General features: G+C 73.1%; 44 protein-coding genes, 3 tRNA genes, 2 pseudogenes and 2 riboswitches. Of the genes and pseudogenes, 17 read left to right on the top strand and 32 right to left on the bottom strand.

Annotated elements, in window-relative coordinates; translation table 11 throughout:
* The coding region (locus tag G9H72_RS19750) for an MOSC domain-containing protein (RefSeq protein WP_166174363.1) at nucleotides 1-463 on the top strand (463 nt) is incomplete at its 5' end.
* Nucleotides 464-465: 2 nt separating this feature from the next.
* On the opposite strand, the gene G9H72_RS19745 is transcribed toward G9H72_RS19750, so the two are convergent.
* The 3 genes from G9H72_RS19745 to G9H72_RS19735 form a co-directional block, all read right to left on the bottom strand.
* Nucleotides 466-828, bottom strand: coding sequence for an STAS domain-containing protein (locus G9H72_RS19745; RefSeq protein WP_166174361.1), 363 nt, complete (start codon nucleotides 826-828; stop codon nucleotides 466-468).
* Nucleotides 829-900: 72 nt separating this feature from the next.
* Entirely contained in the window at nucleotides 901-1,389 is a 489-nt protein-coding gene (locus tag G9H72_RS19740) for a siderophore-interacting protein (protein ID WP_166174359.1), read from the bottom strand.
* A gap of 112 nt (nucleotides 1,390-1,501) precedes the next feature.
* Nucleotides 1,502-2,470, bottom strand: coding sequence for an FKBP-type peptidyl-prolyl cis-trans isomerase (locus tag G9H72_RS19735; RefSeq protein WP_166174357.1), 969 nt, complete (start codon nucleotides 2,468-2,470; stop codon nucleotides 1,502-1,504).
* A gap of 291 nt (nucleotides 2,471-2,761) precedes the next feature.
* On the opposite strand from G9H72_RS19735, the gene G9H72_RS19730 reads away from it, so the two are divergent.
* Together G9H72_RS19730 and G9H72_RS19725 are read left to right on the top strand one after the other, a co-directional pair.
* Nucleotides 2,762-3,067: a hypothetical protein gene (locus G9H72_RS19730; RefSeq protein ID WP_166174355.1), complete on the top strand. Its 306-nt coding sequence runs from the start codon at nucleotides 2,762-2,764 to the stop codon at nucleotides 3,065-3,067.
* Nucleotides 3,067-4,719 (top strand): amidase, encoded by a 1,653-nt coding sequence (locus G9H72_RS19725; RefSeq protein ID WP_166174353.1) that lies wholly within the window; start codon nucleotides 3,067-3,069, stop codon nucleotides 4,717-4,719. Before G9H72_RS19730 ends, G9H72_RS19725 begins: the two co-directional genes overlap by 1 nt.
* Before the next feature lie 527 nt (nucleotides 4,720-5,246).
* On the opposite strand, the gene G9H72_RS19720 is transcribed toward G9H72_RS19725, so the two are convergent.
* The 8 genes and pseudogenes from G9H72_RS19720 to G9H72_RS19685 form a co-directional block, all read right to left on the bottom strand.
* Nucleotides 5,247-6,449, bottom strand: coding sequence for a metalloprotease (locus G9H72_RS19720; protein WP_166174351.1), 1,203 nt, complete (start codon nucleotides 6,447-6,449; stop codon nucleotides 5,247-5,249).
* A 193-nt stretch (nucleotides 6,450-6,642) separates the two neighbouring features.
* A pseudogene (locus G9H72_RS19715) lies at nucleotides 6,643-7,566 on the bottom strand (acyl-ACP desaturase); the annotation flags it as partial.
* A gap of 124 nt (nucleotides 7,567-7,690) precedes the next feature.
* The gene (locus G9H72_RS19710) at nucleotides 7,691-8,152 is read right to left on the bottom strand and encodes a PPOX class F420-dependent oxidoreductase (RefSeq protein ID WP_331272440.1); all 462 of its coding nucleotides are present in this window, start codon (nucleotides 8,150-8,152) and stop codon (nucleotides 7,691-7,693) included.
* A gap of 144 nt (nucleotides 8,153-8,296) precedes the next feature.
* Entirely contained in the window at nucleotides 8,297-9,952 is a 1,656-nt protein-coding gene (locus G9H72_RS19705; protein ID WP_231127553.1) for a M48 family metalloprotease, read from the bottom strand.
* A 44-nt stretch (nucleotides 9,953-9,996) separates the two neighbouring features.
* Nucleotides 9,997-10,749, bottom strand: coding sequence for a hypothetical protein (locus G9H72_RS19700; protein ID WP_166174345.1), 753 nt, complete (start codon nucleotides 10,747-10,749; stop codon nucleotides 9,997-9,999).
* Nucleotides 10,746-12,062 (bottom strand): WXG100 family type VII secretion target, encoded by a 1,317-nt coding sequence (locus tag G9H72_RS19695; RefSeq protein WP_166174343.1) that lies wholly within the window; start codon nucleotides 12,060-12,062, stop codon nucleotides 10,746-10,748. The genes G9H72_RS19700 and G9H72_RS19695 overlap by 4 nt, the downstream gene beginning before the upstream one ends.
* On the bottom strand, nucleotides 12,059-12,352 hold the full coding sequence (locus tag G9H72_RS19690; protein WP_166174341.1) for a hypothetical protein: 294 nt from the start codon (nucleotides 12,350-12,352) through the stop codon (nucleotides 12,059-12,061). The genes G9H72_RS19695 and G9H72_RS19690 overlap by 4 nt, the downstream gene beginning before the upstream one ends.
* A 97-nt stretch (nucleotides 12,353-12,449) precedes the next feature.
* Nucleotides 12,450-13,502, bottom strand: coding sequence for a Gfo/Idh/MocA family oxidoreductase (locus G9H72_RS19685; protein WP_166174339.1), 1,053 nt, complete (start codon nucleotides 13,500-13,502; stop codon nucleotides 12,450-12,452).
* Nucleotides 13,503-13,703: 201 nt separating this feature from the next.
* On the opposite strand from G9H72_RS19685, the gene G9H72_RS19680 reads away from it, so the two are divergent.
* Nucleotides 13,704-14,129, top strand: a complete 426-nt coding sequence (locus G9H72_RS19680) for a hypothetical protein (protein ID WP_166174337.1) — start codon at nucleotides 13,704-13,706, stop codon at nucleotides 14,127-14,129.
* A gap of 88 nt (nucleotides 14,130-14,217) precedes the next feature.
* On the opposite strand, the gene G9H72_RS19675 is transcribed toward G9H72_RS19680, so the two are convergent.
* On the bottom strand, nucleotides 14,218-14,793 hold the full coding sequence (locus G9H72_RS19675) for a C40 family peptidase (RefSeq protein ID WP_231127552.1): 576 nt from the start codon (nucleotides 14,791-14,793) through the stop codon (nucleotides 14,218-14,220).
* A gap of 4 nt (nucleotides 14,794-14,797) precedes the next feature.
* A riboswitch (cyclic di-AMP (ydaO/yuaA leader) is annotated at nucleotides 14,798-14,965 on the bottom strand.
* Nucleotides 14,966-15,128: 163 nt separating this feature from the next.
* Between G9H72_RS19675 and G9H72_RS19670 the strand changes: the two genes are divergently transcribed.
* The 4 genes from G9H72_RS19670 to G9H72_RS19655 all read left to right on the top strand — a co-directional run bounded on the left by G9H72_RS19670 (nucleotide 15,129) and on the right by G9H72_RS19655 (nucleotide 19,764).
* Entirely contained in the window at nucleotides 15,129-15,830 is a 702-nt protein-coding gene (locus G9H72_RS19670) for a response regulator transcription factor (protein ID WP_166174335.1), read from the top strand.
* Nucleotides 15,827-17,362, top strand: coding sequence for a sensor histidine kinase (locus tag G9H72_RS23260; protein WP_166174333.1), 1,536 nt, complete (start codon nucleotides 15,827-15,829; stop codon nucleotides 17,360-17,362). Before G9H72_RS19670 ends, G9H72_RS23260 begins: the two co-directional genes overlap by 4 nt.
* Nucleotides 17,363-17,482: 120 nt before the next feature.
* Nucleotides 17,483-19,366, top strand: a complete 1,884-nt coding sequence (gene typA / locus G9H72_RS19660; RefSeq protein WP_166174331.1) for a translational GTPase TypA — start codon at nucleotides 17,483-17,485, stop codon at nucleotides 19,364-19,366.
* A gap of 89 nt (nucleotides 19,367-19,455) precedes the next feature.
* Nucleotides 19,456-19,764, top strand: coding sequence for a hypothetical protein (locus G9H72_RS19655; RefSeq protein WP_166174329.1), 309 nt, complete (start codon nucleotides 19,456-19,458; stop codon nucleotides 19,762-19,764).
* A gap of 85 nt (nucleotides 19,765-19,849) precedes the next feature.
* Here G9H72_RS19655 and G9H72_RS19650 read toward each other — a convergent pair whose 3' ends face one another.
* The 3 genes from G9H72_RS19650 to G9H72_RS19640 form a co-directional block, all read right to left on the bottom strand.
* Entirely contained in the window at nucleotides 19,850-21,214 is a 1,365-nt protein-coding gene (locus G9H72_RS19650; RefSeq protein WP_166174327.1) for a glycosyl hydrolase, read from the bottom strand.
* 436 nt (nucleotides 21,215-21,650) lie between these two features.
* On the bottom strand, nucleotides 21,651-22,148 hold the full coding sequence (locus G9H72_RS19645) for a hypothetical protein (protein ID WP_166174325.1): 498 nt from the start codon (nucleotides 22,146-22,148) through the stop codon (nucleotides 21,651-21,653).
* A gap of 49 nt (nucleotides 22,149-22,197) precedes the next feature.
* Nucleotides 22,198-22,548: a metallopeptidase family protein gene (locus G9H72_RS19640; protein ID WP_166174323.1), complete on the bottom strand. Its 351-nt coding sequence runs from the start codon at nucleotides 22,546-22,548 to the stop codon at nucleotides 22,198-22,200.
* 54 nt (nucleotides 22,549-22,602) lie between these two features.
* On the opposite strand from G9H72_RS19640, the gene G9H72_RS19635 reads away from it, so the two are divergent.
* The 5 genes from G9H72_RS19635 to G9H72_RS19615 all read left to right on the top strand — a co-directional run bounded on the left by G9H72_RS19635 (nucleotide 22,603) and on the right by G9H72_RS19615 (nucleotide 27,511).
* On the top strand, nucleotides 22,603-24,180 hold the full coding sequence (locus G9H72_RS19635; RefSeq protein ID WP_166174321.1) for a metallophosphoesterase family protein: 1,578 nt from the start codon (nucleotides 22,603-22,605) through the stop codon (nucleotides 24,178-24,180).
* Nucleotides 24,181-24,258: 78 nt separating this feature from the next.
* Nucleotides 24,259-24,331: transfer RNA gene (locus G9H72_RS19630), tRNA-Glu, on the top strand.
* A 55-nt stretch (nucleotides 24,332-24,386) separates the two neighbouring features.
* Nucleotides 24,387-24,460: transfer RNA gene (locus G9H72_RS19625), tRNA-Asp, on the top strand.
* A gap of 199 nt (nucleotides 24,461-24,659) precedes the next feature.
* Nucleotides 24,660-26,348 (top strand): GAF domain-containing sensor histidine kinase, encoded by a 1,689-nt coding sequence (locus G9H72_RS23255; RefSeq protein WP_331272439.1) that lies wholly within the window; start codon nucleotides 24,660-24,662, stop codon nucleotides 26,346-26,348.
* Nucleotides 26,349-26,557: 209 nt separating this feature from the next.
* Nucleotides 26,558-27,511 carry a DUF6454 family protein gene (locus G9H72_RS19615; protein ID WP_166174317.1) on the top strand — a complete coding sequence of 318 codons (954 nt, stop codon included), beginning with the start codon at nucleotides 26,558-26,560 and terminating at the stop codon, nucleotides 27,509-27,511.
* Between the two features lie 232 nt (nucleotides 27,512-27,743).
* Here G9H72_RS19615 and G9H72_RS22685 read toward each other — a convergent pair whose 3' ends face one another.
* Nucleotides 27,744-28,058 (bottom strand): DMT family transporter, encoded by a 315-nt coding sequence (locus G9H72_RS22685; protein WP_166174315.1) that lies wholly within the window; start codon nucleotides 28,056-28,058, stop codon nucleotides 27,744-27,746.
* An 11-nt stretch (nucleotides 28,059-28,069) separates the two neighbouring features.
* Nucleotides 28,070-28,133: riboswitch (guanidine-III (ykkC-III) riboswitch) on the bottom strand.
* 182 nt (nucleotides 28,134-28,315) lie between these two features.
* Between G9H72_RS22685 and G9H72_RS19605 the strand changes: the two genes are divergently transcribed.
* On the top strand, nucleotides 28,316-29,455 hold the full coding sequence (locus G9H72_RS19605; protein ID WP_166174313.1) for a cation diffusion facilitator family transporter: 1,140 nt from the start codon (nucleotides 28,316-28,318) through the stop codon (nucleotides 29,453-29,455).
* Between the two features lie 66 nt (nucleotides 29,456-29,521).
* Here G9H72_RS19605 and G9H72_RS19600 read toward each other — a convergent pair.
* Together G9H72_RS19600 and G9H72_RS19595 are read right to left on the bottom strand one after the other, a co-directional pair.
* A tRNA-Phe gene (locus G9H72_RS19600) sits at nucleotides 29,522-29,595 on the bottom strand.
* A gap of 65 nt (nucleotides 29,596-29,660) precedes the next feature.
* A complete protein-coding gene (locus G9H72_RS19595; protein ID WP_166174311.1) occupies nucleotides 29,661-30,533 on the bottom strand; it encodes an ATP-grasp domain-containing protein in 873 nt (290 codons plus the stop codon).
* 120 nt (nucleotides 30,534-30,653) lie between these two features.
* Here G9H72_RS19595 and G9H72_RS19590 point away from each other — a divergent pair, with 120 nt between their 5' ends.
* Nucleotides 30,654-32,849 (top strand): FUSC family protein, encoded by a 2,196-nt coding sequence (locus G9H72_RS19590; protein WP_166174309.1) that lies wholly within the window; start codon nucleotides 30,654-30,656, stop codon nucleotides 32,847-32,849.
* Between the two features lie 3 nt (nucleotides 32,850-32,852).
* Here G9H72_RS19590 and G9H72_RS19585 read toward each other — a convergent pair whose 3' ends face one another.
* Nucleotides 32,853-33,017: a hypothetical protein gene (locus G9H72_RS19585; protein ID WP_166174307.1), complete on the bottom strand. Its 165-nt coding sequence runs from the start codon at nucleotides 33,015-33,017 to the stop codon at nucleotides 32,853-32,855.
* A gap of 89 nt (nucleotides 33,018-33,106) precedes the next feature.
* A complete protein-coding gene (locus tag G9H72_RS19580; protein WP_166174369.1) occupies nucleotides 33,107-33,970 on the bottom strand; it encodes a manganese catalase family protein in 864 nt (287 codons plus the stop codon).
* A gap of 219 nt (nucleotides 33,971-34,189) precedes the next feature.
* Here G9H72_RS19580 and G9H72_RS19575 point away from each other — a divergent pair, with 219 nt between their 5' ends.
* Both G9H72_RS19575 and G9H72_RS19570 read left to right on the top strand, forming a co-directional pair.
* Complete coding sequence (locus G9H72_RS19575) at nucleotides 34,190-34,933, top strand: AfsR/SARP family transcriptional regulator (RefSeq protein ID WP_166174305.1); 744 nt, start codon at nucleotides 34,190-34,192, stop codon at nucleotides 34,931-34,933.
* 5 nt (nucleotides 34,934-34,938) lie between these two features.
* The gene (locus G9H72_RS19570; RefSeq protein ID WP_166174303.1) at nucleotides 34,939-35,247 is read left to right on the top strand and encodes a hypothetical protein; all 309 of its coding nucleotides are present in this window, start codon (nucleotides 34,939-34,941) and stop codon (nucleotides 35,245-35,247) included.
* Nucleotides 35,248-35,256: 9 nt separating this feature from the next.
* On the opposite strand, the gene G9H72_RS22050 is transcribed toward G9H72_RS19570, so the two are convergent.
* From G9H72_RS22050 to G9H72_RS19515, 12 genes and pseudogenes are all read right to left on the bottom strand, one after another.
* Nucleotides 35,257-35,745, bottom strand: coding sequence for a VOC family protein (locus tag G9H72_RS22050; RefSeq protein ID WP_331272438.1), 489 nt, complete (start codon nucleotides 35,743-35,745; stop codon nucleotides 35,257-35,259).
* 260 nt (nucleotides 35,746-36,005) lie between these two features.
* Nucleotides 36,006-36,185 (bottom strand): annotated as a pseudogene (locus tag G9H72_RS23525) (hypothetical protein); the annotation flags it as partial.
* A 154-nt stretch (nucleotides 36,186-36,339) separates the two neighbouring features.
* Nucleotides 36,340-37,812 carry a family 43 glycosylhydrolase gene (locus G9H72_RS19560; RefSeq protein ID WP_166174301.1) on the bottom strand — a complete coding sequence of 491 codons (1,473 nt, stop codon included), beginning with the start codon at nucleotides 37,810-37,812 and terminating at the stop codon, nucleotides 36,340-36,342.
* Between the two features lie 11 nt (nucleotides 37,813-37,823).
* Nucleotides 37,824-40,355 (bottom strand): alpha-L-arabinofuranosidase C-terminal domain-containing protein, encoded by a 2,532-nt coding sequence (locus G9H72_RS19555; protein WP_166174299.1) that lies wholly within the window; start codon nucleotides 40,353-40,355, stop codon nucleotides 37,824-37,826.
* Between the two features lie 347 nt (nucleotides 40,356-40,702).
* The gene (gene yjfF, locus G9H72_RS19550) at nucleotides 40,703-41,710 is read right to left on the bottom strand and encodes a galactofuranose ABC transporter, permease protein YjfF (RefSeq protein ID WP_166174297.1); all 1,008 of its coding nucleotides are present in this window, start codon (nucleotides 41,708-41,710) and stop codon (nucleotides 40,703-40,705) included.
* Nucleotides 41,707-42,759 carry an ABC transporter permease gene (locus tag G9H72_RS19545; RefSeq protein WP_166174295.1) on the bottom strand — a complete coding sequence of 351 codons (1,053 nt, stop codon included), beginning with the start codon at nucleotides 42,757-42,759 and terminating at the stop codon, nucleotides 41,707-41,709. Before G9H72_RS19545 ends, yjfF begins: the two co-directional genes overlap by 4 nt.
* Nucleotides 42,756-44,300 (bottom strand): sugar ABC transporter ATP-binding protein, encoded by a 1,545-nt coding sequence (locus G9H72_RS19540; RefSeq protein WP_231127550.1) that lies wholly within the window; start codon nucleotides 44,298-44,300, stop codon nucleotides 42,756-42,758. Before G9H72_RS19540 ends, G9H72_RS19545 begins: the two co-directional genes overlap by 4 nt.
* A gap of 116 nt (nucleotides 44,301-44,416) precedes the next feature.
* Nucleotides 44,417-45,430, bottom strand: coding sequence for an ABC transporter substrate-binding protein (locus tag G9H72_RS19535; RefSeq protein ID WP_331272437.1), 1,014 nt, complete (start codon nucleotides 45,428-45,430; stop codon nucleotides 44,417-44,419).
* 615 nt (nucleotides 45,431-46,045) lie between these two features.
* Nucleotides 46,046-47,557, bottom strand: coding sequence for an L-arabinose isomerase (gene araA, locus G9H72_RS19530; RefSeq protein ID WP_166174293.1), 1,512 nt, complete (start codon nucleotides 47,555-47,557; stop codon nucleotides 46,046-46,048).
* 63 nt (nucleotides 47,558-47,620) lie between these two features.
* Nucleotides 47,621-48,325 (bottom strand): L-ribulose-5-phosphate 4-epimerase, encoded by a 705-nt coding sequence (locus G9H72_RS19525; protein ID WP_166174291.1) that lies wholly within the window; start codon nucleotides 48,323-48,325, stop codon nucleotides 47,621-47,623.
* The gene (araB, locus tag G9H72_RS19520; protein ID WP_166174289.1) at nucleotides 48,325-50,001 is read right to left on the bottom strand and encodes a ribulokinase; all 1,677 of its coding nucleotides are present in this window, start codon (nucleotides 49,999-50,001) and stop codon (nucleotides 48,325-48,327) included. Before araB ends, G9H72_RS19525 begins: the two co-directional genes overlap by 1 nt.
* Before the next feature lie 165 nt (nucleotides 50,002-50,166).
* Nucleotides 50,167-51,270, bottom strand: a complete 1,104-nt coding sequence (locus tag G9H72_RS19515; protein WP_166174287.1) for a LacI family DNA-binding transcriptional regulator — start codon at nucleotides 51,268-51,270, stop codon at nucleotides 50,167-50,169.
* Between the last annotated feature and the right edge of the window lie 194 nt (nucleotides 51,271-51,464).

Here is a 51,464-nt window from a genome sequence, read left to right as displayed (position 1 = left end):
CGAGCTCGGGCGCCCGCTGGCCGCGGGCGCCTTCGGCGAGAACCTCACGACGGCGGGCCTGGACGTCACCCACGCGGTGGTCGGGGAGCGATGGCGGGTGGGGCGGGAGCTCGTGCTCGAGGTGACGTCGCCACGGGTGCCGTGCCGGACGTTCGCCGCCTGGCTCGGCGAGCGCGGCTGGATGCGGGCCTTCACCGCAGCGGCGCGGCCGGGGGCGTACCTGCGGGTGCTCGAGCCGGGGCCGGTGGCGGCGGGCGACGAGATGGCCGTGGAGCACCGACCAGGGCACGGGGTCACCGTGGCGGTGGTGTTCCGGGCCCTGCTGCTCGAGGCGGAGCTGCTTCCTCGGCTGCTCGAGGCCCCGCAGCTGCCGGCCCGGACGCGGGACCTGGTGCTCCGTCGGCTCGCCGCGCCGCCGGCGCCGGTCGCGATGGGGCGCGGGTCGGCGACGCTCGAGCAGTGAGCTCAGGCCGGAGGGCGGCCGGCCTCGTCGCAGGCCCGCAGCGCGGCTGCGATCGTGGTGTGCGGCGGGAGCACCCGCCCGAGGCCCGTCGTGCGCAGCATCCGGCTCACGTCCCGGGTGGGCCGGGCGAGGTGCAGCTGGCCCCTGCGCTCGCGCAGGCGCTGCCGCGCGTCCACCAGGGTGCGGCACCCGGCGGAGTCCACGAACGGCACGGCCGCGAGGTCCAGGACGAGCACGTGGTGCCGCTTGGCGATCTGGTCGAGCACGAACATCCGCAACTGCACGGCGGAGCGGGAGTCGAGCTCGCCGGCCAGCCTGACGACGGTCGCGCCGCCCGTGCGGCGCGCCGACATGGTCAAGGTCACGCGGGACCCCCCTCGCAGCGCTTCGCGCCCATCTGCGACGTCTTGCGCACCTTTGCGCTGCCGCGCGGCAGCTTAACCGCCGGGGCCGGCTCCCGCCCTCCGGCAGCCGCGCCCGCCCGGGGGGCTGCTGTCGTCCGGCTGCCGGCGTCCCTGCGCGGCGGCGGGGGAATCAGTCGTGGTGGTTCGCGACGCCGCGCTTGCAGTAGCCCGTCGCCCGCATCCACTCCTTGCGCGCGCCCGCTCGGCCAGCAGGTGGTCGCGCACCGCGCGGACCGTCCCCGCCTCCGCCGCCACGAAGGCGAAGAAGTCACCCGCGGGCAGGTCGAGCGCGCGGACGGCGTCGAGCAGCGGGCTGCCCACGCCGAGCGCTGCCGCGGTGCGGTGAGCCCAGGTCACGGGAACGGCCGGCCCGGCGGGCGGCTGCTGCTCGTCGTGTGGCCCGTCGACCTCGACGACGGCCACGACCCGCTCCTGCGGCGCGGCCTCCTCGATCCGGCAGCCGATCGCCGGCAGCGCGCTCGCGTCGCCCACCAGCAGCTGCCAGTCGAAACCGGGCCCCACCAGCAGCGAGCCACGCGGACCGCCCGGCCCCCCCTCCGGCCGCCAGGTTGGGCAAGCCTTACCTCGAGCTACGTGCTCGGGCCGGAGGGCGGGCGGACGACGCCGGGCAGCGTTACTTCGCGGAGTCCTTGGCGGTCTGCGCCTGCGCCACGACGTCGACGACGGCCACGACGCCGGGCGAGGCCTGCTGGCCGGTGGACTGGTTCGCCGCGGTCGGCGGCACCTGGAGGAGCACCCGGCTGCCGGCCGGGACGCCGACCAGGGCGTCGAACGGGCCGGGCTGCCCCTCGACCGCGACCGGGATGGCCTGCGGGGTGCTCTCCCACGTCGAGCCCAGGGCGCTGCCCTTGGCGTCGACCGCGACGTACTGGCCGATGACCTGGCCGGACGCCACCGCCGGGCCGGTGCCCTCGGCGAGGACCGTCGTCGCGGCCTTCGCGGGGGCCTTGTAGGTCTTCGCCACGGTGACCTTGGGCGCTGCGCCGGGAGCGCCGCTCACGGTGATGCCGGCCGGCGGGGCGTCCTTCTGCGCGGCGTCGGCCTGCGCGCCGGAGGACTTGCCGTACGAGCCGACGACGTCGACGACGAACACCAGCGTGTCGGTGCCCTTGATGCCGGCCTGCTCGTTGCCGTTCGCGCCGTAGCCCTTGTCCGGCGGCAGGCTCATGAGGACCCGGCTGCCGGCCTTGACGCCCACGAGCGTCTCGTCCCAGCCGCTGACGACCTGGCCGACACCGATCGGGAACGCCGCGACCTGGCCGCGGTCGTAGGAGTTGTCGAAGACCTCGCCGCCCCAGACCTGGCCGAGGTAGTCGGCGACGAGCAGGTCCCCGGACTGCACCTCCGGGCCGTCGCCCTCGTCGAGGATCTCCTTCTGCAGCGCCTTGGGGGCGTCACCCTCGAAGGAGATGGTGGGCTTCTCGCCGTACGCCCCGCTGACGGAGGGCAGCTCGCCGCTGCCGACTGCGGCGGCCGACGACGTGGAGGACGCGTCGGGCGTCTCCTCGCCGTCGTCCCCGCAGCCGGCGAGCACGAGGGAAGCGGACAGGGCGAGCACGGGCAGCACTGCCAGACGGCGCACAACAACCTCAAGATCGTCGACTACGGGGGCGCGGCGTCGCATCCGGGCCGGACACGTGGGACGAGGGGCCGCCAGACCACTCTATGCGCCGAACCTGGGCGACTCCGAAGAAACCGCAGTCGCCCGGTTCTGCCCCACCCCGTGACGAGCTGGTGACGTTTGCGGAACAGTGGCGAAACGTGCAGCGACGACGGTTCGGGGCAGGGGCTGCCGGCGGCTCGGGGGTGCCGCCGGCCTCGTGTCCTCGACACGCTCCCCGCGCTGCCCCGGCCGACACGAAAGGCGAAGACGTTGGCAATCGTTCCGCCCACGGACGCGGAGCTCGACACCCTGATCAAGGCGCGGCTGGCCCTGATCGGGATCGACCTCTCGCAACTGCACCCGACCCAGACCGACCCGGTGACCGGCTCCCCGTCGCAGGCGTCGATCCTCTCCTCGCTGCGCAGCTTCCTGCGCAACAGCGTGCCGCCCATCTCCAACTGGCTGCCCGCCTCCGGCGTCAGCGGGGCGGACTCCAACCGCGTGGTCCAGCAGGCCGCGCCGCCCGCGGAGTACCCCTCGATCGTGAAGGCCTGGACCGGACAGGTGACCGACTGATGCGCAACGAGACCGAGCCCGGCCGCCTGGACAAGGGCCTCGCCCGCCGAACGTTCCTCGCCCGCTCCCTGGCCGTGACCGCCGCGGCGTCGGCCGGCCAGCTGGCGTGGGGCCCGACCGCGGCCGAGGCCGCCACCGCGGTGAAGTACCGCACCCCGAAGATGGCCCCGCTGGCGACGTTCCGCGCCGACGCCTGGGTCGCCCCGCGGCCCGAGGCCCAAGCGGACCCGACCGAGCTCACCATCGCCGAGGCGGCGTACCAGATCAAGAACGGCAAGCTCACGCCCGTCGGCCTGGTCGAGGCCTACCTCGCCCGGATCAACGCGTTCGAGTCGGTCTACAAGGCCTTCAACACCGTGCGCACCGCGGACGTGCTGTCCGAGGCGCGGGCGCTCACGGCGGGGGCGAGCGCCACGTCGCCGCTCTACGGCATCCCGCTGGCCATCAAGGACAACTACTTCACCAAGGGCACGTTGACCACCGTCAACTCCTACATCTTCGCCGACTTCGTGCCGCCGTTCGACGCGACGGCCGTGGCCCGGCTCAAGCTCGCCGGCGGCCTGGTCCTCGGCAAGATGCAGATGGGGCCCCTGGCCACCACCCGTGCGACCACGCCCAACGGCACGGTCACCACGGTCAACGCGTGGACGCCGAACGACCCCTCGTACGACCCGGCGGGCTCGTCGACGGGCTCGGCCACCGCCACCGCCGGCCGGCTGGCCACGTCCTCGATCGGCACCCAGACCGGTGGCTCGATCATCGGCCCGGCCCAGCAGCAGGGCCTCACCGGCCTCAAGCCGACCATGGGCCGGATCTCGCTCTACGGCATCGTCCCGCTGACCTACACGCGCGACCACCCCGGGCCGCTGGCCCGGGACGCCAGGGACGCGGCGATCATGCTCACCGCGATGGCCGGCGAGGACCCCCACGACTTCCGCTCCCAGGGCCTGCCCGACCCGCCCGACTACATCCGGGCCGCGACCCCGGTGGTCACCGGCGGCAAGCCCGCGATCCGCTCCCGCACGAAGATCGGCGTCATCCCGAACTACGTCAGCGGGGCGGACGCGGCGCTGCGGGGCCAGTTCCTGGACACCCTCAGCTCCATCCACAAGGTCGACCTGGTCGAGGTCCCGCTGCCTGCGGAATGGAGCCTGCTGACGGACACGTTCAACGCGGTCCGGCTGCCCGAGCGGTCCGAGCCGTTCAAGCAGTTCCTCAAGCAGGACCTCAAGCAGTTCGGCGTCTCGCTGGGCAGCTGGATGCAGGGGCTGTTCCTGTCCGGCGACGAGTGGATCACCGGGCAGCGCGCGAAGTACGAGCTGCTCGAGCGCGTCATGGACACGTTCTTCGAGCGGTGCGACGTCGTGCTCCAGACCAGCGTGGTGCCGTTCGACATCCTCGGGCTGCCGGAGATCACGTTCCCGATCGGCTTCGTCAACCGCAACGGCCTGCCCACGCCGCGCGGCTGCATCCTCGGCGGCAGCCCCTACGCCGAGGACCGGCTGCTCGAGGTGGCCGCGGCGTACCAGCAGGTGACCGACTTCCACCTGCGCCGGCCGGCGAACCCGGTCGCGTCCTCGGCGGCCCGCCGCGCCGCCGTGGCCACGCCGCTGCGCCTCACCCCGGAGCAGGCCACCGCGCTCAGCGAGTGACCGCCTGCTGAGGCCGAGGCCCCGTCCCCGCCGGTGTGGGGGCGGGGCCTTCGTCGTTCGGCTGCCCGGGGGGGTCGGTGGCGCGCGCCGGCGGGAGCTGGTGGCGGCCGGGGCTTGCGGGGCGGCGGGGCTTGCGGGGCGGCGGGGCTTGCGGGGCTTGCGGGGCGGGCGGGGCTGGCCCCGGCGGGCGGGGCTTGCCTGGTCGGCGGGCAGGGCTGCGTCCGCGGCAGGCCGCCGCCCGCGCCGTGGACCGGGGTGCCGCCGGGACCTGGTCGGGTCGGGTGAATGCGGCATCGCGCCAGGCCCGTCGCAGGGGGAGGCGGTGTCGCGCCGGACCCGTGCCGGGTTGCTGCGGCATCGCGGCAGGCCCGGGCTGCCTGAATGCGGCATCGCGGCCCTAGGTTCGACTGGATGTGACATTCACCCCGACGGGCACGGGGGCGCGGGCGGGTGGGACGGGCGCGACCGGGGCGCGACGGGCGCCGGCGGGGTGGGGGTCCGCGCAGGGGCCGCGCGCGAGCCGCGCCTCAGCCCTGGTGTACGGCCGCGGCGCCGACCCCCTGCCGCCACCCCGGCCAGGCGGGCAGCGCCCGCACCGGCCCGAGGGCGGGGTCGACGTCGAGCGCGGCCAGGTCGTCCCACCCGAGCGCGACGGCGTACACGACGGCGTCGAACGCCCGGCTGGGCTCGCCCGCCAGCGCCCAGGCCCGCGCGGTGGCGTGGGCGAGCGCCGGGGCGGGCGTCCCGGCGAGCGCGGCCTGCCCGGCACGGGCGCCCGCCGCGGGGACGCCGCTGCGCGCGGCGACGGTGACCGCCCAGGCCAGGACGTCTGCCGGCACGCCGCCCTCCGCCCCGAGCCGCCCGACCCCGTCCCAGTCGCGCCGGGTGACGGCCAGGACGACCAGGGCGGACCGGGCCAGCGGGTCGGGCCGGGTGCCGGCGGCGCGCTCGAGGCGCTCGGCGGCCGGCTGGCCGCCGCCCTCCGCCACCTGCACGAGCGCGGCGGCCACCGGGTCGACCCGCCCCTCGCCCACAGCTGCGCGCGCCTCGTCGAGCCGGCCGGCGACGACGGCGCGCAGCACGTCGTACGACCGGGACTGCTGAGCCTGCGGGTTGCGCCCGCTCGCCACGAGAGTGATCAGGTTGGTCGCGGCCAGGAAGCCGAAGACGGCCGCCGACCAGGTGGCGTCCCGGTTCCAGAAGAACCACGCCGCCGCACCGGCGATGACGACCGACAGCGCCGCCGCCACCCGCGTGCGGGCCTCCTCGCGGCCGGGCAGCACGGAGACGAGGACGTGGCCCCCGTCGAACGGCAGGACCGGGAGCAGGTTGAGCACGGCCCAGCCGATGGTGACGACGAGCAGCGCGTTGATCACCGAGCTCGTCGTCGTGCCGGGCTCGAGATCCGCGCCGAACCGGAGCGCCAGGAGGGGCAGCCCGAGCACCAAGCCGGTCAGCGGACCCGCGACAGCGATCCAGATGCGCTGCAGCCGGCTGTCCGGGGCGGGCGCGAACGTCGTCAGGCCGCCGAACGCGAGCAGCTCGATGCGGACGTCGCGGGCGCCGGCCGCACGGGCCGCGACGGCGTGCCCCAGCTCGTGCACGGCGATCGCGGCGACGCCACCGACCACGAAGGCGATCAGGGCGGCCGCGCCGGCGCCCTGACCCAGCGCGAACAGCACGACGAAGATCCAGGGGCTGACGCGGAGGGGGAAGCCGAAGACGCTCATCGCCTCCATGGTGCCTGCTGGACGGCCGGGCCGAGGCCGACGGCGCTCACCCGGCCCCGCTGCGGTGCCGGGAGCGCCGTCGTGCCGGGCCTCAGGTGGTGGGCTCGACCCCCGCGGCCTCGGCCGCGTCCTTGGGCAGGTCCATCGTCACGCGCGGCGGCAGCGGGTCGGCCGGCTTGTCCTGCTGCTCCATGCGGGCGCGCAGCATCTCGCGCTTGTCCTCGAACCGGCTCGCGCTCTTGTCGGTCTTGGCCATGAGCGCCGCGAGCTCCTCGCGGGCGGCCTCGCCGTCGGCGTCCAGCCCCTCGATGTCCCAGATCTTCCAGGCCCGCAGCACGGGGTTGAGGACGTCGTCGTGGTGGATGCGCAGGTCGTAGATCCCGGCGAGCGCGATCTGCATGGCCTTGCGGCCGAAGTTCTCGATCGTCGACCCTGGCATCTCGAAGCCGCGCACGACCTCGGTCACGGCCCGCATGGTCTGGCTGGGCGCGATCTTGAAGGCCGCCTCGAGAAGGTTGCGGTAGAAGACCATGTGCAGGTTCTCGTCCGTGGAGATGCGGGCGAGCAGCTGGTCGCAGAGCGGGTCCTGCGTGAACCTGCCGGTGTTGCGGTGCGAGATGCGCGTCGCGAGCTCCTGGAAGGAGACGTACGCGACCGAGCGGAGCAGGTCCTCCTCCTGCGCGGTCTCGTAGCCGCCACTCATGTGCTGCATGCGCAGCCGCTCGAGCTCGATCGGGTCGACGGCGCGGGTCGCCAGCAGGTAGTCGCGCAGCGCGATGCCGTGCCGGCCCTCCTCGGCGGTCCACCGGTGCACCCAGGTGCCCCAGGCGCCGTCACGGCCGAAGACGTTGGCGATCTCGTAGTGGTAGCTCGGCAGGTTGTCCTCGGTGAGCAGGTTGACCACGAGCGAGGTCTGGCCGACCTCGGAGATCCGCGACTGCGACGGGTCCCACGCCTCGCCGCCGAGGACGCCGTCGAAGTCGCGGCCCTCGCTCCACGGGATGTACTCGTGGGGGAACCACTCCTTGGCGACCTTCAGGTGGCGCTCGAGGTTCTCCTCGACGACGGGCTCGAGCTCGTGCAGCAGCTCCAGCTGGGTCGGGCGGCGAGCGGACATCGCACCTCCAGGTCGGTCTTCCTACGCCTACGTTACCGTAGGTTCGTCGGGCAGCGACAGGACCACGGTCACGTCGTCCACGCCCCGGGACGGGAACTTCCCGCTACGCGTCGGCGTACGCGCGCTAGCCCTGACCGAGGCGGGCCGGGAAGCCGCCGGTTGCGATCGGGCCCCACCGCTCGATGGTCACCCGCAGCAACGACTTGCCCTGGCGTCGCATCGCCTCCCGGTACTCGTCCCAGTCCGGGTGCTCGCCGGCCAGCGCGCGGTAGTAGTCGACGAGCGCGTCGAGGGCCTCCGGCATGTGCAGCACCTCGGCCTGCCCGTCGACCTGGACCCACGGCCCGTTCCAGTCGTCGGACAGGACGCAGATCGACACCCGCGGGTCGCGCTCGGCGTTGCGGGTCTTGGCCCGCTCCGGATAGGTCGAGACGACCAGCCGGCCCTCGGCGTCCACCCCGCAGGCAACCGGGGAGACCTGCGGCCGCCCGTCCCGGCGCAGCGTGATCACCAACCCCTTGCGCCGTGGGCGGAGGAACTCGAGCAACTGCTCCCGGTCGACTGTCGTGTTCGTCGCGATCGCCACGTCCCGGAGGGTACGCGGGGGCCGCCCCGGCCCGCGTGCGCCGCCCGCGCCCCCGGCCGCGCACGCCCGGCACATCCCGGCGCACGGCGCCAGGTCACATCGGGGGCACGCCGGCAGGTCGCGCCGGCAGGTCGCGCCGGCGGGTCACACCGTCAGCACCACCGCCACCGCCCCGGCGAGAAGAACGGCCAGCGACAGCACCACGCGCCCGGCCCACATCCAGCAGCGGGTCCGCCCCGCGTCCCGAGCGCGCAGCTCCCGCAGCTCGATCCACGGCCCGGCCGCACCGCGGTGGTACCACCCGACCGCCTCGACGTCGCGCCCCACGAACTCGTCGGCCTGGAGCAGGCCGAACAACGTGCGGGCGAAGGGCAGCGGCTGCACCCACAGCAGGGGAACCAGCCCGGAGCCGTCGCGGAGCGTGAGGTCCGGGGAGAACACCGCCCCGGAGTCCACCCGCCCGACGACCGATCCACGGACCCGAACGAGGATTCCGGAGACCGGGCTCGCGTCCAGCCGGTCCAGGAGGGCGCGTACGCCGCTCACCCGCTCGGGGGCGCCCAGCGGCGCCATCACCACGGCGCGAAGGGCGAGGATCACGCCCGCCACGAGCAGGAGGCAGGCGGCGAGCCGATCGGCGTCCGTGCCGGCCAGCCGCAGCACGACGACGGCGGCCACGAGCGCGAACCAGCCGCCGAGCCGCAGCAGCGCCTCGCCGGCGAACCGGCGGCGGGCCCGCGACAGCTCCGGGCCGCTGCAGCTCGCGGTGACGTCCGCGGCACGCCAGGCCTTCGGCGCTCCCGGAAGCCCGCTGCGCTCGAGGGCGGCGATCCGGGAGACCACGGTCGGATGGGTGCTGAGCTTCTCCTCCGCGACCGACCAGGGATTGCACGCGTCCCAGCGCAGCGCCTGCATCACCTCGGCCTGGCTCAGGCTCGTCTCCACCGCACCGGCCAGGGCGCCCGCGCCCCGGTCCTGCGCGATGCCGAGCGTGCCCGCGACGCGCATCCTGCGTCCGCGCGCCTCGAGCTTGCGCGCGATCCGTTTCTGCTCGTGCTCCACGAGCTCCTTCACCCGGGCGGCGCGTGCCTCACGCTCCTCCCCGATCCCGTAGACCACCTTGACCAGCGCGGAGCAGAGCGCGTCTCCGTTGCCGGTCCGGGCGCAGGACGCGTGGTCCGCCCCGACCTCGCGGGCACGGCCGAGCGCGAGCACGGCCAGCTGGGCGACCAGGTAGCCGACCCACGCGACGAGGGCTGCGGCCAGCGCCTCGGGGCGCCCGTTGGTGCGGGTGCCCAGGTAGGCGTAGTAGAGGACCATCGGGACGACCGAGGCGGCGGTCATGACGGCGAAGTCGTAGTTGCGGATGTGTGCGACCTCGTGGGCCACGACGGCTTCGAGCTCCTCCTCGTCCAGCCGCTCGAGCAGCCCGCGGGTGACCCAGATGCGGGCGTCCCGTCGGGTGCGCCCGAACGTGAAGGCGTTCGGAGTGCCGTCGTCCACGATGCCGAGCCGCACGAGCGGGACGTCGGCCACCCTGCAGGCGTCGGCGACGATACGCCCGATCGGCTGGTCGGTCGCGTAGCCGCCGTCCCGCGGGTCGAGCACGTGAGCGGGCACCAACAGCTGCAGGAACCACGGGGCCAGGAGGTACTGCAGCCCCACGATCACCAGTGCCGCGACGACCGGCACGATCACGGGAATGTCCGTCATCGCCACGAGGGCCCCGCCGGCCAGGACGAACAACGACCCGAGAATCCCCAGTGACAGCAACGATCTGCGCCAGACGAACGTCGGCATGCCTCCCCCCTTCGACACGCTCCCCCGAGCGACCCGCCGGCGATCTACCCACGCCCCGGAGACTCGACGCCGCTCTCCGTTGCTTGTGCGCAGCGTGACGTGGGCACACGCGGGGTGACACGAGGCGGGCTCGTTCCGGGCGTACGCCGCCCGGCTCTCCCGTACGTCCACGTCAGGCTCTGGGCCATGGCCTCGAAGAGGTCCACGAAGGCGTCGGCCAGAGCCGGGACCGGGGTGCTGAAGGCGAGCAGGAGCAGGTCGGCGCTCTGCGGGACCGGGATGAAGACGTCCAGGTGCGTGGTGCACGACTGGGGCAGTGTCGACGCGTCCAGGGGAGCCCTCCCTCCGTCGAGGACGCTCTCCGGCAGCACGTGCATCTCGACCCGACGGCCGGCGACCCCGAGGCCGCGGCCGCGGCCGACACGCAGCGGACGGGTCGTGCCACCCGACTGCACGATGACCCTTTCCACGAGTTCCAGGGAGTTCCCGGTGATGCCCGTGGCGCCCGGAAGGCGTTGCACGACCAGGGAGGCCGCGAGCGGGATGCCCTGCTCCACCCCGAGCGAGAGGTACAGGTCGCTGGCCCCGCTGTGGGCGGCGCGCTCGACGATGCCGGCCAGCTCGCGACGCAGGCCGCCGCGCAGGAGCGCAGCCGCTTCCTTCGGGGACCTGCGCACCTGGTGCCGGATCAGCGCGGCGACCGAGGCGTGCCTGCCGCTGCCGAGCGGGACGTGCCACCACGCAGGAGGCAGGACGATGTCGTAGCCGGTGGGGCGCCGCGAGGCCGGGCTCGTCACCGGGCCACCGCCTGGCGTGCAGTCCCCGTCCCGGTGGCCGTCCGCACGGTGCGCCAGGCGTCCCTCCACGGTGCCGGTGACGTGGCCCAGCCCTGACGGGCGCGGTCGTAGCCCTCCGTCGCCACCCCGGACGCCGCGCTGCCACCCGACGCCAGGGCGGCGCGGCGCACCCGCTCGTAGGCCTTGCTCAGCTCGGGGGTCTGGTACTTCGTGCGCATCCAGGAGGCCGAGGCGACCCGCTGTGCGGTCACCCGGTCGAACGTCCAGAGCCGACGCCCCAGCCCGGGGCGACCCGCCGGGAGACCGATGGCGGCCGCCGCGATGTCCCCGGCAGCCCGGACGCGCGTGTCCACGTCATCGAGGATCTGCTGCGCGCGCACGTGGGATGCCTTGCCGGGGTCGGTGCGCGCGATGACCAGCCGCGCTCGGCGCACCCGCTCGGCGTTGACCACCCGGACGCTGCTCTCGGCGCGGGCACGGCCGACGCTGCGCGCAGCCGTCACCGATGCGTTCCACCCCTGGACGAAGGCACGGCCGGCAGCGACGGCCAGCCCCGCGGTCGCGACGTTGAGGGCCCCCAGGACCACGGACAGCCCGTCGCCCTCGCCCATCAGCCACAACAGGGCGTCGATCCCGAGGCCGGCGGCGGCGAGGGCCAGGAGGGCGGAGGCGGGGACGGTGACCATGAAGATGATCGCCACAGCAGCGAGCGCCAGACCGGAGATCGCCACGACCTCCGACGCGATCTTCATCCACGCCACGACGGTGGGATGAGCGCCCGCGAACCGGGCCAGCCACGAGTCCTTCAGGCCGTCGGCCTGCATCGCCCGCTCGATCGCCTCCGCCGCCCGCCGGGCCGCGAGGTCCCGCTGTGCCACCGCGGCGTCCAGGGCGCGCCGCGCGGCCGCGAGGTCCGGGACGACCTGCTGTCCCGGCGGGGCGACGGCACCGGCCGCGGCCGCGTCCGCCGCGAGATCCTGGGCCGTGCGCAGGGCGCGCAAGGACTCCTCCTGCGCCGAGTCGAGCTCGCGGGACCACACCCGCAGCTCGCTCGCCGCCGTCTCGTAGCGGCCGCGCACCGTGTCCAGGTCCCGTGAGAGATCCTCCGCGGCCGAGCGGAACTCGCCTGCCGCCTCCCCCTCCCAGCCGCTGGCGGCGGACGGGGCGGCGATCGTGCGCAGCCGCTGTGCCTGCGTCGCGAGCTCGTTCGCCATGGCTGCGAAGCGGGCGGCGGCGGCCTGGACCGCGAGCGGGTCGCCCGGCACGGGGTCGACAGCCTCCAGCGGCTCCCAGTCCCGGGGCCGTGCCGTCACCTCGCACCCCCGCTGACGCTCCGCGCCAGCGCCTGATCACACGCCTCCAGCTTCCGCGCCGACTGCAGAGCCATCTGCTCGACGGCCTCGACCGAGCCGCAGAGCCGACGGCGGCGTACCTGCCAGTCGGACGCGAACCGGTCCATCGTCTCGGCCAGCCGCCCCGAGCCGAGCTCCCCGTGCAGGCCGGCGATGTCGTTCGCTGCCGACTCCAGGCGCAGCCGGATCGCCGTGAGCGACCGGGCGACCGCCCGCAGCTCGTCGGTGTCGACCTTCAGGCACTCGCTCACGCTTCCCCCTCCGACAGGCGAGGAGGCAGACGCTAGGCCGGGAGCGCGAGAGCCCGCTGCGGTCGTCCACAGCGGGCCTTGCCTGAAGAGCGCTTCGTCAGAGCTGGACGGCCCGCCCCTCGGCGGACGCGGCACGGGCGGCCTCGAGCACCCGCAGGGTCGTCACGGCCTCCGCGGGGTCGACCGGGACCGGGCCCTCGCCGCGCAACGCCTTGGCCAGCAGCGCGTAGAACGCCTGGTACGCCCCCGCCGCGCTGGGCACCGGGCTCGTCGCGCCGTCGACACCGAGCTGCCCCCAGGCCGACTCCGGCTCCACCCCCCAGCCGTCGGTGTCGGGACGGCCGCCGGCCTTCAGCGCGTCCTCCTGCGGGTCCATGCCGTGCTTCACGTACGCCCCCTCGCCGCCGAGCACCCGGAACCGCGGGCCGAGCTGCCCGGTGAGCGCCCCCGCCCACAGGTGGGACCGGACACCGGACGCGTGGGTCAGGGCGACGAACACGTCGTCGTCCACGACCACCGACGCACGTCGCACGTCCACCTCGGCGTACACCGACGTCGCCGGGCCGAACAGGTGCAGCGCCTGGTCGACGAGGTGGCTGCCGAGGTCGAAGAGCAGGCCGCCGGCCTCGTCGGGCGAGCCGCTCTCGCGCCAGCCGGCCTTCGGCTGCGGGCGCCACCGCTCGAAGCGCGACTCGAACCGGTGCACCCGGCCGAGGGCCCCGTCCGCGAGCAGCCGGCGCACCGTCAGCAGGTCGGCGTCCCAGCGCCGGTTCTGGAAGACCGTGAGCAGGACGCCGCGCTCGGCCGCGAGGTCGACGACCTGCTGCCCCGCTGCCGCGGTCACCGCGAGCGGCTTGTCCACCACGACCGGCAGCCCGGCCTCGATGGCCGCGGTCGCGAGGGGGGCGTGCGACTTGTTCGGCGTGGCGACGACGACGGCGTCGTACGCGGCGGGGTCGGCCCACACCTCGTCAGCCGACGCGAGGACGCGTACACCGGGGACGTCCGCACGTGCCTGCTCCGCCCGCTCGGGGTTGGAGGTGACGACGGCGGTCACCCGGAGCCCGGGGACCGACTCGATGACGGGAGCGTGGAAGGTCGAGCCGGCCAGGCCGTAGCCCAGCACGGCGACGCGCAGGTTGTCAGTCACCCGGCCATCCTGGCCCAGCGCGCGGTGGCGGGGCGACACGGGTTTCCTCCGTGTATCTGCGCAGGGCCACGTCGCTCTGAAGAGTCGGACGCGCACGGGGCGGCACCGGACGGGAGCCGCCCGACGCGTCACGCGCCGACACGCGCTGCACCCGCCGCCACGCGCGGCACACCGACCGACCTTCCCAGGGGGCTCACAGCCATGCTCGGAAACACCCTTCGCAAGACCGCTTCCCTCGCCGCCGCCGCCGCCGTGGCGACGGGTGGGCTCGTCGCCCTGTCCTCCCCCGCACAGGCGGCCACCACGTACAAGATCAAGATCTACAACGTGTGGTGCGAGTCCACCGAGGACTGGACCGGCGCCGACGAGCCGTACATCACGGTCAACGGCAGCAAGGTGTGGGCCGGCAGCCTCAACGACCGCCAGGGCGTGACCATCAACGTCACGAAGTCCGGCAGCAACACCACCCGGGTCAAGCTCTACGACGCGGACGCCGGCTTCTTCGACAACGACGACTTCCTGGGCGAGTTCGCGGTCAGCGCGGACAACATCGGCCAGGGCCTGCAGGAGGCGCGCTTCGCCGCCTGGACCGCCGACTACACGCTCTACTACGAGGTCGTTCGCTGAAGCTGAAGCTGCACAGTTCGCTTCACTGAAACGGAGGACGCACGACGGCCCCGCACACGATCGAGTGCGGGGCCGTCGACGCTGTCGGTCAGAGGACGCGGCCGGCGGCCCAGCTCGACGCGGTGATCCGGGTGAGGGCCACGCCCTGGCCGGGCTGGCGAGCGTGCCAGATGCGGCCGCCGCCGGCGTACACGGCCACGTGGTAGACGCGGGAGCCGTGCTTGAAGAACACCAGGTCACCGGGCTTCATCGCGGACCGGTTGATCTTCCTGGAGGCGGCGTACTGGCCGCGCGAGGTGCGGGGCAGCGACTTGCCCACGCGCTTCATGACGTAGCCGACGTAGCCGGAGCAGTCGAACGCGCGCGGGCCGGTCGCGCCGTACCGGTAGGGGCGGCCACGCAGTGCGGCGGCCGTGGTCAGGACCGTCTTCACCTTGGCCGCGCGGACGGCGGCGGCGCGGGCGGCGGGGGTCTTGGCCGAGCGGCCCGCCGGCGTGACGGCGGCGTCGGGCACGGTGGCCGAGGCCGGCGCCGCCGGGGCGACGAGCAGGGCGCCGAGCAGCGCGACCAGCAGCGCGCCGAGGCGGAGGGAGAGACGGGCAGCGGAGGTCACGGCAGCGCGGCGCGACAGAGCGCGCGCGCCGCCGGTGGCGGCGTACGACAAGAGAAGAGCCCTTCCAGCACGCCTGCGAGGTGAGCTGTCGGGTTCGGGACCGGAAGTGCCCCGGCCGCTGCTGCGGCTTCACCCCGAGCCGGGCGGCTGCTGCCGTCCGGCGGTCTCGCGAAGGAGTGGGTCCCCCGCTCCTGCCCCACGTCGGAGTAGACGTCGTCGCACCGGCGGGGCAGGACTCGGCGTAGCCGGTGCGTGGACGGCCTTGCGACCGTCGATCTCTGCCTCGACACCGTATGCGAGGGACCTGAGCCGAGGCCTAGTCTCGGCCCTGTGCGTCGCATCACGCTCTCAGCCGGTCCTCAGCCGTGGCTGCTACTCCTGGAACCGTGAAGGTGCTGGTCGTCGAGGACGAGCCCGCCGTGCGCGACGCGCTGGCGCGCAGCCTGCGGTTCGAGGGCTACGAGGTCGAGACCGCCGCCGACGGCGTCCAGGCCCTCGCCCAGCTGGAGGCGTCGCCGGCGGACGCGGTCGTGCTCGACGTGATGATGCCGCGCATGGACGGGCTCGAGGCCTGCCGGCGGCTCCGCGCGGCCGGCGACACGACGCCCGTGCTCATGCTGACCGCGCGCGACGGCGTGGGCGACCGGGTCGCCGGGCTGGACGCCGGCGCGGACGACTACCTGCTCAAGCCGTTCGCGCTCGAGGAGCTCCTCGCCCGTGTCCGCGCGCTGCTGCGCCGCGCCCGGCTGTCGGCCCCAGGAGAGGGCCCCGGTGAGGACGACGTGCTGCGGTTCGCGGACCTGTCGATGGACCCGGTGTCCTACGAGGTACGCCGGGGCGAGCGCCTGCTGGAGCTGACCAGGACCGAGTTCTCGCTGCTCGAGGTCTTCCTCCGCCACCCGCGCCAGGTGCTGACCCGCACGGTCCTGCTCGAGCGGGTCTGGGGCTACGACTTCGGCACCACGTCCAACAGCCTCGAGGTCTACGTGGGCTACCTGCGCCGCAAGCTCGAGGCCGAGGGCGAGCCGCGCATCCTGCAGACGGTGCGCGGCGTCGGCTACGCCCTGCGCGAGGCGACCTCGGGGTGACCGGGACGCTGCGGGAGCTGTGGGGACGGCTGCCCGCGGGCCTGCGCCGCCGTGTCGCCCGCTGGCGGCACCCGGGGCTGCGGGCCCGGCTGGCCGGGATCGTCGCGCTGGTCGTCGCCGGCGCGGTGCTCCTCGTCTCGACCGTGGCCTGGCTGTCCGTCCGCGCGGAGCTGCGCAGCGAGACCGACGAGACGCTGCGCGAGCAGGTGGCGGCCGAGGCCCGCTTCGCCGCCGTCGTCGGGCGCGGTGGCCGTCCCGACCGCGGGTTCGGCCGCGGGGGCCCGCCGCCCGGCGCGTTCAACCAGGCCGCGGCGCAGAACATCCAGTACATCGACGCGACGGGGCGGCGCGCCGCCTTCCAGCGCAACGGGAGCCTCACCCTGCCCGTCACGGCGGCCGACGTGGAGGTCGCGCGGACCGGCAAGGGCGAGGTGCTGCGCGACGCCACCGTCGACGGGTCGCACGTCCGCATCATCACGGCGCCGGCCACGCTGCGCACGGGGCCCGGCGCCGTGCAGGTCGCCCGGTCGCTCGACGAGGTCTACGGCACCCTCCGCTCGCTCGCCCTGCTGCTCGGGCTCTTCTCGCTGCTGGGCATCGCGGCCGCAGCGTTCGCCGGGCGCGCGGTGGCGTCGGCGGGGCTCGGCCCGGTCCGCCGGGTGACGGCCGCGGCCGAGCACGTCGCGGCCACCCGCGACCTGCGCGCCGCGATCCCGGTCACCGGGGACGACGAGGTGGCGCGGCTGGCGCGCAGTGTCAACGCCATGCTCGCGGCGCTGGAGAGCGCGCGGCTCCAGCAGCGGCGGCTGGTCGAGGACGCCGGGCACGAGCTGCGTACGCCGTTGACCAGCCTGCGCGCCAACGTCGAGCTGCTCGCCCGGGCCGAGGAGCGCGGGCCGGGGGCGCTGTCGGCAGCGGACCGGAAGGCGATGCTGACCGACCTCGGGGAGCAGGCCGTCGAGCTGACCACGCTCATGAACGAGCTGGTCGCGCTCGCCCGCGAGGACGCCGGGCAGGAGGTGCCGGGCGACCTGCGTCTCGACGAGCTGGTCGAGCGGTGCGTGGCCCGGGCGCGCCGGCACGCCCCGGACGCGTCCTTCACCGTCGAGACCGAGCCGCTGGTGATCCCCGGGCGGGCCACCGGCCTCACCCGGGCGGTCAACAACCTGCTCGACAACGCGGTGAAGTTCAGCGCGCCGCACCCGGCCGTCCTGCACGTCTCGGTGCGACGGGCGGACGTCGCCCCGGGACGGGCGGAGGTTGCGGTCGCGGACCGCGGGCGCGGCATCGACCCGGCGGACCGCGAGCGCGTGTTCGAGCGGTTCTACCGGGCCACCGAGGCGCGCGCCGTGCCGGGCAGCGGGCTCGGGCTGGCGATCGTCGCGCAGGTGGCGGCCGAGCACGGCGGCTCGGCCGCCCTGGAGCCACGGGCCGGCGGAGGCACCGTCGCGCGGCTGCGGCTTCCGCTGCGGGCGGCGCCCGACCACGGGGCGGCAGCGCCCGGCACGCCCGAGGTGCTCGACCTCGGCTGAGGGGCCGGGGCGCCTGCACCCGCCACCTCGCGTGCGGCCAGGCGCCCGGCACCTGCTGCCGAGCACCCGGTGCGGTCGTGTTGTCCACCAGGTGGCGTTCCGGCCGTAGACTGGCTAGTCGTGCCCAGTGCGACCGCCAACCTCGCCCGCCGCGACGACCTCCGCAACGTCGCGATCATCGCCCACGTCGACCACGGGAAGACGACCCTCGTCGACGCCATGCTCCGGCAGTCCGGCGCCTTCTCCGCGCACGCCGAGGCCACCGACCGGGTCATGGACTCGATGGACCTCGAGCGCGAGAAGGGCATCACCATTCTCGCGAAGAACACCGCCGTCAAGCACTCGATCGGCGGCCGCGAGCTGACGATCAACATCATCGACACCCCCGGCCACGCCGACTTCGGCGGCGAGGTGGAGCGTGGGCTGTCGATGGTCGACGCGGTCGTGCTCCTCGTCGACGCCTCCGAGGGCCCGCTGCCCCAGACCCGGTTCGTGCTGCGCAAGGCGCTGCAGAAGCGCATGCCGGTCGTGCTCGTCATCAACAAGGTCGACCGGCCGGACGCGCGCATCGGCGAGGTGGTCGACGAGACGTACGAGCTCTTCCTCGACCTCGACGCCGACGAGGACCAGATCGACTTCCCGATCGTGTACGCCTCGGCGAAGGCCGGCCGGGCCTCACTGAACCGCCCCGAGAACGGCGGCCTCCCCGACTCGGAGAACCTCGAGCCGCTCTTCCAGGTGCTGCTGGACTCAGTGCCGGCGCCGGCGTACGACCCCGAGGCGCCGCTGCAGGCGCACGTCACCAACCTCGACGCCTCGCCCTTCCTCGGCCGGCTCGCGCTCTGCCGCATCTTCGCCGGCGAGCTGCGCAAGGGCCAGCAGGTGGCCTGGTGCAAGCACGACGGGTCGATCGAGCGGGTCAAGGTGACCGAGCTGCTCGTCACCGAGGGCCTCGAGCGCGTCCCCGGCGAGAAGGCCGGCCCCGGCGACATCATCGCCATCGCCGGCATCCCGGAGATCACGATCGGCGAGACGCTGGCGGACCCGGAGGCCCCCCGTCCGCTGCCGCTGATCACGGTCGACGAGCCCGCCATCTCGATGACGATCGGCACCAACACCTCCCCGCTCGCCGGGCGCGAGCGGGGCAACAAGGTGACCGCCCGCCTGGTGAAGGACCGCCTCGACCGCGAGCTGGTCGGCAACGTGTCGATGCGCGTGCTGCCGACCGAGCGTCCCGACGCGTGGGAGGTCCAGGGCCGTGGCGAGCTCGCCCTCGCGATCCTCGTCGAGCAGATGCGCCGGGAGGGCTACGAGCTGACGGTCGGCAAGCCCCAGGTGGTCACGCGGACCATCGACGGCAAGCTGCACGAGCCGGTCGAGCGCCTGACGATCGACGCCCCCGACGAGTACCTCGGTGCCATCACCCAGCTCCTCGCGGTCCGCAAGGGGCGCATGGAGACGATGACGAACCACGGCACCGGCTGGATCCGCATGGAGTTCCTGGTGCCCTCGCGCGGCCTCATCGGCTTCCGCACCGAGTTCCTCACCGAGACGCGCGGCACCGGCATCGCGAACGCCGTGTTCGAGGGGTACGAGCCGTGGGCGGGCGAGCTGCGCACGCGGCCCACCGGCTCGCTCGTCGCGGACCGGGCCGGGGTTGCGACCCCGTTCGCGATGTTCAACCTGCAGGAGCGCGGCACGATGTTCGTCGAGCCGACGACCGAGGTCTACGAGGGCATGATCGTGGGTGAGAACTCCCGGGACGACGACATGGACGTCAACATCACCAAGGAGAAGAAGCTCACCAACATGCGCTCCTCGACCGGCGACGAGCTCGTCCGCCTGGTCCCGCCGCGCAAGCTCAGCCTGGAGCAGTCGCTGGAGTTCTGCCGCGAGGACGAGTGCGTCGAGGTGACCCCCACCGCGGTCCGGATCCGCAAGGTGATCCTGGACGCGACGACCCGTGGCCGTACGCGCGGACGAGCCGCCAAGGCGAACGGCTGACGCCCCGACCGGGTGCCTGAGCGAAACAATTTGCGGTACCGGCAGGCCGTCGTCCTCAGCTGAGGCGGCGGCCTGCCGACTTGCCAGGCGTGGACCGCTCCTTCCTGACCCCCGCCCCGACCCCGGCCGAGGTCCTCGGCACCGGTCGGGCCCGCGCGCTCGAGCTGCTCGGCGCGTACACCGTCGACCTCGACCCGTACGCCCGCGAGTCCACGCTGCGCCGCGTCACCGACGACATCTGTGGCGACCCCCGCGCCACGCTCGCCTTCGTTCGCGCGCTCGCGGAGTACGCCGCCACCCTCGCCGAGTGCGCGGCTGCCGCCTCCTGCGAGGACGGCACCATCGAGGCCTCCGCCTTCGTACGCACGCTGGCCCGGGTGGACCTGACCACGCGCTGAGCGCGCTGCACCGCGGGAACGACGAGGGCCCGCCCCCCGGACGGGGGGCGGGCCCTTCTGCCGTGCGGCCGCCGGGGCGGTCAGCTCACTTGCTGGTCGTGATGAGGATCGGGGAGTTGCCGATCGTCACGGCCTGGCCGGCCTTGCGGGCGGTCTTCTTGCCCTGCAGGTCGAACACGGCCGTCGTGGCGGCGGGGGCCTTGATGCGCACGTTCTTGCGCGGGGTGTCGGTCCACTTGACGTAGCCGAAGCCCTTGCCGCGCTTGGTGGTGCAGGTGTAGACGCCCTGCCTGTCACGCAGGCAGCGGTCGAGCGGGAAGCTCATCCAGTTGCGGGTGACGCCCCAGGCGGTGCCGGCGCGGGTGACGCTGGTCCGGGAGCCCGCCACCGCGGTCAGCTCCACACCGAGCACGCCGTGCGCGTCCCAGGCGTACCAGTAGAGCCGGTCGATCTTGTTCGAGCGGGCCAGCAGCAGCATGCGCGCGACGTACGCCGCCTGGTACTCGGGGGCGATGACCTCGGGCTTGCCCTGGGAGCCCCCGACCGCGCCGCCGAAGCTGACCTCGGTGACCCAGACCGGCTTGCTCGCCAGCTTGTTCGCCGCGAGGTTCTTGCGGACCGTCGCCAGCTGGGTCAGCGTCGACTCCGGGGTCTTGCCGGGGTTCGGGTAGAGGTGCAGGCCGATGACGTCGACCTGGCGCGCGTTCTTCTGGGCGAAGTACTGGCGCAGCCAGGACACCTGCGCAGGACGGCGGCTGATCAGGCCGGGGCTGACGAGCACGGCGCCGGGGTACTTTGCGACCGGCACCTTCTTGGTGACCGTCTTGCCCTTGACCTTGACCTTCTTGGCCTTGAGCGTCGTGGCGTGGATGACCTGGTACGCGGCGAGGTTGAGCGCGGCCATGTCCTTGGCCGACGACGCCGTCGACGTGTCCCAGAAGAGGCCGCCGTTCGGCTCGTTCCAGGTCTGGAACGAGCGGACGCCCTTCTTGTAGTAGCGGTCCACCACGTACTTGACGTAGTTGGTCCAGTAGACGGTGGAGCGGGGAGCGACGGCGGAGCCGGCGGCGATGGGGTCCGAGGTGCGGCTCGGGTCCTTGCTGGCCCACGTGGGCGTCTGGCCGAGGACGAGCAGCGGGGCGGCCTTCTGGGCCTTGGCCTGGGCGACCGCCGTGTCGAGGCGCTTGACCGCCGCGGCGTCCCAGGTCCCCTGGGTGGGCTGCAGCTGGGCCCAGGTGCCGCCGACGTCCCAGAGCCGGACGGAGCCGAGAGTGCCCTTGCTCGGGTACGAGACGCCGGCCGTGCCCGCGCCCAGCACGTGCATGCCGAAGTAGTCCGCCGGGGTCGGCGTCGGGGCGGCCAGAGCGCTGCCGGCGCCCTGCGTGAGCGAGGCCGCCACCGCGACGGTGACGGCAGCCGCGCCCAGGCGGCCGATCCGGGTGAGACGCATGAGGCGAAGTGTCCTTTCGCGGGGCAGACCGGTCTCGTCATCAGGAGGGAGACGGGGACGGCTGCTGTCCGTTCAGTGGCAGGTGGGGCGGATGTGACTCATGTGGCGAAGGGCGGCAGGGCCGTCAGTGCGCCTGGAGTCCTCCATCCGGGTGATGCATCGTCCGCAACCGCAACGGGCTTGAGCGGCCTGCGGGTTCCCATCCCGGCCCAGGCTAGCCCGATCGGTCAGCCCCCGTGTGGGTTACCCCGCGCCGTTGCACCCCCGGTTTGCCGGAATGCGAGCGCGTGGTGCACCGTTGTTCCAGGTGCCGCGCTGGGGCATGACCCCGGGCTCCATCATCAGCCGCTTCGAGCGGCCGTTCGCCGAGAGGCGTCTCCCAGCGCGGTGCCACTACTTCGCCCGGCGAAGCGCCAGGCCACCCGGCCCAGGCGGCTCAGGCCTGCAGCGCGCGCGCCTCGAGGCGCAGGTCCTCGACCAGGCTGTCGACGTCGCGCCGCTCCCGCGCGCTGGTGAGGGCGAGCCGCAACACCGCGGAGGCCCGGACCAGCTCCTCGGCCTGGGCCAGCGCCGTCGCCGCGCCGGCCCGGCGTACGCCGAGGTCGCGCTCGCGGGCGAGCAGCGCGAGCTCGGAGTCCAGGGAGGCGGCGGCGGTGCGTAGCCGAGCCAGCAGCGCGGGAGTGTCCCCGACGGCGCGCTCGGCGGCCCGGCAGTGGCGCAGCAGCTGAGCCGTGGCCTCCACCTCCGCGGCCAGCCGGCGGCGCACGCGGGCCACGTCGCCCCGCGGGCCGGGCACGAGGGCCTCGGCGCGCAGCCGGGCGAGCTCGCTCGCGCGACGGCAGCTGCGGACGGCGCGCACCACGACGAGGTACGACCCCCAGCCGGCGGCACCGGCCGCGGGGGCCGCCGCGGCCAGGACGACGAGCGGCTCCATGTCACCACGCTACTCGCCGTCCGTACGGCGCGCAGCTACGCCGGACGGGCTACTCCCACCCCAGCTCGTGCAGCCGGTCGTCGTCGATGCCGAAGTGGTGGGCGACCTCGTGCACGACGGTGACCAGGACCTCCTCGACCACCTCCTCGCGGGTCTCGCACATCCGCAGCAACGGGCCGCGGAAGACGCTGATCTTGTCGGGGAGGACGCCGGTGTACCACTCGCCCCGCTCGGTCAGCGGCGTGCCCTCGTACAGCCCGAGCAGCTCGGGGTCGTCCTCCGGCGGCTCCTCCTCCACGACCACGGCGACGTTGCGCATGAGCCGGCCGAGCTGCTCCGGGATCTGGTCCAGGGCGTCGGCGACGAGCTCCTCGAACTCGGCAGGCGTGACGTCGACCACAGCAGGAGCCTATGGCGCCGGGCCTGGGGTGCTCAGGGGTAGGGGAGGCCGGACATGAGCCTCGATCAGCCCCCCGGGCCCGCTCCGACCGCGACCACGCCGCGGCCCGGCCCGCTCCGCCGCGCCCTGCGCGCCACGCGGCGCTCCGCGCCGGGCCGCCTCGCGGGACGGGCTGTCACCTCCCGCGCGGCACGATGGCTCGGCGTGCTCGTCGTGGCCCTGCTCGGCGGCTGGCTCGGGCTGGCCGTCGCCGGCCACGTCGACGCACCGGTCGGCCCGGCGCAGACGCGGCTGAGCGTGGCCTGGAACGACCACGGCGACGTGGACGTGCGCATCCCGCCCCTCGGGTCCATCGAGCTCGACACCCACGACGGCCCGCTCGCGGTCGACGTGGCGGTCGAGCGGCTGGACCCGGACGAGGCGCGCGCGATCGTGGACGACCCCACGTCGCTGGACGCGCTCCCCGGGCGGGCGACCGCCGACGTCCGCTCGGCGCTCCTGCGGCTCGTCGTCGTCACGCTGGCCGCGTCCACGGCCGGGGCCGGCCTGCTGGGGCTGCTCGTCTACCGCCGCCGGCGGCCAGCGATCGCCTGCGCCGGGCTGGCCCTGACCGTCGTCGCCGCCTCACTGGGGGCCGCGGGCCTCACGCTGCGCTCGGACGCGATCCGGGAGCCGAAGTACTCCGGCCTGCTCGCCAGCGCGCCCGGCATCGTCGGCAGCGCGGAGGACATCGTCGGCGACTTCGGGCGCTACAGCCAGCAGCTGGGCAAGCTGGTCGGGAACGTCTCCCAGCTCTACGCCACGACCTCCACGCTGCCCGTGCTGCCGGAGGACACGACCGACATCCGCATCCTCGTGGTCAGCGACATCCACCTGAACCCCTCGGCGTGGAACGTCATCCGGTCGACGGTCCAGCAGTTCTCGGTGAGCCTCATCGTCGACGCCGGCGACCTCACCGACCACGGCAGCAAGCTCGAGAACGCGTTCGCCCGCCCGATCGGCAACCTCGGCGCGCCCTACGTCTTCATCAAGGGCAACCACGACTCGGCGTCCACGGCCGCCGCGGTGGAGCGCCAGCACAACACCAAGGTGCTGACCGGGGAGCCGTTCGACCTCGACGGGCTGCGCTTCCTGGGCGCGGGCGACCCCCGGTTCACCCCCGACAAGGAGACGCGGGACGACGAGGTGGGCAAGGGCGAGGCCAGCGCCGACGACCCGCTGGTCACGCTCGGGGACCAGCTCGCCGCCACGGCCCGGGCCGCCGTGCCGCCCGTCGACATCGCGGTCGTCCACGACCCGGTCACGGCCCGCCGGCTCGACGGGGCGGTCCCGCTCGTCATCGCCGGCCACGTGCACGAGCGCTCGACCGAGGTGATGGAGCAGGGGACCCGGCTCTTCGTGCAGGGGTCGACCGGGGGCGCGGGGCTGCGCGGCCTCGAGGGCGAGGACCCGACGCCCATCGAGCTCTCGGTGCTCTACGTCGACCGGGAGACCAGGCGGCTCACCGCGTGGGACGACATCTCCCTCGGCGGGCTCGGCCTGGCCTCGGCGACCGTCGAGCGCCACGTCGCCTCGGAGGAGGCCGCGGCCGTCGCCCCCGTCCCGGCCGCCGGGCCTACCGCGGGTCGCTGAGGGCCTCACCTGCCCGTCCGGCCGCCGCGTCCCGTATCGTGAGGAGCGCACCCCGACGGGTGGCCAAGGCGAAGACTTGCCCTCATCGTCTAGAGGCCCAGGACACCGCCCTTTCAAGGCGGCAGCACGGGTTCGAATCCCGTTGGGGGCACGAGCGGTATCCGTATGGAATACTTCTCCTGCACGACGGCCGCAAGGCCGAGCAAGGCCCCGTAGCGCAGTTGGTTAGCGCGCCGCCCTGTCACGGCGGAGGCCGCGGGTTCGAGTCCCGTCGGGGTCGCCTCCAGGCGAAGGCCCGGCACCGGTGCACCGGTGCCGGGCCTTCGTGCATCGCGGGCAGAGCCAGGTGAGGCCCGGGATGCCCGCGTGACGTACCCCACACCCTCATGCGCCCACCGCCGGCCGAAGGCCCCCGGGACGCCTCAACCGCAGGCCCCGCGTGCCGATGGGATCGTCCGGCGACGTGGAGGGAGGTGCAGGTGCGTCAGGGCCAGGAGCTGCTCGACCGCGACGAGCGGGAGCGGCTGGAGACGCTGGTGTCGTACGGCATCCTCGACCGCCCCGCCGACGCCGAGCTGGACGCCGTCCTGCGCGTGGCCGCAGCGGTGGCCGGGGTCCCGACCGCCACCCTCAACCTGATCGACCAGAGCCGCCAGTGCCAGCTGACGACGGTGGGCTTCGAGGGCAGCGACTCCCCGCGCTCGGACTCGATGTGCGCCGTGCACTTCCGCAGCGGCAGGAGCGTCCTCGTCCCCGACGCCAGCGTGCACCCGGACTACGCCGCCAACCCCTGGGTCACGGGGCGGCTCGCGCGGGTCCGGCTCTATGCCTCCTTCCCGCTGATGTCACCCGAGGGGCACGCTCTCGGCTCCCTCTGCGTGTTCGACTCGGCACCGGGCCGGCTGGACGGCCACCAGGTGGCTCGGCTCGAGGACCTCGCCCGGATCGTCGTCGCCCTCTTCGAGCGCCGCCGGGAGGCCCGGCGCAGCGCCGCCCTCGCCGCTGAGGCCCAGGAGCAGCGCGATCTGGTCGCGCTCACCATCCGCGAGCTCGAGGAGCGGCAGGAGCTGACCCAGGCGGTCCTGGACACGATCGACGTGGCCGTCGTCGCCGCCGCCCCGGACGGCCGGCTGACGATGTTCAACCGGGCCGCCCTGGACTGGCACGGGGTGCCCGCCGACGGCGGCCTCGACCCCGGCGACCACGCCTCCGCCTACAGCCTGCTCGCCGCGGACGGGGTCACCCCGCTCCCCGCCGAGCAGGTCCCCCTGCACCGCGCCCTGCGCGAAGGGTCCGTGAGCGACGCCGAGCTCGTCATCGCCCCACCGGGCCGGGAGCCCATCCGCGTGCTCGCCTCGGGCCGCGCGCTCCAGCGGGCCGACGGGTCGTCGCTCGGCGCCGTCGTCGCGCAGACCGACGTGACCGCCGACCGTGCCCAACGCGTCGCGCTGGAGGCCGCGCACGCCGCCCTGGCCGCCCGCTCCGCGGAGCTGGAGCGGTCCAACGACGAGCTGGCCCAGTTCGCGGCGGTCGCCAGCCACGACCTGCGCTCGCCGCTGGCGGTCATCGACGGCTACCTCGAGCTGCTGCTGGACGTGCACGGCGAGGCGCTGACCGACGAGGGACGCGAGTGGGTGACCACGGCGCGCGGCGCGGGCACCCGCATGCGCGGGCTCATCGACGCGCTGCTCTCGTACGCGCGCGCCGGCGGCAAGCCGTGCGACCCGCGGCCGGTCGACACCGGCGCGCTGCTCGATCAGGTGCTCCAGGACGTCGCCGCCGAGGCGGAGGCGGCCGGTGTCGTGCTGTCGGCACCCGAGGCGCTGCCCGCCGCACGGGTCGACGCCGTGCTGCTGCGTCAGCTGCTGCAGAACCTGCTCACGAACGCGATCCGCTACCGCGCCCCGGGCCGGCCGGGGCAGGTCGTGGTGACCGCCGCACCGCTGCAGGGCGAGGGCGGCTGGGAGTTCGCCGTCGCGGACAACGGGCTCGGCATCCCGCCGGACCAGCGCGAGCGGGTGTTCGCCATGTTCTCCACGGGGTCGCGGGGCCGGGGCAGCGGCATCGGGCTCGCGACCTGCCAGCGCATCGTCGAGCGTCACGGGGGCCGCATCTGGATCGAGCAGACGCCCGGCGGCGGGACGACCGTCCGGTTCACGATCCCCTGACCGGCCCGCGGGCCGCGCGCCACGGGGGGCCGCTCCGGCAGCTGCTCGCCAGGGCACGGTCGGACGGGCACGGACGCACGCACGCACGCACGGACGACGGAGCACGGTCGACAGGGCGCGTTCGACAGGGCTTCATGCGATCGGCACGCGGACTCAAGGTGCGCGTAGTTGCCTCCCCGCGACCGCTCCGCCCGTGCCGAGGAGACGACGTGCACCTTCTTCCCGCTGCCCCGCGCCGCGTCCGCCGGACGCTCGCCCTGACGGCCGCGGCCGCCCTGACCGCGGTCGCCGCGGGCACCGCCGCCCACCGGGCCGCGGCCGACACCCCGGCCCTGGTCACGACCGTGGAGAAGCTGACCCGCTCGACGGCCTGGCAGCAGACGGGCGACCTGGCGCTCCGGTTCGACGCGCACCACCCGCAGGGCATGCTGCGGATCGGGGGCTTGTGGTGGATGAGCAGCGTCGAGATCCTCGAGCCGACGGTGCGCTACCCGACCCCGGTGGACGGCTACGACCGCACCCCGGGCAAGGGCCGTGGCCACCTGTTCGCCTTCGACGACCAGGGCGAGCTCCAGGCCGACATCCTGCTCGGCGAGGGGGCCGTCTACCACCCCGGCGGCCTGGACTTCGACGGCGAGAGCCTGTGGGTGCCGGTCGCGGAGTACCGCCCCAACAGCCGGTCGATCGTCTACCGGGTCGACCCGACGACGCACGCCGTGACGGAGGCGTTCCGCGTCGCGGACCACCTCGGCGGCATCGTCCACGACACCACGCGCGACCGCTTCGTCGGCGTCAGCTGGGGCTCGCGCACCTTCTACGACCTCAGGCGCAACGGCCGGGTCGCTGGCACGAGGCCCAACGAGAGCCACTTCGTCGACTATCAGGACTGCGACTTCCTCAGCGGCCGGTCGATGCTCTGCACCGGGCTGACCGAGGTCGCCGGCCCGAACGCCGCCATCCGGATGGGCGGCGTGGCGGTGGTCGACACGAAGAAGCTCACCGTCGGCCACGAGGTGCCGGTCTTCAGGTGGTCCACGTCCGGTGCCAACATCCTGCGGAACCCCAGCGACCTGGCGCTGCAGCCGGACGGCTCGGTCCGGCTCACCGTCGTCCCCGACGACGGCGTCAGCGCGCGCATGCTGACCTTCACCGCGAAGCCCTGATCCTCGTGGACATCCGCGCGGTGCCCCGGCCGGGTAGGCCGGGGCACCGCCGCTCCTGACTCCCTCGTGTGGCCCTGCTCTTGGCTCTCCCGGGCCGGCGCACGGTCAAGGTGGCGTGGCTCGCGACCCGGGTCCCGACGCCCGTCCTCCGCACGGAGGAAGGCGCCGTATCCGACGGAGGAAACGGTCTTCTGTAGATGCAGGTCAGGAGAGGGCGGGGGCCCGGGACGGCCTAGTGCAGGACCTTGAGCCCGATCACGCAGCCGACGATCCCGAGCAGCAGGAGCACCTTCACCAACGACACCGCCTCGGCACCGGTGGCCATGGCGTACGCGACCGTCACGGTCGCGCCGATGCCCACCCACACCGCGTACGCCGTGCCGAGCGGGAGGTCCCGCATCGCGTACGCGAGCCCGCCCATGCTCGCGGTGAGCGCGACCGCGAACAGGACGGTGGGGACGGGGCGGCTGAACCCCTGGGACCTGTCCAGCGCAGCGGCCCACACCGCTTCGAGGACACCGGAGACGCAGAGCACGAGCCAAGCCACGAGAGACCTCCGTGGCGCCGTCTTGTCGCACACCGGGTACGGCACCGCTCGTCCGGGAGCCGGTAGGGGCTCGGTGCCAACGGTACGCAACCCCGACGGCAGCGGCCAGGGCTCCTCGTGGTGGCCTCGGGCACAGCCCTTCCAGGTGGAAGGCATGCGCGATCGCGAACGATGTGCAGGATGCGGTCCTCGGCAAACGCCCGAGCTGCCCTTCTGGTGAGTTGCTGCAACGCGTCGCGCGGCCGATCCTGCACCTCATGTCGCGCGCGCATCCCGCCCACCCGCACGTCTCCGGGCACCCGGCGCACTCCCACGGTCCCGGCCCCCACCACGCGCACGACCACGCGCACGACGACCCGCACGACGACCCGCACGACGACCCGCACGACCACCCGCACGACCACCCGCACGACCACCCGCACGGTAGGTGGGGCACGCTTCGCCACGAGCTGTCGGCGGTCCTCGGCGGCCACTCGCACGACTCCGCCGACCGGGTCGACAGCGCGCTCGAGGCGAACGCCGCGGGTCGGCGCGCGCTCTGGACGAGCATGCTCGTGCTGACGGTCACGGCGCTCGTGCAGGCCGGCGTGGTCGCGTTGTCCGGGTCGGTCGCACTGCTCGGCGACACCCTGCACAACGTGGCCGACGCCCTGACGTCGGTGCCGCTGCTCATCGCGTTCGCCCTGGCCCGCCGGCCCCCGACCAGGCGGTTCACCTACGGGTACGGCCGCGCCGAGGACCTGGCCGGGCTGTTCGTCGTGGCCATGATCGCGCTCTCCACGGTCCTCGTGGGCTACGAGTCGATCCGCCGGCTCCTCTCGCCCCAGGACGTCGACCACCTGTGGGCCGTGGCGCTCGCCGGGCTGGTCGGCTTCGCCGGCAACGAGCTGGTCGCCCGCTACCGGATCCGGGTCGGGCGGCGCATCGGCTCCGCGGCCCTGGTGGCCGACGGCCTGCATGCGCGCACCGATGGCTTCACCAGCCTGGCCGTGGTGCTCGGCGCGCTCGGCGTGGCCCTGGGCTGGGACCTCGCCGACCCCGTCATCGGGCTGCTCATCGCCGTCGCCATCCTCGGCGTGCTCCGCCAGGCCGTCGCGCAGGTCGGCGGTCGGCTGATGGACGCGGTCGACCCGGCCATCGTCGACCGGGCCGAGGCGGTCGTCGCGGCACTGCCGGGCGTCACCGAGGTGCGCGAGCTGCGTGTGCGCTGGATCGGTCACTCGCTCCGGGCCGAGGTCGACATCGCGGTCGACGCGGCGCTCAGCCTGGCGGCGGCGCACGACGTGGCGCACGCCGCGGAGCAGCACCTGCTGGGCGCGGTCCCCCGGCTCGGCGCCGCGCTCGTGCACGCGAGCCCGGCAGGCCACCACGAGCACCGACACTCCCACCCGCGCTGAGGGTGACGGCGAGGGCTGGAACGCGAACGGGCTCCGGGAACGCGAGGTTCCTGGAGCCCGTGAGCGTGGGCAGGGGCGGGGTCGAACCGCCGACCTTCCGCTTTTCAGGCGGACGCTCGTACCAACTGAGCTACCTGCCCGGGTAGCGGGATCGAGTGTAACTGCCCTCCGGTGCGGGTGCGCAGCCAGTTCCCGAACGGCCGCCTCACCCTGCTGGCAGCAGCCCGACGAGCACGTCGGCGTAGCGCTCGACCGAGCCCGGGGCGTGCGGCAGGAACAGCTCGGGCTCGATGAGCTCGAGCTCCATGACCGCGGGCTCGCCGTCCAGCCGGACGAGGTCCACCCGGGCGTACGCCAGGCCGGCCCCGGGCGCCACGCCCAGGGCGGCCGCCGCTGCCGCCAGCTCGGCCTCGCCCGGCTCGTGGGTCAGGACGCGCCCGCCGTAGAACTCCTGGACGCGGTAGTCCCCGGCCGCCGGCACCTTGCGGATCGCGTGGCTGAAGCGGCCGCCGAAGTAGATCAGCGAGGCCTCCCCCGCCGACAGCACCGACGGGTCGAAGCGCTGCACCAGCACGTCCTCGTCGGCGGCGAGCGCGCGCAGGTGGCCCGCCGCCGCCTCCGCTCCTGCCGGCGTGCGCAGCGCTCCCCACGCCCCGCCCCCGACGGCGGGCTTGATGACGACCTCGCCCCCGAGCCGGTCGAGGGCCGCCGCCCGCTCCCCCTCGCCCGCGCCACGCCGCACCAGCACGGTCTCGAGCACCGCCACCCCGGCCTGCTGCAGGTCGAGCAGGTAGCCCTTGTGGCTGTTCCACTCGAGCACCTGCGCGGGGTTGACCAGCGTCGCCCGGCCGGCGACCTCATGGGCCCACCGGACGAAGCCGGCCCGGTCGTCGAAGTAGTCCCAGGGCGACTTCACCACCACGAGCGGCGCCGGGTCCCAGGACGTGCCGTCCTGGCCGGCCTGGTTCCACGCCCGGACGACGACGTCGAGGCCGCGCGCGGTCAACGCGTCGACGAGCAGCGGCACCTCGGCATCCGGCTTCGGCATGTCGCTGCCGGTGACGAGCACGATGTCCACGGGAGCGGCTCCTGGCTCGAGAAGGCGAGGTCGATCGCACCCTAGCGACCGCGCCCGGCCCCGCCCTGCCCGCGCCACCCCGCGGGGTGGCCGTCGGGCCGGCTCGGGTAGGACCGGCTCATGCAGCGGCGGGAGCGCGACGGGGACGCTGCCGTGCCGTGGGGGCAGGCGCGGGCCGCAGGCGGACTCATCGCGGGCGACCTGCGCCGCCTGGACCTGGCGCAGGTCGACCTGCTCGCGGCGGTGCGCGCGGCGGCCGGGGTGCTCGTCGTCCTGGTCGTCGGCCTGCTCGCCGGGTCGCCCGCCTCCGCGGTCAGCGCGGCCGCGGGGGCGTTCTCGGTGGGGATCGCGTCCTTCCAGGGGGTGTACGCCACGCGCGTGCGGGCGACCCTGCTGACCAGCGCGGGAATGGCCGTCAGCACGCTCGTCGGCGCCACGGCCGTGCGCTCGGAGTGGCTCGCGGTCCCGGTCACCGCCCTGTGGGCGTTCGCTGCCGGGCTGGCCGTCGCGCTCGGCCCGGCCGCGACGGTGATCGGCCTGCAGTGCGGTGTCGCTCTGCTCATCGCCGGCGACTACCCGATGACCACCTCCGAGGCCGTCAGCCGCGCCGCGCTGGTGGGCCTGGGCGGGCTCGTCCAGACCACGCTCGTCGTCCTCGTGTGGCCGCTGCGGATGTACGGCGCCGAGCGCGCGTCGGTGGCCGCGGCCTACCGGGCCCTCGCGGCGTACGCCGACGACAGCACGCACTCGGCCGAGCCGCTGCTGCCCGACGTGGCGACCCTGCAGCAGGCGTCCGTCACCGTCGGGGACACCAACCCCTTCGCCCGCGACCTGACCCGGGCCCGGTTCCGCGCGCTGGTCGACCTCGCCGAGCGCGTCCGCAGCGAGCTCACGGCCCTCAGCCTCGCCCGGCGCAGGGCGGTGGCCGAGGGCCGGTACGGCGAGGCCGGGCGGGCCGACCTCGGCCTGCACGCCGCCGCGGACCGGCTGCGCCGGCTGGCGGACGCGATCGACCCCGTCGCTGCGCGGCGCTCGTCGCGGCGCTGGCGACGAGCGGCGCCCGGAGGTGCGCAGCCGGCCGACGCCCCACTGGACCGGGTGGCCGACGCGGACGGGCTCCCGACCGGCGCCGGCGTCGCGCTGTCCGCGCTCGCCGGCCACCTGCGGGCGGCCGGGCGAACGGTGGAGCGGCTGCACGGCAACGAGCCGGCTGCGGGCTCACCCGAGCCCGCGTTCGCGCTGGCCGACTCCCGGCCCTCGCGGTCGGGCGCGCGGCCCGCGCTGATCGACGCCGAAGCCGTGCTCACGGTGCGCGCGAACCTGACCCTGCGCTCGGAGTCGTTCCGGCACGCGCTGCGACTGGCTGCCGTGCTCGCCGTCGCGAGCGTGCTCTACCGCATCGTGCCGCTGGAGCGGGGCTACTGGGTGGCGCTGACCGCCCTGGTCGTGCTCCGCCCGGACTTCACCACCACGTTGACCCGCGGCGTCAGCCGGACGGCCGGCACCGCCGTCGGGGCCGCAGCCGCCACCCTGCTCGCGGCGGAGCTGCGCCCCGGCCAGGCCGTGCTCGCGGGGCTCGTCGCCGGGTGCGCGCTGGCGGCGTACACGTTCTTCCAGGCCAGCCAGCCGGCGTTCGCGACCTTCCTCACCGGCTACATCGTCTTCCTGCTCGCCCTCGTGGGGCTGCCGAGCGCGGGCGCGGGCTGGGACCGGCTGGTCGACACGGCCGTCGGGGGGCTGCTGGCGCTCGTCGCCTACCTCGCGTGGCCGACCTGGGAGGGCCACCGCGTCGCCGACAAGCTCGCGGACGTCCTCGAGGCCCAGGGACGCTACGGCCGGCAGGTCCTCTCGGCGTACGCGGCGCCGGTCGGGCGCGGGGTCGCCCCGCTGCGCACCGGCCTTGTCGCCGCTCGGCTGGCCCGTACCGAGGCGGAGGCCTCGGTGGACCGGCTGGTGACCGAGCCGGCCCGCGAGCGGTTCCCGGCGGCGGCGGCCAGCGCGGCGGTCGCAGCCGTGCAGCGGTACGCCCAGGCGGTGCTCGCGCTGCACGCGCGGCTCGGCGACGCCCAGCGCCACGAGCCGGTGGTGGAGGCGGAGGCACTGGGCGAGCAGCTGGAGGCGGTCCTCGGCGAGCTGGCAGCGACACTGCGGGAGGGCACGGTGACGCGGGTGACGCTCGACCGGCTGCGGACGGCGGCTGCCGGCCTCGAGCGCGCGGTCGTCGACCGGCCCGAGCGCGCCCTGCTCACGGTCGAGGTCGAGGAGGTGGTGGAGGCCGTCGAGGCCGTCGCGCACGCGGTGGCGCAGGCCTCCTGAGACTCACGTCCCCGGTTGTGCACGCGCGGCGTGCCGCCGCGCGGCGAGCTGCGCCGCGCCTCCTGCCGCGAGGACCGCGGCCGGCATCCACAGGGCCTCCACCGCCGCGACCGCGGCGACGGGGGCGTACACGAGCGGGAGGAGCGACGACCTGCGAGCAGACGACATCACGGTCTCCTACGACGGTTGTGCGTGGTGGGGCGAGGGCGGGCGGGGCCGGGCGCCGAGGAGCGACGGCCGGCCCCACCGCCCGCGGGTCAGGTGAGGATGTCCTTGACCTTCTGCACGATGCCGCCACCGGTCGACGGGGTGCCGTAGTACTGCGGAGGCGTCGGCGGGAGAACCGGCTCCGGAGCCATCGGCTGCGGGTTGTCGACGTACGTGAACGTGCCCTTGCCGTCCGGCGTCGGGCCGGAGGCCCAGCGGCCCTCGCTCGACTGCGAGCCCTCGGAGAAGTTGAACAGCGTGTAGGCGAACTCGTTGTTCTGGTCCGACTCGGGGAAGTTGCTCGGCGAGGGCAGGCCCTCCAGGCCGTCCGCCTTGAGCTCCTCGCACGCGGCGAGCCACTGGTTCTGGTGCATGGTGTCGCGGGCGATGTTGAACTTCAGCATCTCCCGGACGCCGGAGTCGTCGGTCATGTTGAAGACACGGGTGGCCTGCAGCCGGCCCTGCATCTCGACGGCCGCGTTGAGCGAGAAGTCGGCGAACAGGTTGCCGCTGGCGAGGATGTACTTGCCGCTCCACGCCTCACCCGCGCTGTCCGCGAGCGCCGGCCCGAGGCCGTTCACGATCTTGTGCTGCGGGTTGGTGCCGGAGATGATCGCCGCCGTCATCGGGTCCTTGGCGGCCTCGACGTACGCGTCCTCCGGGGCGCCCTCGAGCAGCCGGGCGATCATGGTCGCGATCATCTCGACATGGGCGAGCTCCTCGGTCGCCGTGTCGAGGATGAGGTCCTTGTACTTGCCCGGGACGCGGCAGTTCCAGCCCTGGAAGAGGTACTGCATCGCGACCGTCATCTCACCGACGGCGCCACCGAGCAGCTCCTGCAGGTGCTTGGCGAGCACCGGGTCGGGACGGTCGGGCTTGGCCTCGAACTGCAGACCCTTGTAGTGGAAGAACACCGCGAGCTCCTTGGGGTTCGGCAATCGCTGACGCTGTTGGTTCTGCTCGGCCGGTGTGACAGGCCCGTCGTCCCCCCGTCGTCCCCGCCGTCGCAGTGGGCGTCACAGCCGCGTGACGGGCTCGTCAAAGCCGCCGCCGAGCGTTCAGACGGCCTCCTTCGGGGGAGGACGCGCCCGTCGGCAGGACGTCGGCGACACCGGCAAAGCGCGGAGGAGAACATGTCGAACCGGCTCGGCACGGCCCCGGTCGCAGCGGGTGCGTCGATCAACGTGCTCGGCGGGTTCGCCCTCACGGCCGAGTGCGGGCCGGTCGCGGTGCCCGCGACCGCCGAGCGGCTGCTCGCCTACCTCGCGCTCGTCGGCAAGCCGGTGCGCCGCCAGCAGCTGGCCGGCGCGCTGTGGCTGGAGAGCCCCGACGACCGGGCCTCCGCAAGCCTGCGCTCGACGCTCTGGCGGCTGCCGGACCCCGTACGTCCCCTGATCAAGGCGGGCGCCACGCACGTGGCCCTCGCCGACGACGCCCACGTGGACCTGTGGCGCGCCGAGGCGTCGATCCGCCAGGTCGGCGCGGCCGGCGACCTGCCGGACGAGGACGCGCTCGGCCTGCTCGACCAGGACGTGCTGCCGGGCTGGGGCGACGACTGGGTCCTGCTCGAGCGGGAGCGACACCGGCAGCGACGGTTGCACGCTCTGGAGCGGCTGTGCGTGCTGCACCGGGACTCGGGGCGGTTCGACCTGGCCCTGCGCGCCGGGCTGGCGGCCGTCAGCGGTGAGCCGCTGCGCGAGAGCGCGCACCGCCGCGTCATCGAGGTCCATCTCGCCGAGGGCAACCCCGGCGAGGCGCTCCGCCAGTACGAGCTCTTCCGCCGGCTGGTGCGCAGCGAGCTTGGGCTGAGCCCCTCCCCTGCGATCCGCAGCCTGGTCGCGGGGCTGCTCGGCCGCCCCGCCGACGGGGGACGGTGAGGGCAGTGGTCGGCACCGAGCGTCGAGCCCCCGGCGCCGAGACGGGCTCCGTCCTGCTCATCCGCGCGTGGCTGGAGGACGTCCCCGACGGCGGGCGCCCGGCGATGTGGGTGTCCGACGCGCCCGTCGACGACGCCCCTCGCGACGAGGCGTCCCCCGTCGCGCAGCCGCGGCCGCGGGCCCGGCTGCTCGGGGTCGACGTCGAGGGCGAGCCGGCCGACACCTTCACGACCGCCGAGGGGGTCGACGAGATCTGCCGTGCGGTGCGCGCCTGGCTGACCGGGCTCTCCACGGGGGGCCGACCGCCCGATTGACGCGGTACGTCAGCTCCGGGTCGTGGCAGAGCCCGTCGTGGCAGAGCTCCCGGTCGTGGCAGAGGGCAGGACGCAGAGCTCGTTGCCGCCGGGGTCGCACAGCACGCCCCGGTCGGCGCCCTCGTGGCCATCGCGCAGCCGCAGCGCCCCCAGCCCCAGCAGGCGCTCGACCTCCTCGTCCTGGGTGCTACCGGAGGTCGGAACGAGGTCGAGGTGCATCCGGTTCCTCCCGGTCTTGGGGGCCACCGGCGGGCCTCCCCAGCCGATCTTCGGGCCGGCGGGCAGGAGCTTGACCGCCGTCTCCTCGTCCTGGCCCCACACGCGCGGCACGCCCAGGGCGTCGCGCCAGAAGTAGCCGACCGACGGCAGGCCGTCCGACGAGAGCGCCCCGAGCAGGCCGCAGTCGGCGAGGAACCCGTTGCCCGCCTCCGTGACGCGGAACTCGTTGCCCTCCGGGTCGGCGAGGACGACGTGGCCCTCCTCGGGACGCTGCCCCACGACGAGATGGGGAGCACCAGCGCGAGCGCGCGCTCCACCGTCCGTCGCTGCTCCTCCGGCAAGGCGCTCCTCAGGTCGACGGGCATCTGGTTGAGGCCGGCCTTGGGCAGCCGCGTCCGGGCGAACCGGATCCGCAGCCCGGTCTCGTCGCTCGGGACCAGGGCAGGCCCGTCCGTGTCCCGCTCGCCGTCGGCTCGGTCGCCGCGTCCCGGGAGGACCCGTTCCGCGAGGACCCGTTCCGCATGGCCCCAGCCCAGCACGCCCGCCCAGAAGCGGGCCAGCCCGGCCGGGTCATTGGCGCATCGATGACCAGCGCGTCGACCCCGAGAGCCATGTCCCGACGCTGGGCGAGCCGCTCCGCCCCCACGACGCCTTATCCGCCGGCTCCTCCCGCCCCCTCGGCGTGTGTGGATGTGGCACGCACGCGAACCTACGGGCACACTGCCGCATTCACCCGGACGACGTCCGCCGCAGTGCCGCACTCACCCCGGAACGCCCGCCACAGTGCCGCCTTCATCGCGATGAGGCCGGACGTGCGGACGCCCGAGGGCCCCGCCGCGGGTGCGACGGGGCCCTCGGCCGGAACGGCGAGCGTCAGCTCAGCTCGAAGATGCTGCGGTTGCCCGCGAGCGCCCCGACCGTGAGCCGGCCCTTGTCGTGCAGCAGGTACGTGGCGGGGTCCCCGACCAGCTGGAGCTGGTAGCCCTTCTTCGCGGGGATGCGGCGGAAGCTGGCCTGCCCGGCGTACGCGGACCCGCCCTCGAACGGGTCGATGCGCACCTCGCCGGTCGAGGTCACCCGGATGTACCGGTCCGGGTAGTTGACCGACTGGATCGACTCCGTCCCAGGGCCGGCGAAGCCGGTCACGAAGCGGAACTGCGTATCGCCCAGCGGCAGGTTGTCCGAGTCCTCCTCGACGCTGAGAACGTACGCGAAGTGACGCACGAACGTGTGCTTGTCGTCGGTGGGCGACAGCCTCACGATCGGCCCGCCCTTGCCGACCGGGACGCCGAAGAGCGGCATGCCGTCGCGGCTCCAGTAGAGCTTCTGCACCCGGGCGTGCCGGTTCGGGTCGTAGAGCGGGTCCGAGCCGATGTAGCCGGTGTAGTCGCGCGCGTGGTAGACGAGGACGTCGGTGCCGTCCTCGGTCACGGTGAACGAGTTGTGGCCCGGGCCGTACTGCTTGGTCTGCTCGTTCGTCACGAAGACGGGGTCGGGCGACTTGTGCCACGACAGCTCGTCGAGCAGGTCGGCGTCCTCGTCGGCCCAGAGCAGGCCCATCGCGTAGCGGTGGTCGGTCGCACTGGCGGAGTAGGTCATCCAGACGCGGCCGTTGCGGACGAGCACCGCGGCGCCCTCGTTGACCGCGAAGCCCTGCCGCTCCCACGCGAGCGTGGGGGTGGAGATGCGGCGCGGCTCGCCCTTGATCGCCCACGGGGAGGCCATCTCGGCGATGTAGAGGCTGGTGTTGACCGAGATCTCCGGCTCGGCCTGCGCCCAGACGTAGTAGCGCCTGCCCCTGTGCGTGAAGGTCGTCGCGTCGAGCTTGAACGACCCCCAGGGCGTCGTCACCTCGCGCGGCGTGCCCCAGCCCGCGGGGTCGCGCGGGTCCTCGAGGGTGGACTCGATGGCGTACATCTTGATCGCGAAGACGTTGCTGGAGTCACCGGCCGCGAAGTAGATGTACCAGCGGCCGTCGATCCGGTGCAGCTCCGGCGCCCAGATGTGACCACCCATCGTGCCCGTGGTGGGACGGCGCCAGACCACCGACTCCGGCGCGTCGGTGAGGCCTGCGATGGTCGATGCGCCCCGCACGACCAGGCGGTCGTACTCCGGCACGGAGCCCGTGAAGTAGTACATGCCGTTGGTCGGCATGGTGATGAACGGGTCGGCCCGGTTGAGGACGAGCGGGCTCGTCGTGGGTACGCCGTAGACCTCGGCGTCCGTCGGCAGCGGCGTGGCGGCGGTGGCGGAGTGCGCCGCGAGCGGCACGCCGCCGAGCAGCGTGACGCCGCCCAGGCCGAGCCCGCCGCGCAGCAGTGCGCGACGACTGATCTCGAAGCTCATGTCGGCTGCCCCTACTTCTTCGGGATGCGGATGAAGGTGACGGAGTTGGCGTCGAACGTCCGGTAGAACTGCGAGGGGACGTCGATCTGCGTCGTCACCGGCCGGATCGGCTGGGCAGAACGGGTGTTCTGCTGTCCCGGGTCACCGGAGATCACGGTCATGGTGGCCTTCTTGGCCACCTTGAGCTTGCCGAGGTCGATCTTCGTGACCGCGGGCGTGTTCTGCGCGTTGACGACCTTCACGATCGTGTCGCCCGTCGCGTCGTCGTGGGTGACGACCTGCGCGAAGGGCTCGACGACGGTGTTGTCGTCGAAGCTGAAGAACTCCTGGCCGTCCAGGGACAGCGTCACCTTGGTGCCGCGGACCGAGATCTTGACGTCGTAGGCCTTGTTCGTGGTGATCGAGTGGCCCTCACGCGCGACCAGGGTCTGCTTGGCCCCGCTCGTCGCCTTCTCGACCACGCTGCGGGTGTTGTTCCAGCCGCCGAGGTTCCACCAGTAGAAGTTGCCGGAGTCCTTGACGCCGAAGCCGACGAGGAAGCCCTCCGCGCCGGCGGTCTTGGTGGCTTTCAGCGTCACGTCGTAGTCCGTCGCGGTGAGCGCGGGACCGGCGACGAGGGTGTCCTCGGCGGTCGTGCTCGTCTGGACGAACTGCCCGTCGGTCACGCCCCACGTCCCGCGGTTGGCGAGCGGGCGCCAGCCGTCGGCGTTGCCGTCGTTGAAGTCGTCGGTGAACAGCGTCGTGCCGTCCGGCGCCGTCACCTTGACGTCGTCGTACTTCGCCGCCGTGCGCCAGGTGGACAGGCCGACGGCGCCGGTGATCGGGGTGGGCTGCATGACCTTGCCGCTCGCGGTCGACGGGATGACCCGGTCACCCACGTTGTTCATGAAGAGCTTCTGGACCTCGTAGGAGGTCGAGCCCCACGACTGGTGGTTGTCGAACCAGATCATGTCCGGGCGCCACTGCACGTTGTCCACGTTGGCCAGCAGCGGCGCGTACGACGCCAGCTTCACGATGTCGGCGTTGCGCTCGAGCCCGGTCATGAACGCCGCCTCGGACAGCGAGTTGAACAGCTTCGCGTCCTGCGAGGCGTACTCGCCGAGGAAGACCTTCGGCCCGTTGCGGTCGTAGGAGTCGTAACGGTCGTTGTTCTGGAGGAACCACGTCGGGCTGTTGTAGTAGTGCTCGTCGACCATCTCGACGTCGTTCGCCCGGTTCTGCGCCCAGTGCTGCTCGAACGTCGTCCCCTCGTCGTCCGGCCCGCTGTTGCTGATGACCGTGATGTTCGGGTACTTCGCCTTGATCGCGTCCCGGAACTGGACGAAGTTGGTGATGAACTGGGCCGGGAAGTTCTCCTCGTTGCCGACCCCGACGTGCGTCAGGTTGAAGGGCGCGGGGTGGCCCATGTCGGCGCGCAGCTTGCCCCAGGTCGAGGTGACCGGGCCGTTCGCGAACTCGATGAGGTCCAGCGTGTCCTGGATGTGGCGCTGCAGCTCGTTCTGCTCGTTGGCCCGGAAGCTCTGGCCGCAGCCGTTGAGCACGGCGGGGACGACGGGCAGCGGCATCGCGCCGATGTCCTCGGCGAAGGTGAAGTACTCGTAGTAGCCGAGACCGTAGGACTGGTTGTAGCCCCAGAAGTTGGCGTTGGTCGGGCGCTGCTCGACCGGGCCGACCGTCTCCTTCCACTGGTACGACCGCGCTCGGGGGAAGTTGTTCGCGGCGGTGTAGGCCCGGTGGCTGTTGACGTTGACGATGCAGCCGCCGGGGAAGCGCACGAAGCCGGGGTTGAGGTCGGCGATCTTCTGCGCCAGGTCCTTGCGCAGCGTCGACAGGCCGTTCTTGCCGACCCACCGGTCCCGCGGCATGAGCGAGACCATGTCCAGGCCCATCACGGACGCGGCGCCGCCGGTGACGGCGAGCCGCGCGTCGGTGACGGTGGCGTCGGAGGTGAGGGTGAGCTTGTACTGCTTCCAGGCGTCGGAGCCGTCCACCGCCACGGTGCCGCTGGCGTACGTCACCGATCCGTTGGCGTCGGTCAGCGCGAAGGTGACCGTCTGCGCGGTGGTCGTGCGCGCCCACACGGACGCGTCGTACGTCGCGCCGGCCTTCAGGGCGAAGCCGGTGTTGTAGCCGATGTTGCGGACGCCGTCGCCGGGCCCGTCGCTCGTCAGGCGCAGGTGGTTGCGGTTGTTCTCGTTGAGCCGTGTCGCGTCGTTGACGACCTGCGCCGTCGGCGCCGCCCCGCCGCCGTTGACGACCTGCCACGCCGTCATCCCGTTGAAGCCGCTGGCGTCGGTGGAGTTGAACTCGAACGACCGGTTGCGCACGAGCTCGGCGTAGAGGCCGCCGTCCGCGGCGTAGTTGATGTCCTCGAAGAAGACGCCGTACATCGTGTCGTCGATGACGGCGCCCTGAGCGCGGTCGTCGACGGTGATGGTGTAGTCGGGGACGGGCTTGGCCGCGCCGGCATCGGCCGCCATGCCCAAGGGCACGACGAGCAGAGCGGCTGCTGCCAGGCCCTTCATTGCACCTGGTCGGGACATGCATGTCTCCTCGGATAAGGAAGAACGCAAGGGCGACGGGAGAACCCCCGCGAGGTCACAGACGACGGGACGGGGACGCGGGCGAGGCCGCACAGCACTGGCGGGGATGGCGTCCACGGCGTTTGTGAGCGATAACACGAGTAGTTTCGACGCGGCTCCCCGAGCCGTCAAGAGGCGTCGATAACGGTTCGGTAGCGCGTTTCCTCGCCCCGACCGGCCCTTCGTCCCGCCCGGACGCACTAGCGCCCGGGTGCTCGCAAGCACCCGGGCGCTGCCGGCTCCGCCGTGAGGTGGCGTCCGTGCGGTACGGGGGGCGGGCTGCCTCTCGCGCAGCCCGCCGCTGTGGTTCAGCTGCTCGGTGATCGCCGGGCGAAGACCAGACGCTGCAGCAGGATGAAGGCGAAGAGGAGCAGGCCGATGGTGATGCGGGTGAAGTACGACTCGAGGTTCGCGAACGTGATGATGGTCTGGATCAGGCCGAGCACCAGCACGCCGATCACGGAGCCGAGCACGAAGCCGGAGCCGCCGACGAGCAGCGTGCCGCCGATGACGACCGCGGCGATGGCGTCGAGCTCGAGCCCGATGGCGGTGTTCGGGGAGCCGGACAGGGCGTAGAACGAGAAGAGGATGCCGCCGAGCGCGGCGCAGAAGCCGCTGATCGTGTAGACCGCGATCGTGGTGCGCGCGATGGGCAGGCCCATCAGCAGAGCGGACTGCTTGTTGCCGCCCAAGGCGTAGACGTTGCGGCCGAGCCGGGTGTAGTGCAGCACCATGTAGGCGATGAGCACGGCCGCCAGTGCGACGAGGACGCTGTAGGTGATGACGACTCCCCCGCCCAGCGGGATGGTCTCGAGCCCGATGTCGCTGTAGAGCCCGTCGGTGATCGACTGGGAGTCGGTGCTGATCACGTAGCACAGCCCGCGGGCCAGGAACATGCCCGCCAGCGTCACGATGAACGGCTGGATCTCGTAGTAGTGGATGACCGCGCCCATCGCGGCACCGAGGGTGCAGCCGATGAGCAGCACGACGGGGATCACCACCGGCGCCGACCATCCACGGTCCTCGAGCAGGGTCGCCGCGACCATCGTCGAGAGCGCCGCCACCGCGCCCACCGAGAGGTCGATGCCGCCGGTGAGGATCACGAAGGTCATGCCGACGGCGATGACCATGAGGTACGAGTTGTCGATGAAGAGGTTGGCCACGCCCTGGCCGCTGGCGAAGCCCTCGTACTGGAAGGTCCCGAAGAGGTACATGAGGACGAGCAGGGCCAACGTGGCCAGGACGGGCACGTAGCGCTGGGAGAACCGCGGGCCCGAGACCCCGGCCGGCCGCTTGTCCAGGACGGCGGTGCTCATGCGGGGACCCTCACGTGCTGCTCCTTGGAGGCAGGGGCGGACGGTGGCGCGCTCGGGCGATGCCGGCGCCTGAACACCTTCGCCCGGAACGCCGGGGACTGGATGAGGCACATCGCGAAGACGACGAAAGCCTTGAACAGCAGCGTCGCGTTCGGGTTGATGCCGATGGTGAGGATGGTCGTGGTCAGCGTCTGGATCGTCAGCGCGCCGATGAGGGTGCCGACGAGGAAGTAGCGCCCGCCGATGAGGGCCGTGCCTCCGATGACCACCGCGAGGATCGCGTCCAGCTCGTAGAAGAGGCCGGTGTTGTTGGCGTCGGCGCTGGAGACGTTCGAGCTGATCATCAGCCCGGCGAGGCCGGCACAGAACCCCGAGAACACGTACGCGAGGAGGATGAGCCCGCGGGAGCGGATGCCGGCCAGCCGGCTGGCCTCCGCGTTGCCGCCGACCGACTCGATGAGCATGCCGAGGGCGGACTTGCGGCTGATGACGGCGGCGAACACGAGCACGGCGATCGCCAGGAAGATCGCGAACGGCAGGGCGAGCTTGTAGCCGCCGCCGATGAGCTTGTACGCCGGGCTGTTCACCGTGATGATCTGGCCGTCGGTGATCCACTGCGCCACGCCACGCCCCGCGACCATGAGGATCAGCGTGGCGATGATGGGTTGGATCCCGACCACCGCGACGAGGATGCCGTTCCACAACCCGAGAAGTGTGCAGAACCCGAGGGCCATGGCCACGGCGGTGAGCACGCCCACCGTACTGTCCTGATTGCCCAGGCCGGCGATGTGGTGGGTGGCGACCGCGCCCGAGATGGCCATGACCGCCCCCACGGAGAGGTCGATGCCACCGGTCGCGATGACGAAGGTCATCCCGACCGCCACGATCAGCAGCGGTGCGCCGTTGCGGACGATGTCGATGAGGCTGCCGTAGAGGTGGCCGTCCTGCATGCGCAGGTTGAAGAACGTCGGGGTGAAGAAGACGTTGCTCACCAGGAGCACGAGCAGGAGCGCCAGCGGGTAGAAGAGCCGGTGCCGGGTGATGCTCATGCGCTCACCTCCTGCCGGTTGTCGCCGGCGATCGTCTCGACGATCTTCTCCACGGTGACTCCCTCTTCGTTGGCGAGCTCCGCGATGATGCGGCGGTCGCGGAGCACCTCCACCTTGTGGCTGAGGCGGAGCACCTCCTCGAGCTCTGCGGAGATGAAGAGCACGGACATGCCCTCCTCCGACAGCGACACGACGAGCTTCTGGATCTGCGCCTTGGCCCCGACGTCGATGCCGCGCGTCGGCTCGTCGAGGATCAGCAGCTTGGGGCGGGTGATGAGCCAGCGGGCCAGGAGCACCTTCTGCTGGTTGCCGCCGCTGAGGTTGCGGACCTGCTGCTCGGGGTTGGCCGGACGGATGTCCAGCGCCTTGATGTACTCGTCGACCAGCTCGTCCTGCCGCTTGCGGGCGATCGGCCGGGTCCAGCCGCGCGCCGCCTGCAGCGCGAGGATGATGTTCTCGCGGACGGTGAGCTCCCCGACCAGCCCCTCGGTCCGGCGGTTCTCCGAGGTGAAGGCGATGCCGTGGCTGGTGGCCGCGCGCGGGGTGCGCAGGTGAACGGGCTTGCCCTCGATCTGCAGCTGCCCGCTGTCGGCCCGGTCGGCACCGAACATCAGCCGGGCGACCTCGGTGCGCCCGGAGCCGAGCAGCCCGGCGAGGCCGACGACCTCGCCGGGGTAGATCGACAGGTCGAACGGCTCGACCATGCCCTTCTTGCCCACGCCCTTGGCCTCGATGACCGGGGTGGCCTTCTCCAGGGTGTTGAGCGACCGGTTGCCCTCCGTCTCGAGCGCCTCGAGCGTGGCCAGGTCACGGCCGATCATCTTGGAGACCAGCTCCACCTGCGGGAGGTCGCGGGTCATCCACTCCCCGACCAGCTGCCCGTTGCGCAGGACCGTCATCCGGTCGGTGATCTCGTAGATCTGCTCGAGGAAGTGCGAGACGAAGACGATCGCGAGCCCCTCGGACTTGAGCTGGCGCATGACCCGGAAGAGCTGCTGCACCTCGCTCTGGTCCAGGCTCGAGGTCGGCTCGTCCAGGATGAGGACGCGGGCGGAGACGTCGACCGCTCGGGCGATGGCCACCATCTGCTGGATCGCCAGCGAGTAGCTGCCCAGCGGCTGGGAGACGTCGATGTGGAGGTCGACGCGGGCGAGCGCCTCCTTGGCCCGCCGCCGCATCTGCCCCCAGTTGATCGCCCCCAGCCGTCGCGGCTCGCGCCCGATGAAGATGTTCTCCGCGACGGAGAGGTTCGTGCAGAGGTTGACCTCTTGGTAGACCGTGCTCACACCGGCCTGCTGGGCCTGGAGCGGGCTGGAGAACAGCACGGGCTCGCCGCCGAGCCGGATCTCGCCGCCGTCGATGGTGTAGACGCCGGTGAGCACCTTGATGAGCGTTGACTTGCCGGCCCCGTTCTCGCCCATGAGCGCGTGCACCTCGCCGGGGAACAGGCGCAGGTCGACACCGTCAAGAGCCTTGACGCCGGGGAACTCCTTGCGGATGCCGGTCATCTGCACCACAGGACCGGTTGTGGCAGACGCCATGGGACTGGGACCTCTCTTCGTCACTGTGCTCGCGGGCACGGGGCCGCCCCTGGGATGGGAGCGGCCCCGTGCCTCCTGCTTCGCCGAGATCAGTACCGCCGGTGGAACCGGAGCTGTCAGTACTGACGCGTGGGGAGCGCGGCCTTCGCCTGCTCCTGGGTGAACGTGGTCTCCTCGGTCTCGATCCGGGTGGGGATCTCCTCACCGGCGACGACCTTCTTCACGGCGTCCATCAGCTGTGGGCCGAGGAGCGGGTTGCACTCGACGATGAAGTTGATCTTGCCGTCGGCGAGCGCCTGCATGCCGTCCTTGACGGCGTCCACGGTGATGATCTTGATGTCCTCGCCCGGCTTGAGGCCGGCGGCCTCGATCGCCTCGATGGCGCCCAGGCCCATGTCGTCGTTGTGCGCGTAGAGCACGTCGATGTCCTTGTGGGCCTGCAGGAAGGCCTCCATGACCTGCTTGCCGCCCGCGCGGGTGAAGTCGCCGGTCTGCGAGGCGATCATCTTGAACTTCGACTCGCCGGCGATGGCGTCGGCGAAGCCCTGCTGCCGGTCGATGGCAGGAGCGGCACCCGTCGTGCCCTGCAGCTCGACGATGTTGACCGGGCCCGGCTCGTCGGCGTACTCCTCGACCAGCCACTCGCCGGCCTTCTTGCCCTCGAGCACGAAGTCCGAGCCGAGGAAGGTCTTGTAGAGGCTGGTGTCCTCCGAGTCGACCGCACGGTCGGTGAGGATGACGGGGATGTCGGCGCGCTTGGCCTCGTTGAGCACCGCGTCCCAGCCGGACTCGATGACCGGCGAGAAGGCGATGACGTCGACCTTCTGCTGGATGAACGAGCGGATGGCGCGGATCTGGTTCTCCTGCTTCTGCTGCGCGTCGGAGAACTGCAGCTCGATCCCGGCCTCCTCGGCCGACTTCTTGATCGAGTCGGTGTTGGCCGTACGCCAGCCACTCTCCGCACCGACCTGTGCGAAGCCGAGGGTGATCTGCTCACTCCCGCCACCGCCGCCGCCCGCGGCCGAGCTCGAGCCCGGGGAAGCGGCGTTGTCCGAGTCGTCGTCGCCGCACCCGGCCAGCAGCAGTGCCGCGGCGCTGGCGAAGGCGACGAGAGATGCCTTCTTGAACACGTAGAACTCCTTCTCTGCAGTCCACGGTCGGCATGACCGGGGTGTAGCTAGGCGGAAAGCTCGCACCACGGCGACGCAGGGATGTCGAAGCGATGGCTCGACACCTGAGGGCCACCACGAACGGCGGCGGACGTCGGGAAGGGGTGCCGCGTCGCGATGGGCGACCGTCCACGGACCGACGACGGCGGCCGTCCGGCGGCCTGCCCCGTCCTCTTCGGCATCTTTGCCAAAGCGCTTCTCCCCGCAACGTTCGAGGCAACCGGCCCACCCACGGGAGGACCGCGCCACTTCGATGTGAACGCTAACTTTCGCGATCAGTCTGTTCCCGCTTCCCAAGCCCGTCAAGGGGTCTTGGTAACGGTTCCATAGCGATGACGGACCCGTGTCTTCCGAACGCGAAAGAGCATGCCGCACCACCCCGCGCTTCACAAGCACGAGGTGACTTCAGAGCCGTAAGAATCTGCCGAACGGAGCTACCTGAGGACACCCCTGTCCGATATGTCAGCAATGAGGCGGTGCGCGGGTAGGTGGCAGGCCCCCGCCCGCCGGTCGCACACCCGTCGCCCGCCCTCGGCGCCGGCCGGGGAGCGGCCGGCGCCTGGGTCGCGTACGCCCTCAGAAGCCGCGGGCCAGCCGGTGGTACGCGGCGTTCCAGCGCAGCTCCTTGGCGAGGCCGCGCACGGTCGTGTCGGCGTCGATCAGGACCAGCTCCGTGGACACCATGTCGGCGAAATCGGCGAGCGCCTCGACCTCGACGGCGGAGCTCATGACCGTGTGGTGCGGGCCGCCGGCGGTCAGCCAGGCCTCGGTCGAGGTCCGCAGGCTTGGCCGCGGCTTCCACACCGCCCGGGCGACGGGCAGCTTGGGGAGCGGCTCGTCCGGCGGCACCACGTCGATCTCGTTGGCGACGAGCCGGAACCGGTCGCCCAGGTCGCTCCACCCGACGACGAACGCCGGCCCGGTGGCGGCGTCGAACACGAGGCGGACCGGGTCCTCCCGTCCGCCGATGCCCAGCGGGTGGATCTGGCAGCTGGGCTTGGCCGCGGAGATCGTGGGGCAGACCTCGAGCATGTGCGCGCCGAGGATCTTCGGCTCGCCCGGCCCCAGGTGGTACGTGTAGTCCTCCATGAAGGACGTGCCGCCGGGCAGCCCATCCCCCATGACCTTGAGGATGCGCACCAGCGCCGAGGTCTTCCAGTCGCCCTCGCCGCCGAAGCCGTAGCCGTCGGCCATTAGGCGCTGCACGGCGATGCCCGGCAGCTGGCGCAGACCGCCGAGGTCCTCGAAGTTGGACGTGAAGGCGCGGAAGCCGCCCTCCTCCAGGAACGAGCGCAGCCCCAGCTCGATGCGGGCGGCATAGCGCAGCGAGTCGCGGCGCTCCCCGCCCGGGCGCAGCTCGGCGACGACGTCGTACGCCTCGTCGTACTCCGCCGCGAGCGCGTCGACCGCGTCGTCGGCCATGCCGTCCACCCGCTCGACGAGGTCGTTGACCCCGTACGTGTTGACGGAGACGCCGAAGCGGATCTGCGCCTCGACCTTGTCCCCCTCGGTGACGGCGACGTCGCGCATGTTGTCGCCGAACCGCGCGAGCTTGAGGGTGCGCGCCTCCTGCCGGCCGCGCGCCGCCCGCGCCCACGTCGCAACCCGCTCGGCCACGGCCGGGTCCGAGGCGTGGCCGGCGACGGTCGTGCGCGTCACGCCCATGCGGCTCTCGATGTAGGCGTACTCGCGGTCGCCGTGCGCGGCCTGGTTGAGGTTCATGAAGTCCATGTCGATCTCGGCCCAGGGCAGCGAGACGTTGGACTGGGTGTGCAGGTGCAGCAGCGGCTTCTGCAGCGCGTCGAGCCCAGCGATCCACATCTTCGCCGGGGAGAAGGTGTGCATCCAGGTGATGACGCCGATGCAGGAGTCCGTCGCGGAGGCGTCCAGGCAGACCCGGCGGATCGCGTCCGCGGTGGTGAGCACCGGCTTCCAGACGATGCGGACGGGGACCTGCTTCGCACTCGCGAGCGTCTGGCAGATCTCCTCCGACTGAGCGGCGACCTGGCGCAGCGTGTCGTCGCCGTAGAGCGATTGACTGCCGGTGAGGAACCAGACCTCGTATCCCTCGAATGCCGACACCGTCATTGTGTTGGTCCTTTCACCTGCAGGGAGTCGCTTGTCGGCCGCCCGCGCCGCGGGCACTCCGGCTCAGCGCTGGCCGTAGACGTTCTGGTAGCGGTCGTAGAGGCGGTCGATGTCCTGTCGGGCGATGGGCAGCGGCTCACCCAGCTGGCGGGACACGTGCACGGTGCGGGCGACGTCCTCGCACATCACCGCGGCCTTCACCGCGGCGCGCGCGTTCTTGCCGATGGTGAAGACGCCGTGGTTCTGCATGAGCACCGCCGGCGACCGCGACCCGCGCAGCGTCTCCACGATCCCGCGGCCGATGCTGTCGTCGCCGATCAGGGCGAACGGCCCGATCGGGATCGGCCCGCCGAACTCGTCGGCCATCGCCGTGAGGACGCAGGGGATGGGCTCGGCGCGCGCGGCCCACGCCGACGCGTAGGTGGAGTGCGTGTGGACGACCCCGCCGACCTCCGGCATCGCCCGGTAGACGTAGGCGTGGGCGGCCGTGTCGCTCGACGGCGAGTGGCCGCCCTCGATGACGTTGCCGTCCAGGTCGCAGAGGATCATGTTGTCCGGCGCCAGCTCGTCGTAGTCGACCCCGCTGGGCTTGATGACGAACAGGTCCTCGCCCGGCACCCGCCCGGAGACGTTGCCCGCGGTCCACGCGACGAGGCTGTAGCGGACCAGCTCGGAGTGGAGCCGCGCGACGTCCGCCCGCACGGCCTGCACGGCCTCGCGCGAGGTCGCGGACAGCGAGGTGCTGCCGGCCAGGCTGTCGGTGGTCATCAGGCCCTCGCCTTCCGCTTGATGTCGCGCAGCCGGTGCATGACCTCGTTCTCGCCGCGCCCGAAGTAGTCGTGCAGCCGCGAGTACTCGGCGTAGAGCGCGTCGTAGGCCTGCGCGCGCTCCTCGTCGGGGACGTACGCGGCCTCCTCCTTGCGACCCATCACCTGCGCCGCGGCGTGGATGTCGGGGTACGCCCCGGCGGCCACCGCGGCGTGGATCGCCGAGCCGAGGGCCGGCCCCTGGGCCGAGCCGAGCAGCGAGAGCGGGCGGCGCGTCACGTCGGCGTACATCTGCATGAGGAACGCGTTCTTCAGCAGGCCCCCCGCGACGACGAGCTCGGTGACCGGGACGCCGGCGGCCTCGAAGGACTCGATGATCTTGCGGGTGCCGAACGCGGTCGACTCCAGCAGCGCGCGGTAGACCTCCTCGGGCTTCGTGCCGAGGGTCAGCCCCACGACCAGGCCCGAGAGCTCGTGGTCGACGAGCACCGACCGGTTCCCGCTGTGCCAGTCGAGGGCGACGAGGCCGTGCTCGCCGACGGCCTGCTGCGCGGCCAGCTCGGTGAGGTACTGGTGAAGGTCGAGCCCGCGCTCGGCGGCGGCAGCGGCGTACGACTGCGGAACGCTGCTTCGCACGAACCAGGCGAAGATGTCGCCGACGCCGGACTGCCCCGCCTCGTAGCCCCACAGCCCGGGCGTGATGCCGTCCCGCACGACGCCGCACATGCCCGGGATCTCGCCGAGGGCGTCGCTGTTCATCACGTGGCACGTGGAGGTGCCCATCACGGCGAGCATCTGACCGGGGTCGACGGCCTTGGCCGCGGGCGCGGTCACGTGGGCGTCGACGTTGCCGACGGCGACCGGGATCCCCGCCGGCAGCCCGGTCCAGCCCGCCGCCTGCTCCGTGAGGCCCCCCGCCCGTGCCCCGAGCGGGGCGAGCGGCTGGTCGACCTTGGCCTCGAAGAAGTCGACGAAGCGCTCGTCGAGGGCCGCGAGGAACTCGCGCGAGGGGTAGGAGCCGTCCTGGTAGACCGCCTTGTAGCCGGCGGTGCAGGCGTTGCGGACGTAGGTGCCGCAGAGCTGCCAGATGATCCAGTCGGCCGCCTCGACCCAATGGGCCATCCGCTCGTAGACCTCCGGGTCCTCCTCCAGCAGCTGCAGCCCCTTGGCCAGCTCCCACTCGGAGGACAGCTTGCCGCCGTACCGGTTGATCCAGGGCTCGCCGCGCTCGTGCGCGAGCGCGTTGACCCGGTCGGCCTGGCCCTGGGCCGCATGGTGCTTCCAGAGCTTGACGTATGCGTGGGGACGGCCGCGCAGGTCGTCCAGCTCGCAGAGCGGGGTCCCGTCGGCCGTCGTCGGCAGCACCGTGCAGGCGGTGAAGTCGGTGGCGATGCCGATCACGTCGTCCGGGCTCACACCGCTCGCGGCGATCGCCTTGGGCACGGCGTCCTTGAGCACGTCGACGTAGTCCGAGGGCACCTGCAGCGCCCAGTCCGGGGGAAGGCGCTTCCCGGTGGCCGGCAACGCGTCCTCGACGACACCGTGCGTGTACTCGTGAACAGCGCTTCCGAGCTCGACACCGTCCGCGACCCGCACGACGACCGCACGGCCGGACAGCGTCCCGTAGTCCACCCCGATGACGACACGGCGGTCCTCGGCGGGCGTCCCCTGCGTCATCGGGAGCCTCCCGGCCGGGCTGCGGCCCCGTCTCGTCCCGGGCTCGTCCTGCCCTCCGTTGGGCGCTGCCACGGCATCGCTCCGCACTCCTTCCGGGCTCGACAGGAGCCCTCGTTCCGCGCGTCTCGTCCGACGCGAGTGATGTTAACGTTCACACCTTGGCCGTCAAGGGGGCGTGGCTAAATCGTGACCGTCCGGCGCCCGGCCGGCCGGGGACACCTGCTCGGGCAGCACCAGCCTGCGCCCGGTCCCGGGGACCGCCACGGTGGCGCGTCGCCGCGGCCGCGGCGTGGCCTCCGAGCTCTGCCGCACCACCAGCGTCGGGGGGAGCACCGCCGCGGCGGCCGTCGTCCCCGGCCCCTCCAACTGGCGGACGAGGGACCCGATGCTGTGCCGCCCGACACCGGCGAAGTCCTGCCGCACCGAGGTCAGCGGCGGGCTGTAGAAGGCCGCCTCCGGCACGTCGTCGTACCCGGCGACCAGGACGTCGTCCGGCACCCGGACCCCGGACTCGGAGAACGCGCGCAGCAGGCCGAGCGCCATGCGGTCGTTGGCCACGAAGACGGCCCGCACGTCGCGGCGACGGGCGAGGCTGAGCCCGGCCGCGTAGCCCGACGAAGGGCTCCAGGTGCCGGGCAGCGGCGCAGGCGGGTCGATCCCGGCCTCCGCGTGGGCGGCACTCCACCCGATCACGCGCTGCTGCGCCTCCACCCAGTCCGTCGGCCCCGCGACGTGCCAGACGGGCTCCCTGCCGCTCCGCTCGAGCAGGTGCCGCGTCACGTCGCCGGCCCCGGCCACCTGGTCGACGCTGACCGAGGCCACGCCGGACGAGGTCGCGCCCTCGACGAAGACCACCGGGACGTCGTCCCAGAGCCCGCGCAGCTCGGCCGCCGCCCCGAGCAGCGGGGCGAGGACGACGAGCCCCTCGACGGGCCCGTCCTCGAGCCAGCGCAGCGCCTCGCTCAGCGCATGCCGCTCGAAGCTGCTGACGGTGGCGACCCGCACGAAGTAGCCCGCTTCCTGGGCCGCCAGCTCGATCGCGTGCAGCGTGCTCGCCGGGCCGTAGAGGGTCGCCGGCATGGTGATGACCCCGAAGGTGCGCGACCGGCGCGTGACGAGCGCGCGTGCGGCCGAGTTGCGCCGGTAGCCGAGCTCCTCGATCGCGCTGAGGACACGGTCCCGCGTGTCCGTCCGGACAGCGGAAGCATCGTTCAGCACTCGGGAGACGGTCTGGTGCGAGACGCCCGCCCGGCGGGCGACGTCCCGCATGTTCGGCGGCCTGGGCCCCTGGCTCTCGGCCGGGCCGGGCGCAGCCCCGTCCGGCGCGGGCGCGCTCACGGCCTGCGCCCGTGGTGGCCGCGTCGTTGGAGGCCACGAGTTCGTCGCACGTCGACTCCTGTGTTCCTCGGCGGGTCGCGGCCGGAAAAGGTCGGCCGACGTCGCCGGAGTTCCTGTGAGCGCTC

The sequence above is a fragment of the Motilibacter aurantiacus genome, assembly GCF_011250645.1.
GTDB classification, from domain to species: Bacteria; Actinomycetota; Actinomycetes; order Motilibacterales; family Motilibacteraceae; genus Motilibacter_A; species Motilibacter_A aurantiacus.
Note: the sequence above shows the minus strand (reverse complement) of the source record. Positions and strands in the feature narration are given on the sequence as shown.

Coding starts and splice junctions, on each gene's coding strand:
- G9H72_RS19725 (WP_166174353.1), top strand. CDS start 3,067: ATGCGCAACGAGACCGAGCCCGGCCGCCTGGACAAGGGCCTCGCCCGC.
- G9H72_RS19720 (WP_166174351.1), bottom strand. CDS start 6,449: ATGAGCGTCTTCGGCTTCCCCCTCCGCGTCAGCCCCTGGATCTTCGTC.
- G9H72_RS19705 (WP_231127553.1), bottom strand. CDS start 9,952: ATGCCGACGTTCGTCTGGCGCAGATCGTTGCTGTCACTGGGGATTCTC.
- G9H72_RS19680 (WP_166174337.1), top strand. CDS start 13,704: ATGCTCGGAAACACCCTTCGCAAGACCGCTTCCCTCGCCGCCGCCGCC.
- G9H72_RS19650 (WP_166174327.1), bottom strand. CDS start 21,214: ATGCGTCTCACCCGGATCGGCCGCCTGGGCGCGGCTGCCGTCACCGTC.
- G9H72_RS19645 (WP_166174325.1), bottom strand. CDS start 22,148: ATGGAGCCGCTCGTCGTCCTGGCCGCGGCGGCCCCCGCGGCCGGTGCC.
- G9H72_RS19635 (WP_166174321.1), top strand. CDS start 22,603: ATGAGCCTCGATCAGCCCCCCGGGCCCGCTCCGACCGCGACCACGCCG.
- G9H72_RS19605 (WP_166174313.1), top strand. CDS start 28,316: ATGTCGCGCGCGCATCCCGCCCACCCGCACGTCTCCGGGCACCCGGCG.
- G9H72_RS19590 (WP_166174309.1), top strand. CDS start 30,654: ATGCAGCGGCGGGAGCGCGACGGGGACGCTGCCGTGCCGTGGGGGCAG.
- G9H72_RS19585 (WP_166174307.1), bottom strand. CDS start 33,017: ATGTCGTCTGCTCGCAGGTCGTCGCTCCTCCCGCTCGTGTACGCCCCC.
- G9H72_RS19575 (WP_166174305.1), top strand. CDS start 34,190: ATGTCGAACCGGCTCGGCACGGCCCCGGTCGCAGCGGGTGCGTCGATC.
- G9H72_RS19560 (WP_166174301.1), bottom strand. CDS start 37,812: ATGAGCTTCGAGATCAGTCGTCGCGCACTGCTGCGCGGCGGGCTCGGC.
- G9H72_RS19555 (WP_166174299.1), bottom strand. CDS start 40,355: ATGTCCCGACCAGGTGCAATGAAGGGCCTGGCAGCAGCCGCTCTGCTC.
- yjfF (WP_166174297.1), bottom strand. CDS start 41,710: ATGAGCACCGCCGTCCTGGACAAGCGGCCGGCCGGGGTCTCGGGCCCG.
- G9H72_RS19545 (WP_166174295.1), bottom strand. CDS start 42,759: ATGAGCATCACCCGGCACCGGCTCTTCTACCCGCTGGCGCTCCTGCTC.
- G9H72_RS19540 (WP_231127550.1), bottom strand. CDS start 44,300: ATGGCGTCTGCCACAACCGGTCCTGTGGTGCAGATGACCGGCATCCGC.
- araA (WP_166174293.1), bottom strand. CDS start 47,557: ATGACGGTGTCGGCATTCGAGGGATACGAGGTCTGGTTCCTCACCGGC.
- G9H72_RS19525 (WP_166174291.1), bottom strand. CDS start 48,325: ATGACCACCGACAGCCTGGCCGGCAGCACCTCGCTGTCCGCGACCTCG.
- araB (WP_166174289.1), bottom strand. CDS start 50,001: ATGACGCAGGGGACGCCCGCCGAGGACCGCCGTGTCGTCATCGGGGTG.
- G9H72_RS19515 (WP_166174287.1), bottom strand. CDS start 51,270: ATGCGGGACGTCGCCCGCCGGGCGGGCGTCTCGCACCAGACCGTCTCC.